The sequence below is a fragment of the Halodurantibacterium daqingense genome, assembly GCF_042666235.1.
Lineage (GTDB): Bacteria > Pseudomonadota > Alphaproteobacteria > Rhodobacterales > Rhodobacteraceae > Halodurantibacterium > Halodurantibacterium daqingensis.
On sequence record NZ_JBHTFQ010000005.1, the window covers coordinates 1 to 56,783 of the forward strand.

General features: G+C 66.4%; 48 protein-coding genes, 1 tRNA gene and 3 pseudogenes (1 of these 52 running past the window's edge). 28 read left to right on the forward strand and 24 right to left on the reverse strand.

Annotated features, from left to right (window positions below; all coding sequences use genetic code 11):
* Positions 1-20 precede the first annotated feature (20 nt).
* Positions 21-97 (forward strand) — tRNA-Met (locus tag ACFQXB_RS09840).
* A gap of 347 nt (positions 98-444) precedes the next feature.
* On the opposite strand, the gene cysG is transcribed toward ACFQXB_RS09840, so the two are convergent.
* From cysG to ACFQXB_RS09920, 16 genes are all read right to left on the reverse strand, one after another.
* The gene (gene cysG / locus ACFQXB_RS09845) at positions 445-1,824 is read right to left on the reverse strand and encodes a siroheme synthase CysG (protein ID WP_377402898.1); all 1,380 of its coding nucleotides are present in this window, start codon (positions 1,822-1,824) and stop codon (positions 445-447) included.
* Positions 1,825-1,839: 15 nt separating this feature from the next.
* Positions 1,840-2,796, reverse strand: a complete 957-nt coding sequence (locus ACFQXB_RS09850) for a glycosyl transferase family protein (RefSeq protein ID WP_377402900.1) — start codon at positions 2,794-2,796, stop codon at positions 1,840-1,842.
* Positions 2,793-5,390: a molybdopterin-dependent oxidoreductase gene (locus ACFQXB_RS09855; RefSeq protein ID WP_377402902.1), complete on the reverse strand. Its 2,598-nt coding sequence runs from the start codon at positions 5,388-5,390 to the stop codon at positions 2,793-2,795. Before ACFQXB_RS09855 ends, ACFQXB_RS09850 begins: the two co-directional genes overlap by 4 nt.
* Positions 5,387-5,731, reverse strand: a complete 345-nt coding sequence (gene nirD, locus ACFQXB_RS09860; RefSeq protein ID WP_377402904.1) for a nitrite reductase small subunit NirD — start codon at positions 5,729-5,731, stop codon at positions 5,387-5,389. The genes ACFQXB_RS09855 and nirD overlap by 4 nt, the downstream gene beginning before the upstream one ends.
* On the reverse strand, positions 5,728-8,169 hold the full coding sequence (nirB, locus tag ACFQXB_RS09865) for a nitrite reductase large subunit NirB (protein ID WP_377402906.1): 2,442 nt from the start codon (positions 8,167-8,169) through the stop codon (positions 5,728-5,730). The genes nirD and nirB overlap by 4 nt, the downstream gene beginning before the upstream one ends.
* Before the next feature lie 310 nt (positions 8,170-8,479).
* On the reverse strand, positions 8,480-9,274 hold the full coding sequence (locus tag ACFQXB_RS09870; RefSeq protein WP_377402908.1) for an ABC transporter ATP-binding protein: 795 nt from the start codon (positions 9,272-9,274) through the stop codon (positions 8,480-8,482).
* Positions 9,275-9,276: 2 nt separating this feature from the next.
* A complete protein-coding gene (gene ntrB, locus ACFQXB_RS09875) occupies positions 9,277-10,164 on the reverse strand; it encodes a nitrate ABC transporter permease (protein WP_377402910.1) in 888 nt (295 codons plus the stop codon).
* A 9-nt stretch (positions 10,165-10,173) separates the two neighbouring features.
* Entirely contained in the window at positions 10,174-11,466 is a 1,293-nt protein-coding gene (locus ACFQXB_RS09880) for a CmpA/NrtA family ABC transporter substrate-binding protein (RefSeq protein WP_377402912.1), read from the reverse strand.
* Between the two features lie 270 nt (positions 11,467-11,736).
* Positions 11,737-12,906, reverse strand: coding sequence for a CmpA/NrtA family ABC transporter substrate-binding protein (locus ACFQXB_RS09885; RefSeq protein ID WP_377402914.1), 1,170 nt, complete (start codon positions 12,904-12,906; stop codon positions 11,737-11,739).
* On the reverse strand, positions 12,903-13,478 hold the full coding sequence (locus ACFQXB_RS09890) for an ANTAR domain-containing response regulator (RefSeq protein ID WP_377402916.1): 576 nt from the start codon (positions 13,476-13,478) through the stop codon (positions 12,903-12,905). Before ACFQXB_RS09890 ends, ACFQXB_RS09885 begins: the two co-directional genes overlap by 4 nt.
* A 1,240-nt stretch (positions 13,479-14,718) precedes the next feature.
* The gene (locus ACFQXB_RS09895; protein WP_377402918.1) at positions 14,719-15,504 is read right to left on the reverse strand and encodes a sugar phosphate isomerase/epimerase family protein; all 786 of its coding nucleotides are present in this window, start codon (positions 15,502-15,504) and stop codon (positions 14,719-14,721) included.
* A gap of 13 nt (positions 15,505-15,517) precedes the next feature.
* Entirely contained in the window at positions 15,518-16,192 is a 675-nt protein-coding gene (locus ACFQXB_RS09900) for an HAD family hydrolase (RefSeq protein WP_377402920.1), read from the reverse strand.
* Positions 16,189-16,725, reverse strand: a complete 537-nt coding sequence (locus ACFQXB_RS09905) for a glycerophosphodiester phosphodiesterase family protein (RefSeq protein WP_377402922.1) — start codon at positions 16,723-16,725, stop codon at positions 16,189-16,191. The genes ACFQXB_RS09900 and ACFQXB_RS09905 overlap by 4 nt, the downstream gene beginning before the upstream one ends.
* Before the next feature lie 78 nt (positions 16,726-16,803).
* Positions 16,804-17,073 carry an ATP-binding cassette domain-containing protein gene (locus tag ACFQXB_RS09910; RefSeq protein WP_377402924.1) on the reverse strand — a complete coding sequence of 90 codons (270 nt, stop codon included), beginning with the start codon at positions 17,071-17,073 and terminating at the stop codon, positions 16,804-16,806.
* A 58-nt stretch (positions 17,074-17,131) separates the two neighbouring features.
* The gene (locus tag ACFQXB_RS09915; protein WP_377402926.1) at positions 17,132-18,760 is read right to left on the reverse strand and encodes an ABC transporter substrate-binding protein; all 1,629 of its coding nucleotides are present in this window, start codon (positions 18,758-18,760) and stop codon (positions 17,132-17,134) included.
* A gap of 57 nt (positions 18,761-18,817) precedes the next feature.
* Entirely contained in the window at positions 18,818-19,261 is a 444-nt protein-coding gene (locus ACFQXB_RS09920; RefSeq protein ID WP_377402928.1) for a MarR family winged helix-turn-helix transcriptional regulator, read from the reverse strand.
* Between the two features lie 70 nt (positions 19,262-19,331).
* Here ACFQXB_RS09920 and ACFQXB_RS09925 point away from each other — a divergent pair, with 70 nt between their 5' ends.
* Entirely contained in the window at positions 19,332-19,709 is a 378-nt protein-coding gene (locus ACFQXB_RS09925; protein ID WP_377402930.1) for a DUF1428 domain-containing protein, read from the forward strand.
* Between the two features lie 21 nt (positions 19,710-19,730).
* On the opposite strand, the gene ACFQXB_RS09930 is transcribed toward ACFQXB_RS09925, so the two are convergent.
* From ACFQXB_RS09930 to ACFQXB_RS09945, 4 genes are read right to left on the reverse strand one after another with little or no spacing between them, the layout of a single operon-like run.
* On the reverse strand, positions 19,731-20,459 hold the full coding sequence (locus tag ACFQXB_RS09930) for an ABC transporter ATP-binding protein (protein WP_377402932.1): 729 nt from the start codon (positions 20,457-20,459) through the stop codon (positions 19,731-19,733).
* Positions 20,456-21,289: an ABC transporter ATP-binding protein gene (locus ACFQXB_RS09935; RefSeq protein WP_377402934.1), complete on the reverse strand. Its 834-nt coding sequence runs from the start codon at positions 21,287-21,289 to the stop codon at positions 20,456-20,458. Before ACFQXB_RS09935 ends, ACFQXB_RS09930 begins: the two co-directional genes overlap by 4 nt.
* Positions 21,286-22,197 (reverse strand): nickel transporter permease, encoded by a 912-nt coding sequence (gene nikC, locus ACFQXB_RS09940; RefSeq protein ID WP_377402936.1) that lies wholly within the window; start codon positions 22,195-22,197, stop codon positions 21,286-21,288. The genes ACFQXB_RS09935 and nikC overlap by 4 nt, the downstream gene beginning before the upstream one ends.
* Positions 22,194-23,177 carry an ABC transporter permease gene (locus ACFQXB_RS09945; protein ID WP_377403629.1) on the reverse strand — a complete coding sequence of 328 codons (984 nt, stop codon included), beginning with the start codon at positions 23,175-23,177 and terminating at the stop codon, positions 22,194-22,196. Before ACFQXB_RS09945 ends, nikC begins: the two co-directional genes overlap by 4 nt.
* 196 nt (positions 23,178-23,373) lie before the next feature.
* Between ACFQXB_RS09945 and ACFQXB_RS09950 the strand changes: the two genes are divergently transcribed.
* The 23 genes from ACFQXB_RS09950 (at position 23,374) to ACFQXB_RS10060 (ending at position 50,659) form a co-directional block, all read left to right on the forward strand.
* Positions 23,374-23,973 (forward strand): helix-turn-helix domain-containing protein, encoded by a 600-nt coding sequence (locus ACFQXB_RS09950; protein WP_377402938.1) that lies wholly within the window; start codon positions 23,374-23,376, stop codon positions 23,971-23,973.
* 37 nt (positions 23,974-24,010) lie between these two features.
* Entirely contained in the window at positions 24,011-25,597 is a 1,587-nt protein-coding gene (locus ACFQXB_RS09955; protein ID WP_377402940.1) for an ABC transporter substrate-binding protein, read from the forward strand.
* Positions 25,598-25,688: 91 nt separating this feature from the next.
* A complete protein-coding gene (locus ACFQXB_RS09960) occupies positions 25,689-26,150 on the forward strand; it encodes a GAF domain-containing protein (protein WP_377402942.1) in 462 nt (153 codons plus the stop codon).
* The gene (locus tag ACFQXB_RS09965) at positions 26,147-27,241 is read left to right on the forward strand and encodes a M24 family metallopeptidase (protein WP_377402944.1); all 1,095 of its coding nucleotides are present in this window, start codon (positions 26,147-26,149) and stop codon (positions 27,239-27,241) included. The genes ACFQXB_RS09960 and ACFQXB_RS09965 overlap by 4 nt, the downstream gene beginning before the upstream one ends.
* Before the next feature lie 618 nt (positions 27,242-27,859).
* Positions 27,860-28,639, forward strand: coding sequence for a DeoR/GlpR family DNA-binding transcription regulator (locus tag ACFQXB_RS09970; protein ID WP_377402946.1), 780 nt, complete (start codon positions 27,860-27,862; stop codon positions 28,637-28,639).
* Complete coding sequence (locus ACFQXB_RS09975; protein ID WP_377402948.1) at positions 28,636-30,210, forward strand: sugar ABC transporter ATP-binding protein; 1,575 nt, start codon at positions 28,636-28,638, stop codon at positions 30,208-30,210. The genes ACFQXB_RS09970 and ACFQXB_RS09975 overlap by 4 nt, the downstream gene beginning before the upstream one ends.
* 34 nt (positions 30,211-30,244) lie before the next feature.
* A complete protein-coding gene (locus tag ACFQXB_RS09980; RefSeq protein ID WP_377402950.1) occupies positions 30,245-31,228 on the forward strand; it encodes an ABC transporter permease subunit in 984 nt (327 codons plus the stop codon).
* Between the two features lie 38 nt (positions 31,229-31,266).
* Complete coding sequence (locus ACFQXB_RS09985) at positions 31,267-32,205, forward strand: ABC transporter substrate-binding protein (protein WP_377402952.1); 939 nt, start codon at positions 31,267-31,269, stop codon at positions 32,203-32,205.
* A 78-nt stretch (positions 32,206-32,283) separates the two neighbouring features.
* Positions 32,284-32,988: an L-ribulose-5-phosphate 4-epimerase AraD gene (araD, locus tag ACFQXB_RS09990; protein WP_377402954.1), complete on the forward strand. Its 705-nt coding sequence runs from the start codon at positions 32,284-32,286 to the stop codon at positions 32,986-32,988.
* Complete coding sequence (locus tag ACFQXB_RS09995; RefSeq protein WP_377402956.1) at positions 32,985-34,589, forward strand: ribulokinase; 1,605 nt, start codon at positions 32,985-32,987, stop codon at positions 34,587-34,589. The genes araD and ACFQXB_RS09995 overlap by 4 nt, the downstream gene beginning before the upstream one ends.
* Entirely contained in the window at positions 34,586-35,410 is an 825-nt protein-coding gene (locus ACFQXB_RS10000) for a class I fructose-bisphosphate aldolase (protein WP_377402958.1), read from the forward strand. Before ACFQXB_RS09995 ends, ACFQXB_RS10000 begins: the two co-directional genes overlap by 4 nt.
* Positions 35,411-35,414: 4 nt before the next feature.
* Positions 35,415-36,572: a Gfo/Idh/MocA family protein gene (locus tag ACFQXB_RS10005; protein ID WP_377402960.1), complete on the forward strand. Its 1,158-nt coding sequence runs from the start codon at positions 35,415-35,417 to the stop codon at positions 36,570-36,572.
* Entirely contained in the window at positions 36,569-37,219 is a 651-nt protein-coding gene (locus ACFQXB_RS10010; protein WP_377402962.1) for a D-lyxose/D-mannose family sugar isomerase, read from the forward strand. The genes ACFQXB_RS10005 and ACFQXB_RS10010 overlap by 4 nt, the downstream gene beginning before the upstream one ends.
* 3 nt (positions 37,220-37,222) lie before the next feature.
* Positions 37,223-38,212 carry a carbohydrate kinase family protein gene (locus tag ACFQXB_RS10015; protein WP_377402964.1) on the forward strand — a complete coding sequence of 330 codons (990 nt, stop codon included), beginning with the start codon at positions 37,223-37,225 and terminating at the stop codon, positions 38,210-38,212.
* 663 nt (positions 38,213-38,875) lie between these two features.
* Positions 38,876-39,187 carry a hypothetical protein gene (locus ACFQXB_RS10020; RefSeq protein WP_377402966.1) on the forward strand — a complete coding sequence of 104 codons (312 nt, stop codon included), beginning with the start codon at positions 38,876-38,878 and terminating at the stop codon, positions 39,185-39,187.
* Positions 39,184-40,431 carry a methyl-accepting chemotaxis protein gene (locus ACFQXB_RS10025; protein ID WP_377402968.1) on the forward strand — a complete coding sequence of 416 codons (1,248 nt, stop codon included), beginning with the start codon at positions 39,184-39,186 and terminating at the stop codon, positions 40,429-40,431. The genes ACFQXB_RS10020 and ACFQXB_RS10025 overlap by 4 nt, the downstream gene beginning before the upstream one ends.
* Positions 40,432-41,513: 1,082 nt before the next feature.
* Positions 41,514-42,614 carry an ABC transporter ATP-binding protein gene (locus ACFQXB_RS10030; RefSeq protein WP_377402970.1) on the forward strand — a complete coding sequence of 367 codons (1,101 nt, stop codon included), beginning with the start codon at positions 41,514-41,516 and terminating at the stop codon, positions 42,612-42,614.
* A complete protein-coding gene (locus ACFQXB_RS10035; RefSeq protein WP_377402972.1) occupies positions 42,605-43,675 on the forward strand; it encodes an MBL fold metallo-hydrolase in 1,071 nt (356 codons plus the stop codon). Before ACFQXB_RS10030 ends, ACFQXB_RS10035 begins: the two co-directional genes overlap by 10 nt.
* Complete coding sequence (locus tag ACFQXB_RS10040; RefSeq protein ID WP_377402974.1) at positions 43,669-44,277, forward strand: histidine phosphatase family protein; 609 nt, start codon at positions 43,669-43,671, stop codon at positions 44,275-44,277. The genes ACFQXB_RS10035 and ACFQXB_RS10040 overlap by 7 nt, the downstream gene beginning before the upstream one ends.
* The gene (locus tag ACFQXB_RS10045) at positions 44,277-45,266 is read left to right on the forward strand and encodes an ABC transporter substrate-binding protein (protein WP_377402976.1); all 990 of its coding nucleotides are present in this window, start codon (positions 44,277-44,279) and stop codon (positions 45,264-45,266) included. Before ACFQXB_RS10040 ends, ACFQXB_RS10045 begins: the two co-directional genes overlap by 1 nt.
* A gap of 55 nt (positions 45,267-45,321) precedes the next feature.
* Positions 45,322-46,983 carry an ABC transporter permease gene (locus ACFQXB_RS10050; RefSeq protein WP_377402978.1) on the forward strand — a complete coding sequence of 554 codons (1,662 nt, stop codon included), beginning with the start codon at positions 45,322-45,324 and terminating at the stop codon, positions 46,981-46,983.
* 338 nt (positions 46,984-47,321) lie between these two features.
* Entirely contained in the window at positions 47,322-49,397 is a 2,076-nt protein-coding gene (locus ACFQXB_RS10055; protein WP_377402980.1) for a TonB-dependent siderophore receptor, read from the forward strand.
* Positions 49,397-50,659 carry an MFS transporter gene (locus tag ACFQXB_RS10060; protein WP_377402982.1) on the forward strand — a complete coding sequence of 421 codons (1,263 nt, stop codon included), beginning with the start codon at positions 49,397-49,399 and terminating at the stop codon, positions 50,657-50,659. Before ACFQXB_RS10055 ends, ACFQXB_RS10060 begins: the two co-directional genes overlap by 1 nt.
* Here the strand turns inward: ACFQXB_RS10060 and ACFQXB_RS10065 are convergent.
* Complete coding sequence (locus tag ACFQXB_RS10065) at positions 50,593-51,624, reverse strand: siderophore-interacting protein (protein ID WP_377402984.1); 1,032 nt, start codon at positions 51,622-51,624, stop codon at positions 50,593-50,595. The two genes, ACFQXB_RS10060 and ACFQXB_RS10065, sit on opposite strands and share 67 nt — an antisense overlap.
* A gap of 308 nt (positions 51,625-51,932) precedes the next feature.
* On the opposite strand from ACFQXB_RS10065, the gene ACFQXB_RS10070 reads away from it, so the two are divergent.
* A complete protein-coding gene (locus tag ACFQXB_RS10070) occupies positions 51,933-52,166 on the forward strand; it encodes a hypothetical protein (RefSeq protein WP_377402986.1) in 234 nt (77 codons plus the stop codon).
* A gap of 176 nt (positions 52,167-52,342) precedes the next feature.
* A pseudogene (locus tag ACFQXB_RS10075) lies at positions 52,343-52,945 on the forward strand (transposase); the annotation flags it as partial.
* Positions 52,946-53,237: 292 nt separating this feature from the next.
* Here ACFQXB_RS10075 and ACFQXB_RS10080 read toward each other — a convergent pair.
* Positions 53,238-54,211 (reverse strand): annotated as a pseudogene (locus ACFQXB_RS10080) (IS110 family transposase).
* Positions 54,212-54,658: 447 nt separating this feature from the next.
* Here ACFQXB_RS10080 and ACFQXB_RS10085 point away from each other — a divergent pair.
* Positions 54,659-55,119 (forward strand): annotated as a pseudogene (locus ACFQXB_RS10085) (transposase); the annotation flags it as partial.
* A 105-nt stretch (positions 55,120-55,224) separates the two neighbouring features.
* Here ACFQXB_RS10085 and ACFQXB_RS10090 read toward each other — a convergent pair.
* Positions 55,225-56,076: a DUF6544 family protein gene (locus tag ACFQXB_RS10090; protein WP_377402990.1), complete on the reverse strand. Its 852-nt coding sequence runs from the start codon at positions 56,074-56,076 to the stop codon at positions 55,225-55,227.
* 25 nt (positions 56,077-56,101) lie between these two features.
* A protein-coding gene (locus ACFQXB_RS10095) for an alpha/beta fold hydrolase (protein ID WP_377402992.1) crosses the window boundary here: on the reverse strand, positions 56,102-56,783 show its 3' portion. 281 nt of this gene lie beyond the right edge of the window; 682 of the gene's 963 nt are visible here — the last part of the coding sequence; its start codon lies off the right edge, out of view — the gene reads right to left on this strand; the stop codon is at positions 56,102-56,104.

A 56,783-nucleotide genomic window follows, 5' to 3' on the forward strand; every position in this document is an offset into this window, starting at 1 on the left:
TACGTGCAAAAAACAACCACCGCGGGGTGGAGCAGCCCGGTAGCTCGTCAGGCTCATAACCTGAAGGTCGTAGGTTCAAATCCTACCCCCGCAACCAAAATTATCAAATAAGATCAGATACCTAGAACCCGACCTCAACTGACGGGCCTTCGGCGTTCAGTACATGTCAACACTGTCGTAAGCGTCCGGCCTGACCGCTCTGCCGGTGGCGGGGCCGGGGAGATAGTGTCCGCGATGGTATAGTGGACATTATCGAGGTTTCGGGTGGCGACGGGCGGAAGCGGCGGATTTGGACTGACAACGAGAAGCGGATGATCCGCGCGCAGACGCGGGTTTCGGGCGTGTCGGTCAGCCAGGTGGCGCAGCGTGACCTGCGGTCAGGTGCCGTGAGGCAGTAGCCCCATCTCCTCCTCATGCGCGGGGTGCCCGGACGCTGCATGGCAGTCAGGCGGCGATTTCGGAGCGGGTTCGGGCGCCTGCGGGCTTGGACCAGCGGATGAGGATGATGGCGGGGTTCTCGATCGACTGTTCGGCAAGCGCCTCGGGCACCTGCCCCAGCGTGCAGCGGATGATCTGTTCGCGCGGGGTAGAGGCATTGCTGATGATCTCGGCCTCAAGCCCCATCGGGATGCTGGCAGCGCGCAGGGTCCGAATCATCGACGGCGCCTTCCGGACGCCCATATAGACCGCCAGTGTTGTGCCGGGTTGCAGCATCGTCGCCCAATCCGGGTCGGGATCGCCCGGTTTGCAGGCGGCGGTGGCCAGCATCAGCCGGTCGGTCGCGCCGCGTTCGGTCAGGCCGCGGCCCAGGCTGGCGGCAGCGGCGCTTGCAGCGGTGACGCCGGGGACGATCTCTACCGGAATGCCGGCTGCCCGTGCCGTCTCCAGCTCTTCGCCCACACGCCCGAAGATGCCCGGATCGCCGGATTTCAGGCGCACGACCTGACGTCCCTGTCTGGCCGCGGCGACGATCACCGCGTTGATGCGATCCTGCGGCCAGGACGATGCGCCGATCTCCTTGCCGACGAAGACCCGCTCGGCGTCACGCCGGGCAAGTTCCAGAACGCCCGGATCGACCAGTCGGTCATAGAAGATCACATCGGCCTCCTGCAGCAGGCGCAGCGCCCGCAGGGTCAGAAGATCTGCCGCGCCGGGACCGGCGCCCACCAGGGCAATCCTGCCCTGAACCGAACAGGCTTCGCCGGTGGCAAGCCTGTCCTTCACCAGCCGCGCCGCCTCGCGCCCGGCGCCGCGCGCAAGGGCCTGACGCGGTGGTCCGTTGAAGACCCACTCCCAGAAGAAGCGCCGCTCGCGCTGCGGAAGACGCTGGTTCACCTCGGCGCGCAACCGGCCCGCGAGGGCGGCGAGTTCGCCAAGCGCCGGTTCAAGAAGCACCTCCATCCGGCTGCGGATCTGGCGGGCGAGGACCGGGGCCGTGCCTTCGGTCGAGATCGCCACGACCACCGGGTCGCGATCAAGGATCGAAGGGGTGGTCGCATCGCAGAGCGCGGGCCGGTCAACGACATTGACGATCGCGCCGGCCTCCTTGGCGAAGGCATGGGCGACATGGTCAAGTGCCACGCAGCCGGTGGCCACAAAGACCAGCGCCGCGCCCCGAAAGACACCGACCGAGAGGGTAGGGACCTGCTCGGCCCGCCCCATGGCCACGAGCGCGCCCAACTCGGCGTCCAGTTCGGGGGCGACCAGAACCAGCCGCGCTTCGGTCTTCAGGATCAACCGGGCCTTCTGGGCGGCCTGCTCACCGCCGCCGACGATGACGACGTGTCGTCCGGCCATCTGCAGGAACATGGGAAAGGTCTTCATCGTTCTGGCTCCTTTTCAGGCGGGGACGGGATGCAGGCGGTTGGCCCAAAGGGTCTCGGCGTCCTGCGCATGGCCAAGCGCGCACAGCGCGGCCGCTGCGGTGCCGGTGACAATGGCGCGGGCGAAGGGATCGCGCAGGCGGCCTGACCAGAGGTCAGCCAGCGCCTCGGGCGGGTAGGGGAGGCTGTTCAGGCGCTGCGCTTCAGGGATGATCGCCGGCAGCGTGGTTTCAAGCGGCACGCCTTGCGCCAGGCGAAACAGGGTGACGGGCTTCGACGGGTTGCGCTCGAACTCGCCACCGCCGCCCTTGAGGATCCCCAGCTGTGGCTGGCCCAGAAGCACGCCCGCCGCCTGTTGCAGTGCCAGATAGGGCGGATGAAAGACACCCTGCACCGCGGCCGGCGCCCGTGCCGGGTTGAGCATCCGGCAGACGGTATTGATGCAGGATCGCAGCCCCAGCACATCGCGCAGGCGCAGAAGCCGCAGCGCGCCGGGAGCGTAGGCTTCAACCGGCAGATAGGCGATGCCCTTCCGATCAAGAAGACGTGCGGCATCGTCAGGGGTTTCGGCCCGCGCAATGCCGGCATGGTCAAGCGCGGCTCTGGCATCGGCACCGTCCGACTGGTGCGCGTTCCAGCCATGCAGCAGCACCCGCACCCCGCCCTGTGCCACCAGCCGCGCCGCAAGCAGGAACCAGGGCAGGCCACGGCTGCGGCCGGCCGCATAGCTTGGCCAGTCAAGATCCACCGCCGGCAGCACGGGCAGGGTGGCGCGCAAGCCGCGCGTGAAGCCTGCGATTTCGGCGGCGTCTTCGCCACGGTAGCGCATCAGCATCAGAAGCGCGCCGATGGCATGGGGATCGGCATCGCCCGCCAGGATCAGGCGCATCGCCTGTTCGGCCTCGGCCGCCGTCAGGTTGCGCGCCCGCCCGGGGCCGCGCCCGAGGATCCGGATGAAGGGCGCGAGGCTCATTCGGCGGCCTCCAGCCGGCGCGCCAGAAGGGCGGCGAGTTCGGGGCGGCAGGATCCGCAACTGCTGCCGGCCTGCAGCGCGGCGCCGATCTGATCGACGGTCGCAAGCCCTTGGGTGGCAATGGCCGCTGTGATCGTGTTCAACCCCACGTTCAGGCAGGCGCAGACGATCGGGCCGGCATCCGTCATGCCCTGCGCGGGTCGCCCTGCCAGCAGCCCCGCCCCCTCGACACCGATCCGGTCGGCGACATGCCCGCGCGCGAGTGTCACCGGATCAGCGGCCGTGAACAGCGCGGCGATTGTGCGCCGCCCCTCCATGAAGGCCAGCCGGAAGGTGCCGCGGATGCGGTCCTCGACGCTGAGGCAGGTTGCCTCGGGCAGGGAGAAAAGCGCACGTGCATAGCTTTCCCAGTCGTGCGGGGTCTGCATCCCGGCCAGTTCACAGCGCCAGCCGGCCTCGGTCCGTGCGCGGGCCCAGTAGGCGGCATCGGGCGTCATCGGGCGGCAGGACACGGCAAATCCATACCAGGCCGGCGCAAGCGGCGCGATGGCCACGACCGAGGCCTTGCTTTCCGGCTGGCCCGAGACCGGGTCCACGACGGGGGCGACCAGCGCATCGACACGGCCGGTGGGCGCGGTTTCGCCCGTCCAGTGAATGGGCGCAAAGACCTGGCCCCGCGCCACGCGGTCGGTGATCGCCACGCGCAGGATGGCCTCGCCCAGCGGGCTGGTGACGCGGGCAAGGGTGGCGGGCGCAAGGCCCAGATCGGCGGCATCCTCCGGGTGAAGCTCGAGGAAGGGTTCGGCGAGATGCTGGTTCAGGCGCGGCGCAAGCGCGGTCCGGGTCATCGTATGCCACTGGTCCCGAACACGGCCGGTATTGAGGCGGAACGGATAGCGCGGGGAGGTTGCTGCAACGGGAAGGCGCGGTGTGACGGGCAGCAGCCGGGCGCGTTGGTCGGCGGTGAAGAAGCCGCCTTGGCCAAAGAACCGTCCGCCCTGCTTGCGGGCGCTGACCGGCCAGCGTGTGGGCGGCAGCGTGTCGTAATCCGCGCCGGCAAGCCCCGAGATGTCGAAATCGCGGCCCAGATCCCCGGCAAGCCCCGAAAGCCGGGCGTATTCCTTGAAGACCTGTGCCGCGTCCTGCCATCCGAAGGCCGTGCCCCAGCCCATGCGCGCTGCGACCTCGGCCAGCATACGCCAATCGTCCCGCGCCTGGCCGGGCGCGGGCAGGAAGGCGCGCTGACGGCTGATGGTGCGGTCGGAATTGGTGACGGTGCCGGACTTTTCACCCCAGGCCGTTGCAGGCAGGACGACATCGGCCAGCCGGGTCGTGTCGGTCCGCGTCACGTCGCTGACCACGACAAAGTCGCAGCCCTTGATCGCGGCGGCAACCGCATCGGCGGCAGGCATCGACACAGCCGGGTTGGTGTGGATGATCCAGAGCGCCCGGATCTGCCCGCGGGCGACGGCGTCGAACATCTGGACGGCCTTCAGCCCTGGCGCGGCCGGCATCGCGGGGCTGTTCCAGAAGGCCTGCACGGCGCTGCGGTGGGCGGGGTTCGCGATGTCCAGATGGCAGGCGAGCGTCGTCGCGAGCCCACCCACTTCGCGCCCGCCCATGGCATTGGGTTGCCCCGTCACCGAAAACGGCCCCATGCCGGGGCGGCCGATGCGACCGGATGCCAGATGACAGTTCAGGATCGCCCCCACCTTGTCGGTGCCGCTGGAGGACTGGTTGATCCCCTGGGAATAGATGGTCACCACGCGCTCGGTTGCGATGAACCAGTCAAGGAAGGTCGAGATCATTGCGGGGGCAAGCCCCGTCAGGGAGGGATCGCTGGCCCGCGCCGCGGCCAGGGCTTCGCGATAGCCGCTGACATGGCGGGCCACATACTCCTGATCCGTTGCACCCCGATCCGCCAGTGCCACCAGAAGCGCGTTGAACAGCGCGGCGTCCGATCCCGGTTGAAGTGCCAGATGCAGATCGGCGATGTCACAACTTGCAGTGCGGCGGGGGTCGATGACGACAACACGCGTGCCGCGCCGTGCCCGCGCCGCAACCAGCCGCTGATAAAGCACCGGATGGCACCAGGCGAGGTTCGACCCGACCAGCACCACAAGGTCTGCCTCGTCCAGATCCTCGTAGGTGCCGGGCACGGTATCGGCGCCGAAGGCCCGGATGTGCCCCGCGACCGAGGATGCCATGCAGAGCCGCGAATTCGTGTCCACATTGGCGCTGCCCATGAAGCCCTTGATCAGCTTGTTGGCGACGTAATAATCCTCGGTCAGCATCTGGCCCGAGAGGTAGAAGGCGACACTGTCGGGCCCGTGCTGTGCCAGCGCATCGCGGAACCGATCAGCGACCAGACCAAGCGCGCTGTCCCAATCCGCCGCGTGCCCGCCGACCTGCGGCGCCAGAAGGCGTGCCTCAAGCCCCAGCGTCTGGCCGAGAGCCGCCCCCTTTGAACACAGTCGCCCCTTGTTTGCCGGATGGTCAGGATCACCAACAATCGTGGCCCCGCCCGATCCGTCAGGGGTGGCGATCACCCCGCAGCCGACGCCGCAATAGGGGCAGGTGGTGCGAAAGCTCATGCCGCGCGCCCCCGCAGCAGGCGGGCCGCGTCAAGCAGGATGCGGCCACCTTCGACCCTTGCGGGATAGGTCGTTACCGCCGCCCCCTCGGCGCCCCCGGTTGCAGCGGTTGCCCGCCCGTCCGTCAATCCGATAACCATGCCGTGCAGGGGGCAGGTTACCGCATGGCCATGGACAATTCCTTCCGACAGCGGCCCGCCCTTGTGCGGGCAACGGTCGTCAAGGGCAAAGACCTGATCGTCATGGCTGCGAAACACCGCCACGCAGCCGTGCACCGTCTTGACCAGCCGCGCCCCCCGGCGGGGAATGTCCTCCAGCGCCCCGATATCAAGCCAGCTCATTCCGCGGCCTCCTGCGTCAGATCGGCGAGCGGGGCAAAGGCCGCCTGCGCCTGTGGCGTGGCGCGATCCGCCCAGGGGTCGCGCTGATAGATGGATTGCGACAGATCGAACCGGGCGATCAGCGCCGCGCGCTGGTCTGCATCATCCACCACCTGCGCGCGGACCCAGTCGATGCCTACCTTGGCCAGCCACCGGTATGGCCGGTCCAGATATCTGGCGTTTTCGCGGTAAAGCTGGATGAACGCCACGGTCAGATCGATGGCCTCCTCCTCGGAGGGGACCTTGGCAAGGCGCTCGATCTCTTTCAGGTCCATGCCGGCTGCACCGCCGACGCCGATCTCATACCCCGAGTCGACACAGACGATGCCCACATCCTTGCAGGTTGCCTCGGCGCAGTTCCGCGGACAGCCCGAGACCGCCAGTTTCACCTTGTGCGGTGTCCATGATCCCCAGAGACGTTGTTCCAGCCTGATCCCCAGGCCGGTGCTGTCCTGGGTTCCGAAGCGGCAGAAATCGGTGCCGACACAGGTTTTGACGGTGCGCAGCCCCTTGGAATAGGCATGGCCCGACACCAGCCCCGCCGCGTTCAGATCGGCCCAGACATGGGGCAGGTCTTCCTTGCGCACGCCCAGCAGATCGATCCGTTGTCCGCCCGTCACCTTGACGGCCGGGATGGCGTATTTCTCCGCTGCGTCGGCAATGGCGCGCAGTTCGCGGGGGTTGGTCATGCCGCCCCACATGCGCGGGACCACCGAATAGGTGCCGTCCTTCTGGATATTGGCGTGATTGCGTTCATTGACGAGACGGCTTTGCGCATCGTCCTCATAATCCAGCGGCCAGTCGGCCAGCAGGTAGAAGTTCAGCGCCGGCCGGCAGACCGGGCATCCGCAAGAGGTTTTCCAGCCAAGCTCCTGCATCACTGCCGGCATGGATTTCAGCGCCTGCGCCTTTATCATGCGGCGCACATCCTCATGCGTAAGGTCTGTGCAGCCGCAGATCGGTTGCACCGCCGGCTTGCGAAAGGCATCGCCAAGGCTGTGGGCCAGCACCTGCTCGACCAGCCCGGTGCAGGTGCCGCAAGAGGCACTTGCGCTGGTGACTGCGCGGATATCGGCAAGCGTTGTCGCGCCGTCCTCGATCGCCGCGGTGATCCTGCCCTTGCAGACGCCGTTGCAGCCGCAAATCTCCGCCTCAGGCGGCAAGGCTGCAACGGCTGCCAGAGGGTCCGCGCCGGTCCCCCCCTGATAGGCGGGACCGAAGATGAGCGTATCGCGCATCGCCGAGATGTCGGTTCCGTCCTTTATCAGCCCGAAGAACCACGACCCGTCGCCGGTATCGCCATACATCACCGCGCCGATCAGCCGGTCGTTTTCGATGACCAGCCGTTTGTAGACCCCCCGCCCCGGATCGCGGAAAACGATATCCTCGCGCCCCGGTCCCTCGGCGAAATCGCCGGCGCTGAAAAGGTCCACGCCGGTGACCTTCAGCTTGGTTGCGGTCTGCACCGGCCGGAAGGCCGCATCCTGCCTCAGCAGCGTCGCCGCAGCGACCTTTGCCTGATCGTAAAGGGGTGCGACCAGTCCGAAAAGCTGTCCGTCATGTTCGACACATTCCCCCACCGCCAGAATGTCCGGATCCGAGGTTTCCATGCGATCGTTCACCACGATTCCGCGCGCGACCTCCAGCGCGGCTTCGGTGGCGATGCGGGTTTCCGGGCGGATGCCCACGGCCATGCAGACCAGATCGGCCTCGTATCCGGTGTTGTCCTCCAGCAACACGCCCTCGACCCGGTCCTGTCCCAGAATGGCTGCCGTCGAACCCTTGCAGTGAACCCTGATGCCACGCGTCTCCAGGTCCTTCTGCAGCAGGTATCCCGCCGCAGTGTCCAGCTGGCGCTCCATCAGGTGACCCATCAGGTGGATTACGGTCACCTCCATCCCACGCAGCTTCAGGCCAGCCGCCGCCTCGAGGCCCAGAAGGCCGCCGCCGATCACCACTGCCTTGCCGCCGGGCCGATCCGACGCCGCGATCATCGCATTCGTGTCGTCCAGGTCGCGATAGGTGACGACGCCGGGAAGGTCGCGGCCCTGCACCGGAATGATGAAGGGCGCCGATCCGGTAGCGATCAGCAGCTTGTCATAGGGGGCGCCGCCGGCATTGGAAAAGACAACCTTGTTGACGCGATCGATCCGCACCACCGCCTCGCCAAAGCGGCAGGTGATGTCGTGGCGGGCATACCAGGCATCGTCATGCGTGACGATGTCGTCATAGCGTTTCTCGCCCGACAGGACGGGTGACAGCATGATGCGGTTATAGTTCCCGCGCGGCTCGGCATTGAAAAGGGTGATGTCCCAGCCCTCTGGCTCGGCGGCCAGCAGATGTTCCAGCACGCGGCCCGAGGCCATGCCGGCCCCGATGATGACAAGTCTGCGCTTCATCAGAAAAACCTCCCAAGGCGAGCACATGTGCCGGACAGGGCCGACGACAGCCGGATGTCCGGGACGTCCGGGCGCGTGGCGCTGCTGCCCACGGCGCGAGATCCGGGGCGGGCACTGTGGGTTCCGACGCGCGCGCCGTTGTTCGGCAAGCACGGCCGCGGCCCGGCAGGCATCGCGGTCGTGCCGCCTCGGCTTGCCCCGACCTGATCGGATTTCGCGGTGGGCGCCGCCAGTCGCAAGGGTGCGGCGCAGCCGAAGCCAGGGCGCAGCGACAAGGCCGCGCTGAGTGCAGGGGTGTTTTTCATCGTGTCTACTCCGCCGCTTCCACGAAGCGGTGTCGTTCGTAAAGGAACCGCAGCACGGCGCGCCGCGCCTTCAGATAGGCAGGGTCAGCCGCCGCCGCGATGCGTTCCCGCGGCCGTGGCAGGTTCACCTCAAGCACTTCGCCGATCGTCGCGGCGGGGCCATTGGTCATCATCACGATGCGGTCGGCCAGCAGCACGGCCTCATCGACGTCATGGGTGATCATGATCATCGTGTTGCCCAGGCGGGCGTGAATATCCATCACCGCATCCTGCAGATGCGCGCGCGTCAGCGCGTCAAGCGCGCCGAAGGGTTCATCGAGCAGCAACACCTTCGGCTCCATTGCCAGCGCCCGCGCGATGCCGGCGCGCTGGCGCATCCCGCCCGAGATCTCGCCGGGGCGCTTGTCGGCTGCGTGGCGCATCTGCACCAGATCAAGGTTGTGCAGAATCCATTCGTGCCGTTCCGCGCGGCTTTTCCGGCCCCGGAAAATCTTGTCCACGGCAAGCTTCACGTTGTCATGGACGCTCAGCCACGGAAGCAGGCTGTGGTTCTGGAACACCACCGCCCGGTCCGGCCCCGGCGCCCTGACCTCGTAGCCATCCAGCTTGATTGCACCGCTGGTCACCTGGGTCAGGCCGGCGATCAGATTGAGCAGTGTGGATTTTCCGCAGCCGGAATGGCCGATGATGCTGACGAATTCACCCTGCGCGATATCAAGGCGGATGTCGCGCAGAACCTCGGTTCGCTTGGATCCGGTGACGAAGGTCTTGTCCACATGCGAGATGTTGAGATAGGCCATGATCATGCCTCCGATGTGCCGCGGGTGACGACGCGTCCGATGACGCTCACGAGTTTGTCCAGAAGCAGACCGACCACGCCGATATAGACCAGCGCCACGATGATGTCGGACAGGCGCGACGAGTTCCACGCATCCCAGATGAAGAATCCGATCCCGACCCCGCCGGTCAGCATCTCGGCGGCAACGATCGCAAGCCAGGACAGGCCCACGCCGATCCGAAGGCCCGAAAAGATGTAGGGCGCAGCGGCAGGCACCATGATCTTGAAGAAGAACTCGATCTGGCTCAGACGCAGCACCTGGGCCACATTGCGGTAATCCTGCGGAATGTTGCGCACCCCGGCCGCCGTGTTGATGATGATGGGCCAGATCGCCGTGATGAAGATCACGAAAATGGCCGATGGGCGGCTGTCCATGAAGGCGGCGAGGCTGATCGGCAGCCATGCGAGCGGCGGAACCGTCCGCAGCACCTGAAAGATCGGATCGAGTCCGCGCATCATCCAGACCGACTGGCCGATCACCGCGCCGATCAGAACGCCGATCACGGCGGCAAGGCCGAAGCCATAGGCAACCCGTTCCAGCGAAGTCAGAACCCGCCAGCCAAGGCCGATGTCCTGGCTGCCATGGACATAGAAGGGCTCGAGGATCAGATCCGAGGAATCCGCCCAGACCACCGAGGGGGCCGGCAGGTTGGACCCCGGCGCGGAAAAGGCGGCCTCCCAGACTGCAAGGATCACCAGAAGCACCACCAGCGGCGGCAGGACGTTCACCGCCAGCGCCTTGGCCCAGCCCGCAAGCGCAGGCGCGCGGCCGACGGGCGGGGGCAGGGCGGTGATGGTTGCGCCCGGGGCGGGCGCTGTGGCAGCGGGTTTGAGTTTCGCAACTGCTGACATGATCGCCTCCTACACCATCGCCTTGATGGCCAGATCGTCGAGATAGGCAGACGGGTTCGCGGGATCGAAGGTCTTGCCGTCGAAGAAGGTCTCGACCCCGCGCGAGTCGCCCAGTTGCGTGGTGTCGTTTCCAAGCGCGCGCGCCGCTTCAAGCCACAGATCCGAGCGGTTGGTATTGGCCACCACCGCGGCCATGTCGAGGCTGGCCGGCTGATACCCCCAGCGAATGTTCTCGGTCAGGAACCAGGTATCGAGGCTTTTCCACGGGAAGGATGTGCGGCCGTTCTCGCCCCAGAACTTCATCTGCAGCCCGGTCCCGGTGGCGATGCGGCCGTTGCCATAGTTCACATCGCCCTTCAGGCGGCCAAGGATATCGGCGGGCGGCACGTTGTACCATTGGCGGCGCCCGACGATCTGCGCGAGTTCCTCCTTGTTGGCCAAGTCGTCGCACCACATCTGCGCCTCCATGACCGCCATCAGCAGGGCCCGGGTCGCAACGGGATTGGCATCCACCCAGTCGGCGCGCATACCCAGCACCTTTTCGGGATGATTTGCCCACAGTTCGCCCGTGGTCAGCGCGGTAAAGCCAATGCCCTGGTTGACAAGCTGTTCGTTCCACGGCTCGCCCACGCAGAAGCAATCCATGTTGCCCACCCGCATGTTGGCGACCATCTGGGGCGGCGGCACGACGATGACGCTTACATCCGTATCGGGATTGATCCCGCCGGCCGCCAGCCAGTAGCGAAGCCACAGATCATGCGTGCCTCCGGGGAAGGTCATGGCGGCGGTGACCTCTTCCCCCCGTGCGCGTTTCGCCGCGAAAGCGTCTTTCAGCGCGCCGCTGTCAAGCGCAACGCCCGTATCCGCGTAGTCCTGCGCGACCGAGATGCCCTGACAATCCTCGTTCAGGCTCAGCAGGTTGTACATCGGGGTCGGCTGGTTGTTCTGCATCACGGTGCCCAGCGTGTACTGGAACACCTTGGGCCGCAGGATATGTCCGCCGTCGATCCCGCCGCGCGCCGCCCCCAGGGCCATGTTGTCCCGCGTGGCACCCCAGCTTGCCTGTTTCTCGATCTTCATCCGGTCGAGGCCGTGCTTGGCATAGAAGCCCTTGACCTCGGCGATGATCAGCGGGGCGCTGTCGGTCAGGGCGATGTACCCCAACGTCGCACCGCGTACTTCGGGCGCGGATGTCGTTGCCCATGCGCCACCGGGGATCAGCGATCTGGCGGCCGCCAATGTTGCGGCTGCGCCCGTTGTGGCGCGCAGGAAGGAGCGGCGGGAAAAGGCGGAATGTGGCACGGGAAGCTCCGGTTACCGGCAGGCCAATGCCTGCAGCAGGGGTCAGAAGGAACGCGCAGGCGCATGGAAGCGCCGGGGGCGTGGCGATGGTTCTGGAGGTTTCGCGTCAGTGCGAATGAAGCGGGAAGCAGGCTTGCGCAGCTTTCCGATCGTCCTGGATCCGACCCCTTTGCCGGATATCCCATGGATGCGACGTTCCGGCCGAATCGTCAAAGAGAGACTGATCTGTCGTGCTCGCTCAGCCCGAAACGCGCGTGAGCGCCGAAATTTTCAGCGGTTGCCGGCGCTCGGGTCGAAAATCTGACCGTCAAAGAAACGGTCCGGGGGCAGGATCATCGTGCCGCGTTCGGAGGCCACCGCCGTCGGATGGTCAAGCGCGCCCTCAAGCTTCTCGGATGCGCCAGGCAGGTCCGCACCCACGCTGCGCAGGTTCAGCCGGTAAAGATCGGTCCGGCAGATGGCTTTGGCAGCCGCCATGGCCAGCGCCGGATCCTGTCCATGCCGTCTGGCAAGCCGGGCCGCAAACCATGCCGCCTGAGAGCGCCAGGGAAAGCTGGCTGCGCCTTCGTGGAACCGGATCATGTCGGGCACCTTGCGCAATTCGCCCCGGGACGAGAGGATCATTTCTCCGCGCAATGTCCGGTCCAGAAGCTCGGCCGGGGCATTGACATAGTCGCGCCGGGCCAGAAGGTCCGACGCCATCTGCCGGTTGCCCGGCAAGCTCAGCCATCTGCCCGCGCGCCAGATCGCGCGCATCAGGGCGGCGGTCGGTTCGGGCCGCGCTTCGGCCCAGTCGTGGCAGACCGCGAGAACCTTTTCCGGGGCCGCAGCCCAGATGGCGCGGCTGGGCAGCAGAAGCGCACCCACCCCGCTTTCGACCGCGACCGATCCCCAGGGCTCGCCAACACAGAAGGCATCCACCTCACCCGCCGCAAGCGCATCGGCCATGCGCGGCGGCGGGATCGTGCAAAGCTCGTATTCCACCGGGACAGCGCGCAGCCAGTAGTCCACCAGCGCCGCGTGGGTCGAGAAGGGAAAGGGCACGCCTATGCGCAACGGTCGCGATGCGGCACGGGCCAGATCATCCGCCGCCGCGCGCGCATCGTCAAAGCCAAAGCCATGGCCGGCCGCCCGCAGCGCCTCGGCCAGGGCCGCCGAAACGCCGAACACATCGCCGTTCATCGACAGCACCTGCAGGATGTCGACGCGCGCCGCCGCACCGCCCAGACCCATCGCCATTGCGACCGGCAGCGGGGCAAGCATCTGCGCCGCCTCGACCTGTCCCCAGAGCAGCATGTCGCGCAGGCTGGACCACGACGGCGCGGCCTTCAGTTCCAGCGCCAACCCCTCGGCACTGGCAAATCCCAACTCCTTGGCGATGGCCAGCGGCGCCATGTCCAGAAGCGGAACGAACCCAAGGCGCAGCGGGATCGGGTTCATGACAACAGCCCCGCAGCCGTGACGATGGCAGCGGCCAGATCGGCCACCTTGCGGCCCTGATCCATCGCCGTCCTGCGCATGAGCGCATAGGCCTCGTCCTCGCTGATGCCGCGGGCCTTCATCAGAATGCCCTTGGCCCGGTCGATCAGCTTGCGTTCCTCAAGCGCGCGGCGGGTCGTTTCCAGTTCAAGGCGCATGCGGCGGAACATCTGAAACCGCGCTATCGCCGCGTCCATCACCGCCGCCACCCGGTCGGGTTGAAGCCCGTCGATGACATAGGCCGATACGCCCGCCTCGATCGCCTGCTGCGTCAGGTCACGGTCGGTCCGGTCCACGAAGAACGCCACCGGCCGGTCCATGGGACCCGAGGCAAGCGCCATTTCCTCCAGCGTGTCGCGTGACGGGTCTGCCATGTCGATCAGCACGATGTCGGGCGCGATGTCGCGCACACGGCGGGCAAGGCCCGCGCTCTCGCTGATGACCGTCACCTGATGGCCCAGGGGATGCAGGCTATCGATCACGAGCCGCGCTCGTGTCGGATCCGGTTCGACGATGACGATGTGAAGCTGCATGCCCGGCGCCCGCTGTGGAATGACCTCAAGTCCACGCGGCGGGCGGCAAGGCAAGATCATTTGCCCTCCGCCGGTCCCGCATCGCAAAACTGATGAATTATGCGGCAGCGAACGCCTGGTGCGCCTGATTGATGTGCATTGGTGTCGTGGTCGAAGGGGCCAGCGACGCGCGTCCATCCCGGAATCGCTCCCTGCCGGTGCGAGATGTCTCCCACGCCGCCGCGCGCATGCTCTCCCGCGCCCGAGCAGACCCGGCGCGCCGGTCACCCAAAAAGCCTGGCAATTAGCGTTTTCCCCGGGCGCGGAGGCCCCGTCGAATTGCGCATCGCTATCGGTCTGCGGGCCGGCAAAGCTGGATTGAAGAATCCACGACCACCTGGCCGTCAGGATCGGGATCAAGGCCGCGCAGCCGCCCCCACCTGGTCAGAGGGCAGGCCTAGCGCAGTTCCCTCGATGCCCTTTCCGCACGCGTCCGAGGCACAAGAAACCGGCTCGCAGCGGCTCGATGCCCCTCGGTCCAGCAGTTCGCGTCTGGCGGGCCGGTTTTGGAGAGCGGACTGACACCGCAGGACCGGCACGATCCAGGCCATGCGCAGCGTCTGCGACCGGATCACTCGCCTGGGAGCGGCGCGGCGATCGATGGCCATGGTCGTCGCTGCGATCGGGATGCGCGACGGCGGGGAGAAGATTCTGTTTGACCGCCATGCCCGAACGGGGCGCAAAGGCGACGACCCGAGGCAGTTTTTTCGAGGGTCATTGCAGACTGCAGCATCACGCCGCGCCGCGAAGAGGTCCTGGGCATACTGTTCCACATGGTCCTCCGACCAACCGGCCACGTCTCGTCGCCCGATGATGCAACGCGGCGACGGCAACCGCCCTGAACGAGGATCTGCGCCACGCTGAACTTGCGCTGCCGCATGTGCCGGAAGATGCGCTGCAAAGGGGAGGTGCCTCGGTTGCGAAAGCTCCGGATCATGCCTCTTCACACCGTGCAGTTGAAGCCCTGGACGCACCGGTTCGAAATACGGCACCTCACGTCCTGTGAATACTTATTATGTTACGCCAGTCACGGCAGCTCATCCCCACCGGGCTCCGGCCCCGGAACCTTTGCCGCGGCCATGAAGGGAACATGGCACAGCCGGCCGCAAGAAGTCCCGGCGCGCCGGTGCCGCAAGCTGCGGCATCCGGACGTGCCACGGCCCCCCCGATCATTCGCGGTATGCGCGGCGGGCGGTTTTGCTCAGCAGGCCAGTCCCCGTGCTTCCAGCCAGGCGACCGAGGGCAGGATCCCGTCCTTGTCACGCAGCTCGAGGATCAGCCGGGGGTTGCTGTCAAGTTCGGCAAGGGCGCGGAACACCGCATGCCAGGAGATCGTGCCCTCGCCGATGCTCCAGTGCCGGTCGGCATAGCCATCGGCATCCTGCAGATGGATGTGCTGCAGCGCGGCACCGGCACGGCGGACGAAGTAATCAACCGGCGGCGCGCCGGTCGAACCGAAGGCGTAATGGGCATGTCCGGTATCGACCGAAAGCGCCACCGACGACGAGGCGAAGCTTTCGGCAAGGGTTGCGCGGATGTCCGGATCCTTGTCCATGATATTTTCGATCACCAGGGTGACGCCCACCTCCTCGGCCCGTTTCACCACGGCCTCAAGCGTCTGATGGCTGTGCTCGATAACGTTCTGGTAAGCGACCCGCCCCGCGAAGTTGTCGAGGTTGTGGTAGTCCCAGGTGATATAGGGCGAATGGATCACCATCTGCGTGGCGCCCAGGTAATCGCAGACCTCGAGCCCCTGCATCATCCGTCGGGCCACAACCTTGCGGATTTCGGCATCTGCGCTTGCAATATGCAGGCCCCAGAACGGGCCATGGATGCCCAGTCGGCCCTGGTATCCGGCAAGAAGCGCACGGGCACGCTCGGCAATGGGCGCCCAGTCCTGATCAAGCGCTCCGGGGACGCAGAAATCCTGCAGGCTCTCCAGGTCGGCAACGGTCATCGCGGCGCCAAGAAGGGGCAGATCGGGCATGATGGTTCTCTTTTCAGGCAGCAAGGGAAAGGGACAGACACGAAAGCAGATTGTGGAACTCGGCCATGCCATGCACCACATGATCGGCACCGGCGGCATGCAGCGCCACTGCATGCCCCGCACGGTGGTCCGAAGGGCCGATGAAGCCCACGGCCAGACACCCTGCGGCGGTGGCGCAGCGGATGCCGTGGACATTGTCATCGATGAAGATCGCCTTATCTGGCGCGATGCCAAGCTGTGCGGCCGCATGAAGCGCGAGGTCGGGTGCGGGCTTGGGGGCAGCGACATGATCGGCGGAATAGACATGGTTCCCGAACCGCGCCGCCAGCGGCGTGCGGTGCAACGAACGCTCCAGCCGCGTGATGGACGAATTCGAACAGATTGCAACAGGCACGGGGTAGTCGTTCAGCACCGCTTCGATCCCCGAAACATGGGGGATGTGCCGGTCGAACATCGCGAACAGCAATCGGTCGCTTGTGGCATGAACCGCAGCCGCATCAAGCCCAAGCCGCGCCATGAAGGCCCGGCTGTCGGCTGCGGCCGAGCCGGAAAAGATCCGGGCCGCTTCCGCCCCGGTCATGGGGTGGCCCGCCTCCGAAATCGCCTGCGCGAGCGCCGCGCACCCCAGGGGTTCACTGTCGATCACCACGCCGTCGCAATCGAAAAGGATCGCCGCATAACGTCTCATGACGGGCCGTTCTCGGCCAGAAGGTGCCGCACGAGGACCGGATCATCTGACACGACAAACGCCGGATTTCGGGTGATCCAGCGCCGGATCAGATCAGGATCGTTCAACGTCCAGACCGAGCAGGCGTCCGCGGGGCGCAGCGCGGAAATGGTCTCGAACTCGGCCTCGTAAAGCGCGTGGTGGATGCCGACGATATCGACCAGATCGGCAACCGTGGTCAGTAAGGCAGCAATCCCACCCTGTTGCGCGGCCCAGTCGGCGTTGACGGAAATCAGCCGCCGAAGCGCGGGCGCGCGGTCACGGATTTCGCCGACCACGGAAATGTCGAAGCTGTGCAGCGCGGCGCGCTGCGTCAGGTCGTGCCGGTCAAGCGCCTCGGCCGCGCGGGCAACCAGACCGGGATAGGGCTTGCCATCCGTGTCCGATTTCAGCTCGACCCAGGGTTCGATCCGCGGATCCCGCGCCAGGATCTCCAGCACCTCGTCCAGCGTGGGAATATGTTCGTCCGTCAGTGCCCCGTCGGGGCCGCGCAACCGCGCCCTGCGCCGCGCCTCGGGCGTCTCAGGGCCCGGACCGGGCCGGTCTGGTCCGTGGTCCGGTCGAGCGTCGCATCAGATCATGGCGATGCGGGCGCCCCGCACCTTTTCCACGCTGCGGACCGGCGCGCCGATCAGTTCCAGCCCGTCAACCCGCACCGATCCGCTGACGCTTGCCTTGCCCGGCAGCAGTCCCAGCGCAGCAAGCCATGTCACCGACTTGCCACAACCGCTTTCGCCGACAAGGCCCACGGCTTCACCTCGGGCGATGTCCAGATCGATGCCGTGAAGCACCTGGGTGCCGTCGAAGGCGACCTTCAGATCGCGGATCGAGACGAACGCCATGCTGTCCTCCTGTCGTTCCGAGGGAAGGGGCGCCCGCGCGGCGCCCCCCGCTTCTGGCTCAGATGGTCCAGTTGCTGGCGCGGAAATCCATGGCGAAGGCCGGTGCGGCCTTCCACTTCAGCTCCGACTTCATGCCGGTAAAGACGGCATTCTGGTGCAGGACGGTATAGACAGGGTCCTCACGCTCGGCGATTTCCAGCATCCGTGCGAAGGATCGTTTGCGCAGCGCCCGGTCGGTCGAGGTTTCAAGCACCTGCGACAACTGGTTCAGTTCGGCATTGCTCCATTCACGGTATTGCTGTGCCTGACCGTTGGGACCAAACTGACTGACCATCGGCGTGATCGGGTCGTTGATCGTGTTCGAGGCCGACCAGTCGCGCAGCCCGCGGGTGCCCTCGCCCTCGAAGATCTGCGACCAGTTCTCCTTCATCTGGATCTCGATGTTCAACCCGGCCTGGCGCCACATCTCGGTCAGGATCTGGCCCGTCGCGGTCTGGTTGGTGTAGTAGTTGTTCAGCAGGAAATAGGGGATCGCGTCGCCCTTGTAGCCCGCCTGTCTCAGCAGGTCGCGGGCGAGGTCGGGATCGTAATCCGGAACCTTCCAGCCGTCGATGAACATGTCGGCGCTGACATAGCTTTCGAATTGCAATCCGGCGGGGATGCCGGTCTGCCCGCCCCAGAGCGCCTCGACGATCGCCTCGCGGTCGATCGCATGGGTCATGGCGCGGCGCACCAGCGGGTCGGCCATGATGGCATTCTGCGTGTTGAACACCGTGACCCGGTGGTTCCAGATCGTCGAGGACTGGACCTCGAGCCCGGGCGCGGCCATCACGGTCGCGATCTGATCGGGAGGAAGATCGCAGGCGAAGTCATATTCCCCCGACAAGAGTCCGTTGACCCGGCTGGCAACCTCGGGCACTTCGACAAAACGAATCCGCTCCAGCGCCGGGCGGCCGCCCCAGTAATCGTCGAAGGCCACCAGCGTCAGCGATACGTCAGGGCGATATTCCTCGACCCGAAAGGCGCCGGTGGTTACCGGCTTGCGCGCCCAGTCGGCGTAGGTTTCGGCCTCGTCCCAGGCACGGCGCGAGGTGATCTGCGATCCATGCGCCATCAACCGTCCTTCCAGCGTGACGTCCGGCGTCGCGTTGTGGAAGCGCACGGTGTAACGATCGACCGCCTCGACCCCGCGCAGCGCCGGCCAGAGCCTGCGGCCCGTCCCGGGAACGGATGCCGGAAGTTCCTTGGCGGACTGCGGTTTGAAATCCTCGGCATAGATCGTCTTGCCGCCGGCAGGTTCGGTGCCGGCAAAAACCCGCTCGTCCGAGAATGAGAACACGACATCATCCGCCGTCATCTCGTCGCCATTGTGGAACCGGACGCCCTCGCGCAGCCGCAGTTCGAGCGTGCGGTCGTCAAGCCGCTTCCATTCGGTGGCGAGTCCGGGAACCGGGCCTTGGTTGCCCATCCAGTCCCGCAGGATCAGTCCTTCCCACAGATTGGGAAAGAACACGCGCTCGCCCACGTTGGACTGTTCGTGCCAGATATCAAGCGTGTTGTTGTTGCTGATCTTCTGCACCGCGATCGTGATCGACCGGCGGGCCTCGGCCCGGCCGTGGCGGGGCAGAACCAGCGTGCCGGCGGTAGCACCAAACAGTCCGAGGGTGTGGCGACGATTCAAGAGCATGGTGATCTCATCCTTGAGGTGGCACATCTGCAGGCTGGGCGGGTCGCGCCGTTTCGTCTAACGCAGGTCGCGCAGGGCCTCGCGCAGCGCCTCCGGGCTTGTGGTGGTGATGCCCGCATCCACGGCATCATGTGCGGCGCGCCACGCGGGAACCGCAGCGACAAGCAGCTTGCGTCCCTCCTCGGACAGCGCAAGGCGCCGGGCGCGCGCATCGGTCTTGTCGGTCGCCGACAACACCAGTCCCCGCTTCTGAAGCGGTTTCAGCGCCGCCGTCAGCGTCGTGCGATCCATCCCCAGAAACGGCGCCAGATCACCAAGCCGCGGCGGCTCGGGTCTGTTCAGGGACATCAGGAGCGAAAACTGCCCGTTGGTCAGCCCGAAAGGGCGCAGCGCCTCGTCAAAGCGGCGGGCAAGCCTGCGCGCGGCGCGCTGCACATGCAGGCAAAGGCAGCGGTCGCGCACTTCCAGCGTGACAGAAAGGGGGAGGTCGGGGCTCGTCATGCATAAAGGTTGATATCAACGTAAACCCATGTCAAGCTGTCCGGGCGAATCTCAGTCAGGAGTAACGATCATGGCCTATGTCACTGGCTTTCTTCTTGCCGTGCCGACTGCGAACAAGGAGGCCTACCGCAAGCTGGCCGAAAGTTCCTGGGAGTTGTTCAAGGAACACGGTTGCCTTGCCTCGCACGAAACCTGGGGTGTCGATGTCCCGGACGGAAAGGTGACATCCTTTCCCATGGCCGTGCAAAAGAAGGAGGATGAGACCGTGGTCTTTTCCTGGATGATCTGGCCCGACCGGGAAACCTGTGACAAGGGCTGGGCCGCGATGATGAACGACCCCCGCATGCAGGAAATGCCCGAGATGCCCTTTGACGGCATGCGCATGATGTGGGGCGGGTTCGAGCCGCTGATAAGCCTTGGCTCCTCTGATCCCGCCGCGCTTGGCTGAACGCCCGGCCTCGGCCTCGCGTCAGTCCAGCCCGCTGCGCGCCACCAGTTCACGGCCATAGGCGCTATGCAATCGGCCCGCACGCAGCGCCGCCACATCCGTGACTTCCTCAAGCCGTCCCTGACGCAAAACGCCAAGCCGGTCGCACAGGAAGGAAACGATCGGCAGGTCATGCGTCACCAGAAGATAGGTGAGCCCGCGTTCCCCGCGCAGATCGGCGAGCAGGTTGAGGATCTCGGCCTGGACCGAGACATCAAGCGCCGAGGTCGGTTCATCCAGCAGCAGCACCTCGGGTTCGAGCATCAATGCGCGGGCGATTGCCACGCGCTGACGCTGGCCGCCCGAGAGCTGATGCGGCAGCCGGAAGCGGAAACGCCGCGACAGCCCGACTGCATCGAGCATCGCGACCACCCGCGCATCGCGCCCCCCGATCCCGTGCACCGCCAGCGGTTCGGTCAAGGTGTCATCCACCGTGCGGCGCGGATGAAGCGAGCCATAGGGATCCTGGAACACCATCTGCACGCGGCGCACGAAGGCCCGGTCGCGGCGCTTGCCCAGCGGCTGGCCGGCGATCCGGATGGCACCTGTCCAATCCGGCGCCTGACCGGCGATTGCCTTCAGAATCGTGGATTTGCCCGATCCGCTTTCGCCGACAAGGGCAAAGCTTTCCCCCGCGCCCACCAAGAAGGTCACGCCATGGACAACAGCTCTCCCGCCAAAGCTGACGGTCAGATCCGCGATGTCGATCATGTGCCCGCTCCGATGGCGGCCCGGTCCAGCACCGGCAGCCGCATGCGTGTTTCGTCCAGCCGCGGAACCGAGGCAAGCAGCCCGCGCGTATACGGATGGGTTGCGGCATGAAGCTGGCCGGCGGCGCATTCCTCGACCACACGGCCCGCATACATCACCAGGATCCGGTCGCACCAACGCGCCACCATGTCGAGATCATGGCTGATCAGGATCAGCCCCATGCCGCGCCGGCGCACCAGATCGTCAAGGATTTCCAGCACCGTCGCACGGACCGAGACATCAAGCGCCGAAGTGGGCTCGTCCGCGATCATCAGATCAGGCTCCAGCACCACCATCATCGCGATCATCACCCGCTGGCCCATGCCGCCCGAAACTTCGTGCGGGTAAAGGCGATAGACGCGTTCAGGGTCGTTGATCCGCACTGCCTCGAGCACGTCAAGCACCGCCTGACGGCGGGCACGGGCGCCAAGGCGGCGGTGAAACCGGAGCGCCTCGCCGATCTGTTCGCCGATACGCATCACCGGGTTCAGGCTGAACTTGGGGTCCTGCATCACCATCGACATCCGGGCCCCGCGCAGGCGGCGAAAGCGCGATTCCGGCAGGTCGCGCAGATCGATCCCGTCAAACTCCAGCCGATCAGCCGTCACGCGTCCGGGCCGCGCGATCAGCCCCATCAGGGCGCGGCCGGTCATCGACTTGCCCGACCCGCTTTCGCCCACAATGCCCAACCTTTCGCGGCCAAGGTCAAGGCTGAGCCCCTTGACCACCTCGACTTCGCCCTGCTCGGTGGGAAAGCGGACCCGCAGGTTCTCGACACGCAGCAGGCTCATGATTTCACCTTGCCCTTGGGGTCAAGCACATCGCGCAGCCCGTCACCGAACAGGCAGAAGCCCAGGCTGACGATGACGATGGCGAAACCCGGCATGGTGGCCACCCACCACTGATCGAGAATGAACGCCCGCCCGCGTGAGATCATCGCCCCCCATTCCGGTAAAGGAGGCTGAGCCCCGAGGCCCAGAAATCCAAGCCCCGCAGCCGTCAGGATGATCCCTGCCATGTCGAGCGTCACCCGCACGATGCAGGACGACAGGCAAAGGGGCAGCACATGCCGGCTGATGATGCGCACCTGCCCTGCACCCTGCATCTGGGCCGCCGCGATAAAATCGGCGTTGCGGAAGGTCAGCGTTTCGGCGCGGGCGATGCGGGCATAGACCGGCCAGGCCGTGATGGCGATGGCGATGACCGCATTCTCGATCCCCGGGCCCAGTGCGGCGACGAAGGCCAGCGCCAGGATCAGCCGTGGCATCGACAGGAAGATGTCGGTTACCCCCATCAGCACCCGGTCCACCCAGCCGCCGAAATAGCCGGAAACGGCGCCCACGATCAGCCCCAGAGGGGCGGCGATGATGGCCACCAGCAGCACGATGAACAGCGTGATACGTGCGCCATGGATCACGCGGCTCAGAATGTCGCGTCCCAACTCGTCCGTCCCCATCCAGTGCGTGGAAGAAGGCGGTTGCAACCGGTTCTGCAAGCTGCCTTCGAAAGGTGAGAACGGTGCGATCCAGGGGGCAAGTGCCGCCACCACCAGCAGCATCACGATGATGACCAGCCCGACCATGGCCAGCGGATTGCGCAACAGCGCCCGCAGCACCCGGTAAAGCTGGCCCAACCGCGCCTGGGCGCGGGTTTCGGGATCCTCGCTCAGCAGCCAGTTGCGGGAAAGGATTGGGGTCATGTGCGCGCCCTCGGGTCCAGCAGGCGATAGAGCAGGTCAGAGCCCTTGTTGATGGCGATGAACACGGCACCGATCACCAGTGTCGCCCCCAGCACCGCGTTCATGTCGGCATTCAGAAGCGCCGTTGTCAGATAGTTGCCGATCCCGGGCCAGGAAAACACCGTCTCGATCATCACCGATCCCTCCAGCAGGCTCGCATAGCTGAGACCGATCACCGTGATCAGCTGCACCCGGATGGGTCGGAAGGCGTGGCGCCAGATGATCACCCGTTCCGGTGCGCCCTTGACGCGGGCGGTCGTGATATACTCCTGCCCCAGCTGTTCCAGCATGAAGCTGCGCGTCATCCGCGCGATATAGGCAAGGCTGAAGAAGCCGAGGATCGTGGCGGGCAGCACCACATGCGACCAGGCGGATCGGAAGGCGCGCAGGTCGCCCGCGATCAGACTGTCGATCAGCAGAAGCCCGGTGCGGCTGGGCACCATGCCATCCATGAAGATGTCGATCCGACCCGGCCCGCCCACCAGCCGGAAATGTGCATAAAAGACCACGAGGCCGACAAGACCCAGCCAGAAGGCGGGGATTGCATAGCCAGCGAGCGCCAGAACCCGGATCACCTGGTCGATCCAGCTGCCCTGGCGCGCGGCGGCGATCACCCCCATCGGCACGCCGACCAGAACGCCGATCAGGATGCCCAGCGTCGCCATCTCCAGCGTCGCGGGAAAGACCCGGGCCAGATCCTCGGCCACCGGACGTCCGGTGCTGACGGAACGACCCAGATCCCCCTGCGCCACATCCGCGACATAGCGCGCGAACTGGACCAGCATCGGATCATCAAGCCCCATGGCCAGCCGCGCGGCCTCGTAGGTCTCGCGCGATGCGCGGTCACCCACGACGGCCAGAACCGGATCGATCGGCACCACGCGCCCGATGACAAAGGTGATGGCCAGCAAGCCCAGGAAGGTGACAAGAACCGTCACCATGAACCAAAGAAGCGGCACGATGCGGCGCCCGAATGGGGCGAACCGGCGGGCGGCCTGATCCATGCAGCTGTCCTTCTTCAAGGGCCCCTGACGGGATGTCGCGGGCGCTTCGCAGGCTTTAGCAAAAAAACTTTGACCGATCAAAAAATTTTTACTAGCTTCCGCCAAGGCCACCCGCACCGCGCGAAAGGATGCCATGTCGCGACCCCTGCACCAGTCTTCGGACACGCCGCCGACGCCGCAGTTCGGTGGCCGAATCCGGGAATTGCGGCGCAAGGCCGGGCTGACCTTGCAGGCCCTGGCCGATGAAGCGGGAATCTCGGTGGGCTTCCTCAGCCAGGTCGAGCGGGACAAGGCGACGCCCTCTCTCGGCACCCTTGCCAGTCTTGCGGCCGCGCTGGGGGTTGGTGTCAATTGGTTCATCGCCGCTCCCCGCCCTGCCGATGCCGTCACCCGCGCCGGCGCGCGGGCCCAGTTTTCGCTGGCCGACAGTTCGCTGGTTTACGAGCGGCTTGATACGCATCTGCCTGGTGGTACGCTGTCCTCGCTGATCGTCCATCTGCCCAGGGGCTATGCGTCAGAGGTGACGCGCCATACCGGCGAAGAGATGATCTTCGTGCTTGACGGGGAAATCCGTCAGACCCTGGGCGATGCGGTGATCCTGCTCGGCCCCGGCGACTCGCTTCACTTCATGGGCGATACGCCCCATTCCTTTGCCAATGTCGGCGCTGGTCCGGCCCGGCTTCTGTGGACCGGAACTTCGCCGCGCATCATCGGCAGCCCCGATCAAACCTAGCGGGACAACCCGCAGCACCCAAGGACAGGAGAGGACCATGTCATTCATCCGAACCACGCTGGCCGTCAGCCTTCTGGCGCTCGCGACAGCGCCGGCGCTGGCCGCGACGCCCGATACCGCGCTGGTGGTGGCGCAGAACATCGACGACATCGTGACCATCGATCCGGCAACGGCATACGAGTTCAGCTCGGGCGAATATGTCACCAACACCTATGACCAGCTGGTGCAGTATGATGCGGTCGATACCGAGACGCTGGCCGCCGGCCTCGCGACGGACTGGGAGATCGACGCCGAGAACCGCGCCATCACCTTCACGCTGCGCGACGGGGTAACCTTCCATTCCGGCAATCCGCTGCGGGCCGAGGATGTCGCGGGAAGCTGGCGCCGCGTGATTGCGCTTGACCGCGCGCCGGCCTTCATCCTGGGCAACCTGGGCTGGACCGTCGACAATTTCGACGAAATGGTGACCACCGAGGGTAACACCGTCACCGTCCGCTGGACGGGCGATTTCGCGCCGTCCTTCGTGCTGAACGTGCTCGCGTCCCGCCCGGCCTCGGTCGTGGACATGGAAACCGTCATGGCCAAAGAGGTCGATGGCGACATGGGCCATGCCTGGCTGAATGAAAACAGCGCCGGCACCGGGCCCTTCAAGCTGCGCACCTTCCGCCCGGGCGAAGTGCTGATGATGGATCGCAACCCTGATTATTTTGCCGGTGCCCCGGCGATGGAACAGATCCTGATCCGCCATGTGGCCGAAGCCTCGACCCAGCGTCTGCTGCTGGAGTCGGGCGATGTGGACATGGCGAAAAGCCTGACGCCGGATCAGGTTGCAGGCCTTGCCACGAACGAGGCGATCCGGGTCGAGACCTTCCCGCAGGCGGCGGTGCACTGGATTTCCTTCAACCAGAAGACGGAAAGCCTCACCAATCCTGCCTTGTGGGAAGCCGCGCGCTATCTCGTTGATTATCAGGGCATGGCCGACAGCTTCCTTCAGGGGCAGATGCAGGTGCATCAGGCCTTCTGGCCGGCCGGTTTCCCCGGGGCGCTGACCGATACGCCCTTCACCTATGACCCCGAGCGCGCGCGCCAGATCCTCGAGGAGGGCGGGGTCGAGCTTCCGATCACCGTCACGCTGGATGTGATCAACGCCAATCCGTTCAATGACATGGCACAGTCGCTCCAGCAGACCTTTGCGCCCGCCGGCATCAACTTCGAGATCCTGCCGGGCACCGGCGCCCAGGTCATCACCAAGTACCGCGCCCGCACCCATCAGGCGATGCTGCTGTACTGGGGTCCCGACTTCATGGATCCGCATTCGAATGCCAAGGCTTTCGCCTATAACGCCGACAATTCCGACGATGCCTATGTCTCGACCACGACCTGGCGCAACGCCTGGATGCCGCCCGAAGAGATCAACAACCTGACCATGGCCGCGCTGGCCGAACAGGACGCCGATCGCCGGAACGAGATGTATCTGGACCTCCAGCGCGAAATCCAGCGCGAGTCGCCCTTCGTCATCATGTTCCAGGCGGTCAAGCAGGTTGCCATGGCCGACCGGGTGACAGGCTTTGTCAACGGCTCCAACTCGGATTTCGTCTACTACCGCCTGGTGGAGAAGAACTGATCGCCCGGGTGGCGGCCCGTCCGCCACCCGCCATCGCGCACCGGCGGTTGCCGGTGCCGAACCGCCTGCTGGCCCCTGCCGAGAAGACATCATGACGACCCAAGAACCGGATGCGGTCTTTGCCGCCCTTCATCGCGCTGCGGAACAATCCTGTGGTGCCCGGCTGTTTACCGTAACGGTGCTTGACCCCGTCGCAGGGCTTGCACGGCGCGCCTACACGTCGCATCCGGCAGAATATCCGACATCGGGCACCAAGCCGATGCGCAACGACGCCTGGACCGACCGGGTGATCGGCGAGGGCAAAAGCTTCGTCGCCAACAGCACCCCCGAATTCGCGATCTTCTTCGGGGATCACGCCCTGATCAACAGCCTGGGCTGTGAAGCGGCGATGAATATTCCCGTTGCCGATGACACCGGCCGCGTGGTGGGCACGGTAAACGTGCTTGATGCCGCGGGCCATTTCACCCCCGACCGCGTGACACGGCTCGAGGCGCTGGTGGCCGAATTCCGCGCCACGCTTCTTGCGGCTATCGCCAAGGTGCCACTCGCATGACACAGCCCTCCGCCTCGGACCGCCTGTCACGTCTTCAGGCGCAGATGTCCCGCACGGGAACCGATTTGCTGGCACTGGCGCCCGGGGCGCATATGCGCTGGCTTCTGGGCTTTGCGCCCCATCCCGATGAACGGCTGTGCCTGCTTCTGATCGGGCGCGATGCGGCGGGCTTCGTGATGCCCGCACTCAACGCCAATGAGGCACGCCAGCACAGCGATCTGCCCTTTGCCGAATGGGAGGATGCCGAAGGTCCCGGGCAGGCGCTGGCCGCGATGATCGCGCGGATCTGCCCTGCCCCGGGCCAGCTTGCGCTTGACGAAACGATGCGGGCCGATCATGCGCTGCTGATCCTCGATGCGCTTCCGAATGCCGCCCGCCGGCTTGCGGCAGCCGATGTCGGCGCGCTGCGCCGGATCAAGGATGCGAGCGAAATCGCCGCTCTTGCTGAAAACGCCCGGATCGCCGACGCGGCGCAAGACGCCGTGCGCGCCGCCCTGCGCCCCGGCGTGACCGAACGCGAGATGGTGCAGGTGGCGCGTGATGCCTTTGCGAAAGCCGGCGCGCAATGTGAATTCGCCATTGTGGCCTTCGGCCCGAACAGCGCCTTTCCCCATCATCACCCGGGTCCGCGGGCGCTGACAGAGGGCGATGTGGTGCTGGTCGATATCGGCGGGCGGCGCGGGGGCCACGTGTCCGACATCACGCGGATGGCGGCCCTTGGCCATGCGCCCGAAGGCTATGCCGAGGTGCATGCCGTGGTCGAGGCGGCGGTGCTCGCTGCACTGGCCGCTGTGCGTCCGGGCGTTCCCGTTCATGCGGTAGATGATGCCGCACGCGGCGTGATCACCGACGCAGGCTATGGCGCCTTCTTTACGCACCGCGTCGGGCACGGTCTTGGCACCGAGGTGCATGAGCCACCTTACGTGACCGCGACGAACCGTGAACCGCTGCGCGAAGGCATGGTCTTCACGATCGAGCCGGGGATCTATCTGCCCGGACGGTTCGGTATCCGGCTGGAGGAAGTCGCCGTGGTGACGGCTGCCGGTGCGCAGATCCTGTCAGCCCGGTCCCGGGACCTGCATATCGTCTGAAACCGAGGCCAACGACAGGCCGTGGATGGGCCGCCCTTGCGCCACCCCGCTTCGGCAAGCCGGGACCCGGTGACCCCGCGCGGTCTGCCATCCATGACTGCGGCATGCCGTCATCCATCGCGACCGGCGCCTGCGCGGCACCGCCCGCCCATGTTGCGAAGATCTGGACGGCCCCCACCTCGACCGGCGGACCTCATGGCAGCGTGTCAGATCGGGCATGATGCGGATCGATCCTGTCCCCGCGCCTGCCGCCTTCGCCTGATCCGTGCTTGCCTGCGCCACCGGAAGCGAGTGCAGCGGCCGGCACGGTGCCCGGAGCGACAGGCATGGTTGCCGCCGCCCTGCCGCGGAGGGCGCCGCGGGCCTCGGCAAGCAGTCTGGCCATCCTGCCGCGACCTGCGCCCAAGCGGCCCTGCGGCTTCATCGCACCGGAGTCATTCCCGGACCGGATCCCGGCAAGCACATGCTGCCTGTGCCACACCTTGATCATCGCTGGGCGACGCATGGCGTCAAGATGGCAAAATGCACGCAGATCCGCGAAGTAAAACGATCACCAAACGCACATTTCCTTGCAAGCCTGATCCGAATCAATCATTCTCCTGATGGGGGAGGAACGTGATGCGCGATCGGCAACGCCACGAGGCGATCCTGCGGATACTGGAAGACAGGCCCTTCATCTCGGTGAACGACCTGACCGCCGAGATCGGTGTCTCGGCGGCCTCGATCCGGCGGGATATCGACAAGCTTTACGGCGCGGGTCTGGCACAGAAGGTTCACGGCGGAATTGCCGCCCTCACCAGCCGGACCGACCGCAAGCCAAAGGCACTGCCCTTTGTCGTCAATCGCGACATCGCCGTGGCCGCAAAGCAGCGCATCGCGCAGAAGGCGGGCGAACTGGTCCGTGATGGCAGCCTGATCATCATTCACGGCGGCTCGACCTGCTTTCACTTTGGCGCCCATATCGCCAACCGCAACGTGCGGGTCTTCACCAACTCCATGCCGCTTGCCGCCTATCTGGCCGAACATGGCACCTGTCAGCTGACAGTCGGGGGTGGCGATCTGCACCGCGAACCGGGGGTGCTCTATAACCCGGTGCGGGTCGAGCCGGGCTTTTACGGATCGCAGTTCTTTGTCGGCGCGCTCGGGGTCAGTTCGCGGGGGTTGCTGGAATCGCACCCGCTTCTGGTACGTTTCATCAACGAAATGGTCGGCCTTGCCAACGAGGTCGTGGTTCTGGTGGACAGCCGCAAGTTTTCCGAACGTCCCCCAACGGTGGCGCTGCCGTTGCAACGGATCAGCAAGCTGGTCACCGATGATGGCCTGTCGGACAGCGACGCCCGGATGCTCGAGGATCAGGGCGTGGAGTACATCATCGCCGACCGAGAGGTCGCCCCATGACGCCCGCCACAACCACGCCCGTGACAGTAGTGCAGGACGTTCGGATCCCGGTGCTTGAGATGCGCGGCATCTCCAAGACGTTCGGCTCCATCCGGGCATTGCGGGACGTGTCGCTGACCCTGCATGCCGGCGAGGTTCATGCGCTGATGGGTGAAAACGGCGCCGGGAAGTCGACGCTGATGAAGATCCTCTCGGGCGCTTATATCGCCGATCCGGGAGGCGAGGTTCTGGTGGCGGGCGCGGCCTTGGCAACCGGTGATCCCAAGGCCGCCAAGGCCGCGGGCATCGCGGTGATCTATCAGGAGCTTGCGCTTGCCCCGAACCTCACCGTGGCAGAGAACCTGTTTCTGGGCGCTGAATACGCCACGGCCGGCATCGTCAACCGCAGGCGCATGGCCGAGGAGACGCGCCCGATCCTCAGGCGCCTGGGGGTTACCTTCGGCCCCGGCACGCCGGTGGCCGCATTGTCGATGGGCGAACGGCAGCTGGTCGAGATCGCCCGCGCGCTGGGGGCGAAGGCCCGCATCATCGTGATGGACGAACCCACCACGTCGCTTTCCAGCCGCGAGACGGAAAAGCTGTTCGAGGTGATCGCAGATCTTCGGTCTCAGGGCATCGCCATCGTCTATATCAGCCACCGGATGGAAGAAATCTATCGCCTGTCGGATCGCTGCTCGGTGCTGCGTGACGGTTCCTATGTCGGCACACTCGACCGGTCCGAGCTTTCGGCACCGCGGCTTGTGTCGATGATGGTCGGGCGCGATCTCAGCACCTTCTACAAGAAGGAGCACAAGGCCACCGCGGCAGGCGAGGTCGTGCTGCAGGTCGAAGGAATGGGCGATGGGCGTCTTGTCCGCGACTGCTCGTTCGAGGTTCGCGCGGGCGAAGTTCTGGGGATCGCCGGGCTGGTGGGTTCGGGACGGACGGAACTTGCACGCCTGATCTATGGCGCGGATCCGGCTGTGACCGGCCGGGTGATCCTCGACGGGCAGGAGGTCACGCCCCGCGCCCCGCGCGAGGCATTGGCGAAGGGGATCGTCTATCTGACCGAGGACCGGAAGGGCCTCGGGCTGTTCCTTGACATGACAATTTCCGAAAACGTCAATATCTGCGTGATGGAGCGCGACGCGCGTCCCGGCAGCCTTGTCAACTTTCGCCGCGCGGGCGAACGGGCGCGCGCGGCAATGGCAGCGCTTGCGATCAAGGCGCCTTCGCCCGCCCTGACGACCGGCGCGCTGTCGGGCGGGAATCAGCAGAAGGTGCTGCTGGCACGGTTGCTGGAGCTTGATCCGCGCGTGATCCTCCTGGACGAACCGACACGCGGCGTCGATGTGGGCGCGAAATCCGAGATTTACCGGCTTATCGACTCGCTTGCAGCGCGCGGCATGGCCATCGTCATGATCTCGAGCGAATTGCCCGAGATCATCGGCGTCGCCGACCGGGTGATCGTGATGCGCGACGGCCGCATTGCCGGCGAGGTGACGGCGGCACCCGGGGATCCGATAACGCAGGAAGCGATCATGGTCCTGTCCACCGGGGCGGCCCCCGATGTGCCCGAACCACCAGCATAAGCCCGTGCAGAATGACCGCTGAGGAGACACCCTGATGACCGACACGAGCCAACAGTCCATGCTGGACCGGCGCGCCAGGATGCGCACCTTGGTCCGCGCCCTTGGCATGTTGCCGGTGCTCATCCTGCTTGCCATCGGATTCGAGATGATCAGCGGGCGCTTCATGTCCGCGAACAACCTGTCGATCGTGATGCAGCAGGCCTCGATCAACATCGTTCTGGCTGCGGGGATGACCTATGTGATCCTGACCGGCGGGATCGACCTTTCGGTCGGATCAATCCTTTCGGCCGCGGCGATGGCGGCGCTGATCGTTTCGCTCTCGCCCGAATGGGGCATGATGGGTATTCCCGCCGGGATGGCGATGGGGCTTCTTTTCGGCCTGATCAACGGCTGCCTGATCGCCTTCATCCGGTTGCCCCCCTTCATCGTGACGCTTGGTTCCTTGACGGCCGTGCGCGGGATCGCCCGGCTGATGGGGGCGGACACGACCGTGTTCAACGCAAATCTTCCCTTCGCGGCGATGGGCAATGCGACCTTCCTCGGCATTCCCTGGCTTGCCATCATCGCGATCGGGGTCATCGTGATCTCTTGGTTCATCCTGCGCCGGACCGTGCTGGGCACCTGGATCTATGCCGTGGGCGGCAACCAGGAAGCCGCGCGCCTGACAGGGATCAAGGTCTGGCTGGTGCTGCTTTTCGTCTATGGCATCTCGGGCTTTCTGGCAGGGCTTGGGGGGGTCATGTCGGCTTCGCGGCTTTATGCGGCCAACGGGTTGCAACTGGGCCAGGCCTATGAACTTGACGCGATCGCCGCAGTGATCCTTGGCGGGACCAGTTTCGTCGGGGGCGTCGGCTCGATCTGGGGCACGCTGATCGGCGCGCTGATCATTGCGGTGCTGTCGAACGGGCTGATCCTCAGCGGGGTCTCCGACATCTGGCAGTTCATCATCAAGGGGCTTGTCATCATCGTGGCAGTCTCGCTTGACCGGCTGCGCCTTCAGGGCGGCGCCCGGACCTGAACCGACCCTTTCCACCATCGCATCATCGGGAGGATACCATGCGATCGACTTCAAGACTTATGACGACAGCCGCCGCCGTGATGGTTCTGGCGGGCAGCGCCAACGCCCAGGAACTGCAACGGATCGGCATCTCGGTCGGCCTTCTGGGCAACCCGTTCTTCGTCGCGACCATCGCGGGGATCGAGGACCGCGCCCGCGAGATCAACCCGAACGTGGAAGTCACTTCGGTCTCTGCCGATTATGACCTGAACCGCCAGTCGTCGCAGATCGACAGCTTCATCGCGGCCGGCATGGACATCATCATGCTGAACGCCGTCGATGCCGAGGCAATCGCCCCCGCCGTGGCCCGTGCCAAGGCAGCGGGCGTCGTCGTCGCGGCCTTTGACGTGTCGGCCCCCGGCGCCGATGTCACCGTGATGACCGATAACGTCGACGCCGGTCGCAAGGCCTGCCAGTACATTGTCGATCATCTGGGCGGCACGGGCGATGTGGTCATCATCAACGGCCCGCAATCGTCCTCGATCCGCGACCGGGTGCAAGGCTGCCAGGAAGTCTTCGGCGCGCATGAGGGCATCAATGTCCTCTCGGCCGACCAGAACGGCCAGGGGTCGCGCGATGGCGGGCTGAACGTGATGCAGGGCCTTCTGACCCGTTACGACAACATCGACGCGGTGTTTGCGATCAACGACCCGACCGCGATCGGCGCGCAGCTTGCGGCGCGTCAGCTCGGCCGGTCGGAATTCATCATCACCGGCGTCGACGGCGCCCCGGATATCGAAGAGGCGCTGCGCGATCCGAACGCGCTCATCAAGGCGTCGGCCTCGCAGGATCCCTATGTGATGGCGGGTCAGGCGCTGGAAATGGCCTATGAGTTCTTCCAGGGCAACACCCCCGAGGAAGACACCGTGCTGCTGGAACCGCAGCTGATCACGGCCGAGAACCTCGATACCTATCAGGGCTGGACGGCCGTCCGCTGATCCCCCGGCCCGGCCCCCGCATCGGGGGGCCGGGCGCAACCCGTTTGACCGCAACCCTGCAAAGCCGAGACGCGCCGCATGTCCGCCCCATCGCTCAGCCACCTGAAAGAGGCCGTGCTGCAGGCCAATCTCGCCACCGTTCAGCACGGGCTGGTGATCGCCACCTTCGGCAATGCAAGCGGCATCGACCGCGATCAGGGCCGCGTCGTGATCAAACCGAGCGGCGTGCCCTATGACGGCATGACCGCCGATGCGATGGTGGTGACGGATCTCGAGGGTCAGGTCCTCGACAACCGGCTGCGGCCCTCGTCCGACCTTGGCACGCATCTGGCGCTTTACCGCGCCTTTCCGGGCATCGGCGCGGTGATCCACACCCATTCCACCTTTGCCACGATCATGGCGCAGGCGATGGCGCCGATCCCCTGCCTCGGCACGACCCATGCCGATTATTTCCGCGGCGAGATCCCCGTGACCCGCCCCCTGACGCCCGAAGAGATCGCGGGCGATTATGTCGCGGCCACCGGTGCGGTGATTATCGAGACCTTTGCCGATCGTGACCCGCTTGAGGTGCCGGCCGTTCTGGTCGCGGGCCACGGACCCTTTGTCTGGGGCCGCACCCCCGATCAGGCGGCGCTGAACGCGCTGATCCTCGAAGAGGTCGCGCGGATGGCCTGGCACGCGCTGATGCTGCGCCCCGATCTGCCGCCGATCCCCGCGCCGCTTCTGGACCGGCATTTCCTGCGCAAGCACGGCGCCGGCGCGACCTATGGGCAGCCGGCATGACCGGGACGGCACCACAACTGGTCGCGGGGGCGGATTTCGGCACGCTCAGCGTGCGGGTGACGATCATGGACAGCGCGGCGGGCGAGGTTCTGGCGACCGCCACCGCGCCCTATCCGCTCAAACGCAGCGCGGCGGACCCGTTGCTGGGCCAGCAGGCCCATGCGGACCATATGGAGGCCCTCACCCTTGCCATGCAAGAGGGGATCGCCACCGCCGGGATCGACGGGCAGGCCATCGCGGCCTTTGCCGCCGACACGACCGGGTCGAGCGTGGTGATGCTCGATGCCGGGATGCAGCCGCTCGACGACTATTACCTCTGGTGCGATCACCGCGCCCATGCCGAGGCGGCCGAGATCACCGCCGCCGCCCGCGACCGGGGGCTGGAGGCGCTGAACTGGTGCGGCGGCACCTATAGCCATGAATGGGGCTATGCGAAGCTGCTGCATTTCCTGCGTCACAACCCGGGCGCCCGCGACCGGCTCGGCACGGCGATGGAACATTGCGACATGGTGGTCGCGACGCTTTGCGGGATCACCGATCCTGGCGCCCTGCCCCGCAGCATCTGCGCCATGGGCCACAAATGGATGTGGTCGCCCCGCTGGGGCGGATTGCCGCCGCAGGATTTCCTGAGCTCGGTCGACCCGCTGCTGGACGGGATCAATGCGCGGCTCTCGGGCCGGTTCGGCACCTCGGACCAGGTGGCCGGACATCTTGCGCCTCAATGGGCGGCGCAGCTTGGATTGCGCCCGGGCATCCCGATCCCCTTCGGCGGCTTCGATGCGCATTGGGATGCAGTGGGCGCAGGCATCCGTCCGGGGGAAGTGGTCAACGTGGTCGGCACCTCGACCTGCATCATCGCCGCAATCAACGCGGACAGCCCGCCCGTCGCGGGCATCTGCGGCGCCGTGCCCGGCAGTGTCCTGCCCGGGGCGATGGGGGTGGAGGCGGGGCAGTCAGCCACAGGCGACATCTTCGAGGCGATTGCCCGACGCGCCGGCACCGATGTTGCGAGCCTTTCGGCGCTGATCGAAGGCCACGGCCCGGCCTCGACCGGGCTTCTGCGCCTTGTCTGGGACAACGGTGATCGGACGATCCTTGTCCGCCCCGATCTCGGCGGGGTCACGCTTGGCTGGGATCTGGCCCATACCGCCGCCGACGAACTGCATGCCGCAATCGAGGGAATGGCGATGCATGTGCGCCTTATCCTTGACCGTATGGGCCAGGGCGCGCGCTTTATTCGGGTGATCAACGCGGGCGGGATTCCGCAGAAGAATCCGGTGCTCAACCGCATCTACGCCGATGTGCTGGGAACCGAGGTGCATGTGCCCGCCTCATCGCCGGTAGGGATTGGCGCCTGCATCTTCGCGGCTCTTGCCGCCGGACATTTCCAGGACGTCGCCAGTGCGCAAGCGCAGCTTTGTCCGCCTGCGCGCGTCTTCAGGCCTAATCCCGCGACGCGCGCCACCTATGACGCGCTGCAGGATCTCTTCACCGATCTTTACCACGGCTTCGGGGAAGGCCGTGCCCTGGATCTGGGCGCTGTCCTGCCCCGGTTGCGGCAATTCCGTCTGTCTCGTGCCCAGGAAGGAGACCTGTCATGAAAAGCGCCCGGATCAACCGGCTGTTCGGGCCTTCCGGCAATTGCTTCGACGTGGCCATAGATCATGGCATGTTCAACGAGGCGTCCTTCCTGGGCGGAATCGAGGACATGCAGGCGGCGATCCGCCTCGTTGCGGCCGCGCGACCGGATGCGATCCAGCTTCCTCCCGGCACAGCGCCCATCCTTCAGGCACTTCCCGGCAAGGACCGTCCGGCGCTGGTGCTGCGCACCGACATCGCGAATGTCTATGGCACGCCGCTGCCGCGCAGCCTCTTTTCCGAACTCATCGACCGGCCGGTGGAACAGGCTGTGGTGCTTGATGCGGCCTGCGTGGTGGTCAACCTTCTGCTGCTGCCAGATCAGCCCGACCTGCACCGCGCGTGCATTCGCAACATCAACAGGCTGAAGCGCGAATGCGAGGTCATGGGCATGCCGCTGATGGTCGAACCGCTGGTGATGCAGGACAATGCGCGGGGCGGCTATATGGTCAATGGCGACCTTGGGCTTATTCTGCCGCTCGTGCGTCAGGCTGCCGAGCTGGGCGCCGATATCATCAAGGCCGATCCCTGCGACGATGTGCAGGAGTATCATCGCGTGATCGAAGTCGCACAGGGCCTCCCGGTTCTTGTGCGCGGCGGCGGCAAGGTTTCGGACCGCGAGATCCTTGAGCGGACATCCGAACTGATGAAGCAGGGCGCGCGCGGAATCGTCTATGGGCGCAACGTGATCCACAATACCAATCCCGCCGGCATTACCCGGGCCCTGATGGCGGTTGTGCACGATGGTGCCACGCCCGACTCCGCCATGGCGCATCTGGGCTGATCCGATGGCCCAGGCGATCATCGGCATCGGCATCATCGGCTGCGGCCTCATGGGGCGCGAACTCGCCAGCGCGGCCGCGCGCTGGCTGCATCTGACCGAGGCTAGGGCACGGCCGGAAATTGTTGCTGTTTGCGATACCGATCCGGCGCTGACAGCATGGTTTTCAACGCATATCCCCAGCGTCACCCAGACAACGACAGACTACCGCGACCTGCTTGCCAACCCGGCAGTCGATGCCGTCTATTGTGCGGTGCCGCATGTGCTGCATGGCGAGCTTTATCCAGCCATTCTGGCTGCAGGCAAGCATCTTCTGGGCGAGAAACCGTTCGGCATGGACGCGGCGCAGAACGACACAATCACCCGCGCAATTGCCGCGCGACCGGACCTTCTGGTGCGCTGCTCATCGGAAATGCCGTTCTTTCCCGGGGCGCAGCGGGTGATCGAATTTGTGCGTCAGGGAGAACTGGGCGAGATCCTCGAGGTAGAGGCGGCCTTTCTTCATTCTTCGGATATCAACCCGATGAAGCCGATCAACTGGAAGCGTCAGGCAGCGGTGAACGGCGTCTATGGCTGCATGGGCGATCTGGGGCTGCATGTGCTGCATGTGCCCCTGCGCCTTGGCTGGCGTCCCGCAAGCGTTTCCGCGAGCCTGGTCAAGAGGGTGGGCCAGCGCCCCGACAGCGCGGGGCAGATGGTGGCGTGTGACACATGGGACAACGCCACCATCACCGGCACCGTGCATGACGGGGGCGGCAGCTTTCCTCTGGTGCTGAAGACCTGGCGCATCTCGCCCGGCGACAGCAACACCTGGTCGCTGCGCGTCCTTGGCATGAAGGGATCGGCCTTCTTCACCACCCGCGCCCCACGGCAGTGGCAGTTCATGCGCTACCGGGCCGGCGGCCCCCAGAGCTGGCAGACCGAGGATCTGGGGTATCACTCCCTGTTCCCGACCATTACCGGCACCATCTTCGAATTCGGGTTCACCGATGCCATACAGCAGATGTGGGCCGCTTTCGTTGACGAACTCGCTGGCGGGGATGCCCGGGGCTTCCCCTGTGCGACGCCGGCCGAGGCCGCGGATCATCACGCGATCCTGACCGCAGCCCTGAAGGCCGGAACCACCAACCAGATCATCCCTGTTTCCTATCGAGGCCAACCATGAAACGATCCGAGATCAACGCAGCCCTGCGACGTGCCGAAGCGATGCTGTCGCACTACCGCTGGCACCTTCCCGACTGGGCTGCCTGGGATCCTGCCGATCACGGCCGCGAGCCCGCGCTTGCGGCCCATCTGCGCGACCGCCAGCTGGGCTGGGATGTGACCGACTTCGGCCTTGGGGATTTCGCGCGGAACGGGCTCACGCTGTTCTGTGTCCGCAACGGCCGGCAGGGCGATCCGGCCACCCTGCCCTATGCCGAAAAACTCCTGTTCATCGCGGAAGATCAGGTCACGCCCTTTCACGCCCACAAGGTCAAGCTGGAGGATATCATCGTTCGCGGCGGCGGTAATCTGATGGTTGCCTTCACCCGCGAGGGAAGCTTCGATGACGCTCCGGTGCTTGTCGATGGCCGCACCGTGTCCGATCCCTATGCCGGGCCGATCCGCCTTGGTCCCGGCCAAAGCATCACCATCCCGCGTGGCATGCAGCACAGTTTCTGGGGCGAGGCGGGCGCCGGGGATGTTTTCGTGGCCGAGGTCAGCCAGTGCAACGACGACCTAACCGACAACTATTTCCGTGATCGGATCGGGCGCTTTTCCGAAATCGAGGAAGACGAAGCCCCGCACCGGCTCCTCTGGAACGAAACCTGACCCATGCCAGGCATTGCCTGTGCCGGGGTCTGGCTGGTGGACATCGTCCTGACGCTGGATCGATGGCCCGCGAAAAGCGACCTGGTCCACATCAGCTCGGAATTGGCAGGACCGGGCGGGGGGGCTGCCAATGTTGTGCTGGATCTTGCAGCATTCGACATCGGCCTGCCGCTGCATGCCGTGGGTCTGACCGGAGCTGACGCACATGCTGCGCTTCTGCACGATACCTGCCGCGCGGCCGGCATCGACAGCCGGCACCTGCAGATGACCCCCGATGCCGCAACGGCCCACACCTATGTGATGAACCTGTCGGGCGACAGCCGCACCTTCCTCTATCACCCGGGTGCGAACGATCTGCTGGCACCCGAACATGTGCCGGTGGACGCACTCGCGCAGCGTGGCTGCCGCATCCTCTATCTGGGCTATCTCAATCTGCTGGCCCGCATGGATGCAATCCTGCCCGACGGGCGCAGCGGGGCGGCGCATCTTCTTGCGGCAGCCCGCGCCGCGGGGATGATGACCTGCGTGGATCTCGTGTCCTCGGACGGTCCCGCCTTCCGCGCCACGGTCGAGGCGACGGCGACGGAAATCGATTATCTCTTCCTCAACGAGATCGAGGCCGCGCGGGCCACCGGTGTCCCGCGGATCGAGCCGCAGGATCGGGGTGCGCTGATCGCAGCGGGCCGGCGGCTGCTGGCCTGCGGGGTCCGGCGGGCCGTGATCCTGCACAGCGCGACCTGCGCCATATGGCTGCCACGGGATGGCGTGCCGATCCACCTGCCGGCCGAATCGCTTGCCGCCCACGACATCGCAAGCCCCGTGGGTGCCGGCGACGCGTTTTGCGCCGGCGTGATCCTGGGTCTGCACGAGGGGTGGACGCCGGCCCGTGCGCTTGCCCTGGGTCACCGTGCGGCCGCCGCGGCGCTGCGCTCTCCCACGGCAACAGGGGGCATTCCGCCCCTCGGCACGCTTTTGCTTCAGCATCCGGGATGATGCGCGCCTGACCGGCAAGTGCAGCCGCAGCGCCCCGGCCGATCCAGGCCCGGCTTGCCCGCCGGTCGTGTTGGCCGCCATGCCCACAGGTGGGTTCTGTCCCGCCGGCCCCAGTCACCGACGACACGCCCAAGCACCAGAGCCACCCGCCTGCCCTCCATCCGCCCGGGGCGCGGCCCGCAGGATCAAGCCGTAGCGGCCGCAGGACACCGCCCGGCGACAACAAGGGCGATCTGCTGCTGCCGCCTGTCCGGCAATTGCGCGTACCGATGGGCGCGTCGCGTGGGCCTTCGGTTCCCGCCCTGTCGCGCCTTTGGGCGGCCGACAGGCTGCGATCCACGCTCAGGGCGGGATGGCGTTGGCGCCCCGTGGCGCGATCCCCGTTGCGCTTGGTGCCTGGCGCGGCAGTGGCCCCGGTTCTTCTGATCGCATTCCTCGGGGCGACGGCCTTCCTGATGCTTGGCCTCCCGGGCTCACCGCTTGCGCAGCCCTGGTCGCGCACGATCGTGATCCACCGGCGGCCCGCCGCCATCGCGTCCCAGGATCCTGCGGGTTTCCAGCGGGCGATTGCCGGTTTCGGGAGGCCCTCTCTTCCGTATGGGTTGCCGGCGGAAACGTGAGCCGGTCTTGATCGTCGCGCCGTTTTGGCCTGAGCGTTCCGCCATGAAAAAGCTCAAGCTCGGCCTCCTGACGGCCCTTGTCTCAGCGATGATGGCGGCCTTCGGCCTTGCCGGTCTTGGCCTTGCCCCGGGTGATCCGGCGGCGGGGCCAGTTCTGGTGATCGCACCGCCCTGGGGCGTGGGGCCCGAGGCGGTGGTTCTGCTGGCGGGCGGACGAGTGCTCGGCATGGGCTCTGCCCCCTTTGCCGCGCTGGCCGATGCGCCGTCGGCCGGGGCGCTGCGCGCCGCCGGGGCCTGGGCGGTTCTGGATCCGAAAACCCTGTCATTCCTTTGTGGAGCCCCGACCGACACATGACGTCAACCATCTCTTTCCCGCAGCAGCGCGACCAGACCGCAACAGCGCGGCTGACCGCCTATGCGCTTGCCCCCCTGGCTGCGCTTGGGAGCCTTGTTACGGAGGCGACGCTGCTGCCGTTCGCGATCGTGGGCCTGGCCTTCGCCGGCCTTGCCCATGTCAGCCGACACATGGCAGCGACGCCCCGTTCGGTTGTCATCGGCCTGATCCTGGTCGGGGAATGCATGGCGCTGACGGCGGCCTTCGCAGGTCATCCCTGGCAGATCGACACGCACATGCTGTTCTTTGCCGTTCTGGCCATCGTGGCCAGCATGTCGAATGTCCCGGCCCTGCTGGCCGCCTGCCTGGCCACTGCGGTGCACCACCTCCTGCTGTCGGTTGCCCTGCCTGCGCTGGTCTATCCGTCTCTGGACATAAGCGATGCGTTGCAGCGCACCTCCATCCACGCGGCGATCGTGGTCTTCGAGGTGGCAGTGCTTCTGGGCACCATCCTGCAGCGCCAGAAGGCCGCAGCCGAAATCGAGGCCGCCCGCGAGGATCTGGCCCGCGCCGCAGAGACGGCCGAGGCAGCCCGCGCACGCGCCGAGAATGCCCGCGAACAGGCGGTGACCGCCGCCGATCTGACCCGCAACGAGGGCGCGCGGGCCGCCGCGGCTGTTGTGCAGATCGCCGAAAACGCCAGTGCCGCCGCCGCCAGTGCCGCCCGCGCCAAGACAGGTGTGTCTCAGGCACGCAGCGATGCCGAGCAGTCCGGCGCAATCGTGCAGCGCGCCGTGGATGCCATGGCCGAGATCGAGACCTCGTCGGCGCAGATCGGGTCCATCATCGCGATCATCGACGAAATCGCCCGGCAGACCGATCTCCTGGCGCTTAATGCCGCGGTGGAATCCGCCCGGGCGGGCGAAGCCGGCCGCGGGTTTGCCGTTGTCGCCGCAGAAGTCCGCAAACTGGCGCAACGGTCAGCGGATGCGACGCAGCAGATCCGCAATCTGGTGGCGCGCTCGGATGCGCAGGTCTCGGCCGGTGTCGGCCTTGTGCGCGAAACCGGCGCGGCGCTAGAGCGCATCGTGGCCGCCGTGGCCGAGCTTGACGACCTGATGCAGGGTATTGCCAGCGGCGCGGCACAGCAATCCTCGGGCCTGGCGCAGGTGAATGCAGCGATCCGCAGCATCGGCACTGCGGCAGTGGGCGATCCCGCGGGAACCTGGCAAACCGTTCGGGCAAGGTCCCGCCGCACCGCCTGACAGGCGGCGACACCGCGCCTGCCCGCAGGCCGCCCTCGACCGGGGCACCATGGTGGCCCAGCGGTCGTTGTTGGAAGACCCCATGCCACCATCGGACGCACGGCCGCCCTGCATCTGACCTTTGGATCTTCCCCAGGTGCAGGGACTGACGCCGAGCGGCGGCATCCGTCGTCTCTGCGGCTCCTGGGCCGGGCCCGAAAACAGGCGCGGGTGCCGATGGTCACGCCCTATGGCGCAGGGGCGCCATGATCTCGGGCAGGGCGCACCACCCTGATCATCGCGCACCGGCTGGCGACGATCCGTCACGCGGACCGGATCGTGGTGATGGAGGCTGGACGGATCACCGAGGTCGGCGGCCACACCGGACCTGTCGGCACCGGCGTCCGCTATGCGCGGCTGAGCGCAGCGATCTGGCCGCCGCCCGCGCGCGACCAGTGGGCGGCGGGCTGCATGTTCTTCCGGTCGAGGACAAGTGCGCGATGCCGGTCCCGGACATCATCGGCCATCGCCCTTTCGTCGGCAGCCGCACCAAGGCCTCTGCCGGCACCACCACGTCGCCGAGCGCGCGCCGGGATCGGCCACCGCCGCGACCTGCGCACCCTCAGATGTGGTGATTTCCAGCCGGATCCAGAGCGGCGCAAACCCGCCGCGTCAAGCACATGGCCACGGCTTCCTGCAGCACGACAGCGTCCGGAATACTGGTGCCCGCAGCAGCGCCAGCAGCTCGACCTGATGCGGCAGATCAGGCGATATCGTCGGCGCGTCCAGACGCAGAAGCGGCGCCCCCTGACCAAGGGCCTTTGCCATCCGCGCGCGCTGGCACTTCCCGCCCGAAAGCTCTGCCCAGGGACGCAGGGGAAGGCGGGCTGCCTCCAGCGCCCGCGCCGCCGCCGTGGCGCGGCCCGCAAGCGCGTGCGTCCGCGTGAACACGAGATAGGCCGCGCTGACCCTTCGGGGGCAAGAGACGTCTGCAACACCAGCGCCAGCCGCCGCCCGCCCGCAACAGCGGCGCGCCCGGCGGGCGCAGCCGTCACACGGATGTCACGCAGGGGGACTAGGAAGCGCCATCGCAAGGATATGTCATGGCCCTACTGGAACTCTCTGCTCTGCAGCGCCGCTTTGGCGCAACGACCGCTGTTGACGATGTCAGCCTGCTGGTCCCCGATGGCGCCTTTCTCGCGCTGCTGGGGCCCTCGGGCTGTGGCAAGACCACGCTACTGAGGCTGATCGCGGGACTGGAACGCCCCGATGGTGGCCGGATCGTGATCGACGGTCAGATCATGGCGGCCCCGGATCGCTTCGTCCGGCCCGAGGCGCGCGGGCTGGGCATGGTCTTCCAGTCCTATGCGCTTTGGCCGCACATGACGGTCGCGGGGAATATCGGCTTCGGCCTGCGTCTCAAGGGGCTGTCGCGTGCGCAGGAACGGACGCGCATCGACGAAGCGCTGGCGCTGGTCGGCCTGGACGGAATGGGCGACAGGCGGCCGCATCAGCTGTCGGGCGGTCAGCGGCAGCGTGTGGCCCTTGCGCGGTCACTTGCGCTGCGACCGAAGCTGGTCCTGCTGGACGAGCCGCTTGCAAACCTTGACGCCCATCTGCGCGGCCAGATGTTGGCCGAGTTCCGCCGCCTGCACCATACGCTTGGCACGGGCTTCGTCCTTGTAACGCATGATCAGGACGAGGCGATGGCCGTCGCCACCCATGTCGGCGTGATGAACGCCGGGCGGCTCGAACAGCTTGCCACGCCAGAAGAGCTTTTCGCGCGACCCGCAACACCGATGGTCGCGCGCTTCGTGGGCGGCGGGCGCACGATACCCGTGGAAGTGCTGTCACATGGCGCGGGCATCTGCGCGCTGTTCCTGCAGGGGCGCACCCTTCATGTCGCGGGAAATGCGCCCCCCGGTCCGGGCTGGCTGTGCCTGCGCCCCGCCAACCTTGTGCCCGATCCCGAGGGGCCGCTGGCGGCCCGGGTGACCGGCACCCTGTTCCGCGCAGGGGCCTATGCCGTCAGCGCAGAGCTTGAGGGCGCCGAGGACGGCGGCGCGGTCGAGGTGATCCTGCCGCGTGCGCCACGCGCCGGAGAAAGGCTCCGGCTTCGGCTGTCGGGCGGCTGGGTGATGCAACGCGAAGCGGCCGCCACGCTGCGCCTGCCCGTGACGCAGCCGGTGCCGGCATGCGGCTGAGGGCGCTATCGGGATTTGGCGAGAAGGGGCCGGCCTGCTTCCTGCTGGAAATCCATGGCCGCCGCATCCTGCTTGACCTCGGGCGCGGGCCGGACGGCGATGCCCTCCCCGATCTCGCGGGGGTCGCGCCGGTTGACGCGATCGTCTTTTCGCACGGTCATGCGGATCATACCGGCGGGCTGCATCTGGCGACGGACCTGGGCAACCCGCCGCTTTACGCCCCAGGCCCTTCGATCCTTCTTGCACCTGATCCGGCACTGAAGGAAGCGAGACCGCTCGAAGCGCTGAGGGAGATCCTGGGGCTGCCGTTCTGTTCCGGCCCCGCGGGGCATGCACCCGGGGCATCGTGGATCCGGATTGGCGGGCGCGACGGCCTGCTCTATACCGGCGATCTCTCGGAGGAAAGCCTGCTCTGGCGCTGCACGATGCCACCAAGGGCGCGGGTTCTGCTGGCCGATGCCTCGTATGGGGCGGCAGATGAGCCGCTGTCGCCCCAGATCGGCCAGATGCTGGCCCTGACGGATGGGCCGCTCTTGCTGCCTGCGCCGGCGGGGGGGCGCGGCCTTGAAATGGCAACCGCCTTTCAGACGGCCGGCCATGCGGTAAGGCTTTGTCCCGCCCATCGCGCCGTAGCGGGGGCGATGCTGGAGGCCGTTCCCTGGCTGGCGCCCGGCGGGGCCGCAGCCTTGCGCCGGTTGCTGGCCGAGTCCGGGCCATTGGACGAGGACAGTGCAGCGGGCGGCGTGATGGTTGCCGCCGGTCCGAATGCCGAGCGTGGCGTGGCGGGCGCGCTGGCGCCCCGCTTCATCGCCGAGGGATCTGCGCGCGTCGTCTTTACCGGCCATCTGTCCGGCGGTACGCCGGCGCCGGAATGGGTAGCCTGCGGCAAGGCGCAGTTTCGTCGCTGGAACGTTCATCCGACGCTGTCCGGCCTGAAAGCCGTAGTTGCCGCCGCGGATCCGGAACGGGTCATGCCCGCCTTCTGCACGGCCGCGATGCGCGACGATCTTGCCCTGCTCATCGACCGCCCCGTCGTCACCGAACCGGAGATCACATGGTAATTGCCCTTCTTCAGCAGCCCTTCTGGTTTCTGCGCCACGGAGAAACCGCGGCGAATGCTGCCGACATCATCGCGGGCAGCACCGACAGCCCGTTGACGCGGCGCGGCCACGCGCAGGCTCACCAGGCAGCGCGGCTGCTGAAGGATCAGCCGCTGGCCGCGATCTGGACATCGCCCCTGTCGCGCGCCCGGCTGACCGCACAGGCCGTGGCACAGGCCACCGGGGCACCGCTTGTCACCCTGCCCGGGCTTGCCGAAAGGGACTGGGGAACGTGGGAGGGCCAACCGCGCCACGTGCTGCGCCGCGACGCCACCCCGCCCGAAGGGGAAGGGCCGGAGACTTTCCGTCACCGCATCCGCGAAGCGCTTGGCGCCATCGTCGGCCCCTTTCCCGTGCTGATCGTTGCGCATTCCGGCACGGCACGCGAGCTTCACGCGCTTCTGTGCCCCGATCCGATCGGGCAACCCTTCCAGCGCCCGGGCAATGCGGTGCCACTCGTGTGGCGCCCCGGCCCCGATGGTCACTGGAGTTTCGCCGAACTGTCACCCGACTGTCAAAGACCGTCGCTAGGACAGCCACATCTTCATCCACGGAGCTTCTGATGTCCCCCTTCCGCGCAAGCGCAATCTTCCTGGCTTCCGTCACGCTGACGGGCGTCCTCATGGGCGCGGCCTCGGCCGAGACGATCACCGTCTACACCTCGCAGCCCCAGGACCAGATGGCTGCCGTTGTCGAGGCGTTCAACAAGGATCATCCCGACATCACGGTCGAGATCTTCCGGTCCGGCACGACCGAACTGATGGCAAAGCTTGCGGCGGAATTCGCAGCCGGCGGCACACCGGCAGACCTGGTCCTGATCGCCGATGCCGTGGCCATGACCCAGTTGAAGAACGACGACCGTCTTCTCCCCTATCCCGAAGCGCGGGTCGAAGGCATTCCCACATCCGTCATCGACCCCGACATGACCTTCTTCGGAACCAAGCTCATCACCACCGGTATCGTCTACAACACCGAGCTGGTCTCCGAGGCTCCGACCTCCTGGGCGGATCTTGTCCAGCCGGACATCGCCGCGAGCCTCATCATGCCAAGCCCGCTCTATTCCGGCGCGGCGGTGATCCATGTCGGCACCATGGTCCAGCAGCCGGAATTCGGCTGGGACTACTACGAGACCCTGGCCGAGAACGGCGCAGTCGCGGGGCAGGGCAACGGCACCGTCATCGAGGCGGTGGCACGGGGTGAAAAAGCCTATGGCATCATCATCGAATACATGGCGATGAACGCCCGGGCGAAGGGATCGCCTGTCGATTTCGTCTTCCCGCAAGAGGGTGTGTCAGTCATCACCCAGCCGGTTGCCATCCTCCGCGACAGCGATGCGGTCGATGCCGCACGGGTGTTCATCGACTGGCAGCTCGGACGGGCGGCACAGGAACAGTCGGTCGCGCAGGGCTATTTCCCGATCCTCGCCGGGGTCGCCCAGCCCGAAGGCTATCCGGATCCGGCGACGCTCGAAATCCTTGAGGCCGATCCGGCCGTCATGCTTGCCGACGACCTGGCCAACAAGGAAGCCTTTGCCGAGCTGTTTGGTGGCTGAGCTTTCCCTTACGCGCCTGCGGCCTGCTGCGGGGTTGCGGTTCTGGGGTGGTGAGATGCTTCTCACCACCCTTCTCGCTGTCTGGATCATCGCGATCTCGGTCTGGCCGCTGGCGCGGCTGTTTCTCGAGGCACTGGCCCCCGGCCAGACCGGGGCGCCCCTCGGCCTGATGGCCGAAGTTCTTTCGGCGCGTTCAACCGGACGTGCGTTCTGGAACACGTTGGGGGCCTCTGCCGCATCGGTGGCGATATCGGCAGGCCTGGGTGTGACGCTTGCGTTGCTGACCGGGCTGTTCCAGCTGCGCGGTCGCATCGCCATGACATTCCTGATCCTGTCGCCCCTGCTGATCCCGTCGCAGACCATGGCGCTTGCCTGGATCGAACTGACGGGGGCCACCTCACCCATCCTCGGGCCGCTTGGCCTTGCGCCGCCGCCGGGGCGGACCAATCCGATCTATTCGGGGGCGGGAATCGCCCTGCTGATGGGGATCGAGCACATGCCGCTGGTGTTCATCGCCACACGGGCGGCCCTTCGCGCCGTTCCGGGCGATCTGATCGAGGCGGCGCGGATCGTCGGCGCCAGCCGGCGAGTGATCCTTGTCCGGGTCCTCCTGCCGCTTGCCGCGCCCGCAGCCTTGGCCGGATCAGTGCTGGCTTTCGCGGCTGCAGTGGGAAACTTCGGCATTCCGGCCCTTTTGGGCATTCCCGGGCGCTTTCCGATGCTGACCACGCAGATCTACCAGCGGCTGAACGGCTTTGGGCCCTCCGTTGCCGGCCAGGTGGCCGTGCTGGCACTTCTGCTGGTCGCGCTGGCGCTGGGGGCCCTTGCGTTGCGCAAGCTGATCCTGCTTCGGTTGTCCGCGCCGCTTCCGGCCGGGGCACCGACGGTGCCGCTTGACGCTGGCGCGCTGCGCCCGGTGCTTGAAGCCGGTGTCTGGGCCGTTCTTCTGCTGATCGCGGTCCTGCCGATGCTTGCCCTGCTGGCCACCGCCTTTTCCCCCGCGCTTGGAGTCCGGCTGTCCGGCAACAGCGCGACCCTCGCCAACTTCGCCGACGTCATGCGCAATCCCGCAGCGATGCGGGCCATCGGCAACTCGCTCCGGCTTTCGCTGCTTGCCGCCCTGATCTGCAGCATCGTGGCGCTTCCCTTCGCCTTTCTTGCGGTGGTGCAGAAATCCCGCGCGGTTCGCGTGCTGGACTGGCTTGTCGATGCGCCCTGGGTCGTTCCGGGCACGGTCGTTGCCCTGGCGATGATCCTGGCGTTTCTGCGCCCATTGCCCCTGATCGGTTCGCTTTACGGCAGTTTCGCGATCCTGCTTCTGGCCTATCTCGCGCGGTTCCTGCCGCTGATCCTGCGCCCGGTTCTAGCAGCGGCCGAATCCGCCGAACCCGCACTGGACGAGGCCGCGCGCATCCTGGGCGCGCCCATCTGGCGGCGGATCATCTTGATTCTCGCACCCGGTGTGTTGCCGGCGATGTCTGCCGGCGCGTTGGTGCTCGTGATGACCGCCGTGAACGAACTGACGCTGTCGTCGCTGCTCTGGTCCAGTGGCAACGAGACGATCGGCGTCATGATCTTCGCTCTGCAATACGAAGGAAACTCGCCCGCGGCGGCGGCAATGGCGGTGCTCTCCGTGGGACTGGTGCTTTCCATCACGCTTGCGCTGGATCGTCTGGCCGGGTGGCTGCCCCCGGGCACCCTCCCCTGGCGAGAGTGACGCAACCGGCGCCCAGTGCTCGGGGCAGACGTGCGGCGGGTTCGCAGCATCCGGAAGCCCGATACCACAGGCTGCTCCTCGGGCGGGGCCGCGACCGGCATCGGCCGATGGCACGCGGGGCAGACCGCGGTCCGCCGTGTCATCCGTGCCGCTGCGGACACGGGCCCACGGCCCGCGCTCTGCCCGATCCACCGTCTGCGCTTTGCATGTTGGCCTGTCAGATGATCGCCACCAGGCGCCAGTTCCATGTCGGCGGACAGGCTGCACCGGCCGCAAACGAATACTTGACTATTTCACTATGATTCCTATTGTCGCGGCAAATCCAGAGGAACAGCGACATGTGGATCAGATCCCTTCTTGCCGGCACCACCATTCTGGCGTCGGTGTCTCCGCTTTCGGCGACGGCGCAGAGCATCATCGAGCTTGAACCGATCATTGTTCAGGCGGAGAGCAACACGACCCTGATCCAGGATGGCTATGTCGCCGAAAGCGGCCGTCAGGCCACCAAGGTTGATACACCGATCCTTCAGATACCGCAGGCGATCACCACGGTGACGCAGGCGCAGCTCGAGGATCAGAAACCCCGCACCCTGAACGAGGCGCTTGGCTATACAGCAAGCGCCAACCCCAACAACTACGGGTTTGACACCCGCTATGACGCCTTCTTTCTGCGCGGGTTTCCGGCCTACTACACCGGGATTTTCCGCGACGGATTGCGGCAATACAACGGTCCGTCGGCCTGGTTCCGCAACGATCCGTACACGACCGAAGGTGTGGCGATCCTGAAGGGGCCGGCCTCGTCGCTTTATGGCGTCAGCGGGCCGGGCGGGCTGGTGAACATCGTGTCAAAACGCCCCACGGAACATCGCTACCGCGAGATCGAACTGCTGGGGGGCACCGATGACCGCAAGCAGCTGGCCTTCGACTTTTCCGGCCCGGCTGACGATGCCGGCGTGCTGTCCTACCGGCTGACAGCGCTGGCCCGCGACAGTGGCACCACCCTGCCCGGCTACCGGGACGACAAGCTGCTGTTCGCCCCGGCGCTGAGCTGGAACATCAGCGACCGGACGCGACTGACGGTGCTGGGCGAATATTCTGACGCGACAGTGGGCGGCACTGCAGCCTTCTACAATCCCTCCTATGGCGTGGCTTCGCGGCTTTATGAAGGCGATCCGGCCTATAATGACTTTTCGCAGCAGCAGGCGCGGCTGGGCTACGAGCTGGAGCACGAGGTCAACGACGCGCTGGTACTGCGCCAGCACCTGCGCTTTGCCGATGTCGATGCCGATCTCGAATACAGCGGCCATTATCCCGACGGGGCCGGTGGGCTGGCGCGCTATTGGGGCCACTATGCCGAGACGATGAAGGTTTTCACCGTCGATAACATGGCGCAGTTCACCTTCAGCACCGGCGCGGCCAGCCATGAACTGGTGGCAGGGCTGGATTTCACCCGGGCGGAATATGACGCGCATTCGGTGGTGGGCTATGTCTCGGCGCCGGCGACGGCTGCCATGGACCTGCCCTACTATGGCGGTCAGCGCAGCAATCAGACCGGCCTTTACCTCCACGATCAGATTGCCCTGGGGGCCTGGACCGTCTTTGCCAGCGGCCGCTATGACTGGGTGGAGACGACCGCCATCGCCGCGGACGGCACGCGCACCAGAACCGATGATGATGCGTTTTCGGGCCGCATTGGTCTGTCCTACCAGATGGCCAACGGGCTTGTGCCCTATGCAAACCTGTCCACCTCTTTCTCGCCCAATATCGGCGTTGTCTATGACGACGTCACCTCGAACGACAGCCGCCCGGCGGAACCCACGCGGGCGCTGCAGAAAGAGGTTGGGCTGAAATACCAGTTGCCGGGCACCAACAGCCTGGTGTCCGCCGCCTTGTTCGAGATCGAGCAGAAAGACGGCATCGTCTTCGACACCTCGACCGGCATGAACCGGCAGCGCCAGCTTGACCTGACTTCGCGCGGGATCGAACTGGAAGCCGTGGCCAACTTCGATCACGGACTGAGCGTCATCGCCTCCTATACCCATCTCAAGGTCAGAATCGACCAGGGTGCGACGGGCACCGCAGGCAACGAACTGTCGGCAACGCCGAACGATGTCGCCGCCCTCTGGGTGCAATATGATGCCGATCAGGGGGCGCTTTCGGGCCTTGGGCTGGGGGCGGGGCTGCGCTATGTCGGCCGCAGCTGGGGCGATGACACCAACACCTTCCGCAACAGCGACCGGATGTTCGTGGATCTCGCCGCCTCCTATGATTTCGCCGCACAGGGGCTGCGGGGGCTGAAGCTTCAGGCCAACGTGAAGAACCTGTTCGACCAGAGCGAACAGATGTGCACCGCAGGCTATTGCTACTTTGACGAAGGTCGGACGGCCACCCTGTCCATCGGCCGCCGCTTCTGATGGCACGGAGCCCGGCCCTGCCGCTGATCGGCGCGATCGGCGGACTGTATGTGGCGCAAAGCGTCATTGCGGGTCTTACATGGTCCGGCCTTCCGGCCGTGCTGCGGGCGCAGGGATTGCCGCTGGACAGGATCGGGCTTCTGTCGCTGCTGATCCTGCCCTGGGCGCTCAAGTTCCTGTGGTCCCCGGCGTTGGAGCGTGTGCGCCTTCCTGCTGCGGGGGGCAACCGTTCGGCGCCTGTGGTGCTGCTGGGCGGAGCCATCGCGGTCCTGGGCCTGCTGGTGGCAGGGGCCCTGGGACCGGCGCCGCTTCTTCCGGTGCTGGCCGCGCTGATGGTGGTCGCCTTTGCCACCGCCACGGTCGATATCGCCTGCGACGGCTATGCGGTGGAAAACCTCCGCAGCAACGATCTGGGCTGGGGCAATGCCGCACAGGTGGGCGGCGCCTATGTGGGCGCGGCATTGGGCGGTGGTGTGCTTCTGGTGCTGGTGCAGATCCTGGGCTGGCAAGCAGCAATCTGGATCATGGCCGCGCTGGTGGCGCTGCTGGGGCTTCCCTTTCTGGCGCATGCGGGACGCAGGACCGGCGCGCGCGAACCTGCACGGATGCATCGTCCCTCGCTGCGGGCGGCACTGGCCCGGCCCGAGATCCGCCAGGGCCTCGCCATGGCGGCGATCTATGTGGTTGGCCAGAAGACGGCGATGGCGATGGCCGGCCCGTTCCTTGTCGATCAGGGGTTGAGCCTCGCGCGTATTGGGCTTCTGAGCGGGGCGGCAAGCCTGACGCTCGGCCTTCTGGGGGCGCTTGTCGGGGGAGCGGCCACCCGCGCCTTCGGGATCCGTCCCGTTTTGGCCGGCGCCGCGGCCTTGCAGGCGCTGGCGCTGGCGCTGATGGCGTTGCAGGCGGCCACTGCTGCCCTGCCCCTGGCGCTGGTGATCGGCGTGGCGCTGCTCGGCGGATCGGCCGTCATGTCGATCGGATTCGTGGCCCTGTACGCACAGTTCATGCGCTGGTCCGATCCGCGCCAGGCGGGGGTGGACTTCACCTTGTTTCAGTGCATGGACGCGGCTGTCAGCATGGTGGCGGGCGTCGCCGCGGGCGTTATGGCCGAACACCTGGGATATGGGTTCTTTTTCGCGCTTGCCGCGGCACTGGCGCTGGCGGCCATTCCCGCCATGCGCCGCGTCGCGCCCCGTCAGGCGGCCGAAGAAGTATGGTGCGGCTCTTCCGCCAGTTCCCCGGCGATCCCGCGCCGCCAGTAGGCCACGACCATGTGCCGATCGCGCGGCATCTTCCAGACGGACCGGACATGGCGACGGATGTCCCGGAATGCGTCGAATTCGCAGGCGGCCCAAAGGTAAAGATCCTCGGACGGCTGGCAGCGCGTGAGCGCCTCGGCCAGAAGCCGGGTCGTGCCGGGCGCGGCGCCGCGCCGGTGCAGCCATGTCACGGGACGCGCCAGCACCTGTTGGTCCTCGGGGCCGTTGACCTCGATGATCGTCTCGCAGATCGTGGTGTCAGGCAGGCTCTCCAGGATCCGCGCAATGGCCGGCAGTGCCGTTTCGTCGCCCAGCAGCAGAAGGCGTGGTGTTCGGGGGATCGGTCCGCCCCCGGGGCCGAGCAGCCCGACGATGTCACCAGGTTTGCAGGAGGCGGCCCAGGACGCGGCCGAGGCGCCCTCGGTCGGATGCAGCACGAAGTCGATATCGACTTCGCCCCGCGCCACATCGACGCGCCGGATGGTATAGATCCGGACCAGCAGCGCATCGGCGCCGCCGGGGAAGGTCAGCGATCCGCTGGGCGTCAGCATCGGCCAGACCGGCGGAAGATTGGCAGGGCGGCCCGGGGGCGGAAGCAGCAAACGGATGTGCAGCTCGTCCACCGGCAGCGCAGCAAGGTCCGGCACCGCGAAGGTCACCCGCTGCAGCGCGGGCGTCACCCGCCGCACTGCGGTCACGCGCGCCTCGCGGAAGAACGGCGGCAAGCCCTGCCCCTGCCCGTCGCCTTCCCAGACAAGCTCGACCGGCGCATCGAGATATTCGCGGATATGATCCACAAAGATCAGCTTCATGTAGCTGAGCCCGATCGGGTTGACCCCCTGCGCATCCACCAGCAACGCCCCTGCGTCCTGCCGCACCTCGAACTGACCCAACGGCAGCGCCATGCGCCAGGGGCCATCGGTGCCGCCGGTGACATACTCCGGATGGTCGGCAGCAAAGCGGGCCATTGCAGATCGGCAGTCTGGATGTTCGAGCCTGGTCGTCGCGTGCAGCATCGGAGACCTCCGACAGGAAGTTGCTGGGAAAGGTGCTGGCGCGGCGAAAGCCTGGCTGACGAAAGTCTAGCAAACCCGCCCAGGCACCGCCAGCCCCCGCAGCGGCATCGGACAAGTGACGGTTCGGTCGATCCAAAGGTTCCGGGATCTTCAGGATTTTCGCCTCTGTTAGGCATGGCGCCCGTCGAGAACGATGAACGCAAGCCCGCCTGCATTGGCCAGCAGCTTTTCCCAGAGCGCCGGGAGAGCAGTCGGGCGATGTGGAGCGCCGCATCACCGTCTCCGAGCGTCATGCGCATTATGCCGGCAAAGCCATTCAGGGGCGCGACGGGTTTCAGCTTGAAGCGCGCCCGGCCATCGGGATCCACAGGCCACTCGAACAGGTCGGGCTGGCGACGCTGCCGGAGGGGCCGCTGATACTCGGCTGGCTCACCGATTGCGCTGTCCTGCGCGACCAGGCGCCTGCCCGCCGAGCCCGGCGCGCCAGCCGCTGACGCTTCAACTGAACCATGTGCGCAGGCCACGCCTTTCGCGTTATGTCCGAGGAGTTGGTGTGATTTCGGCGCTGCAGCGGTGTGATTTCTGTTGGCTATCGAGGTATATGGTCGAGGTGGAGTGTGGCGGCGGTGGCCACGGAGCCTGCGGAGACCGCGATGACCCCAGGACCAGCATGAACCTCTCCGATCTTCTGGCCACGCGCGATCAGGCAACTTGCTGGGCGGCATTGCCGAAGCCGTGCTGCGTCTCATCATGGAGGGGGATGTGGAAGGCATCATCGGTGCTGGCCGCCATGAACGCAGCGGCGAACGCACGACCTGGCGCAACGGGTATCCCAGGGCGCGCTCTCGATACCCGTCCGGGCAGGCTGAAGCTGCGGGTGCCGAAGCTGCGGCAGGGCAGCTGCTTCCCGGGCTTCCTCGAGACCCGGAAGACCTCGGAGCAGGCGCTGGTGGCTGCAACGCCGGGGGCGGCCCGTTCGAAGCTGATCGACCGGCTGCCCGGGAGAACGAAGCCGCGGCGGGGCTATCACAAAGCGCGGACGCGGCGCTGGTGGCGTTGATCTCGACGCTGGTAGCGGTGCGCCTGACCTATGGCTACCGACGGATCACGCCGATCCTGAACCGCCAGTTGCGATCAGAAGGCTGGAACCGGTCAATCGCAAGCGGGTCACCCGGATCATGCAGGCCCCAGCCTGCTGCTGGCGCGGAAATACTCCGAGCGCCCCGAGCATGTTCACGACGGCAAGGTGATCGTCATGCGCTCGAACCTGCGTTCGCCATTGGGCTTGAACCTTATGGATGGCTCCTGCGTGGCACGGGGCTTGTGGTCTTTGGCATCTGGTCGGCTGCGGCCACGCATTCGGCGTCTGATCTGCGGCGGTGATCGCGCGCTGATGAACGTCTGCCCGAGGTGTGGGTCCCTCCCGATGGCATGCGCGCGTGGCGCTCGGGGTCACGGGGTGTCCCTGCCTCATGTCCGTCAGCTTGCCATCATCTCACTCTGCCCGCGCCATCTCGTTCAGGCCAGCAACAGCGGCGCGCATTTCTGTCCGGTCATGCCGGTCGTCAAACCTCGCCGGTTCCCGGCATGGCCCAGATCGCCCGTGCCATGCGATTGGCCAGGGCTATGGCAGCACCCTTGAGCGGCCTTGTCGTGATCAAGGGCCCCAGCCAATCCGTGCCGGGGTCAGAGAGCTTACGCATGCATTCCCCCATGGCGCCCAGGTAGAGCAAGCGTCGCATAAACCGGCGCCCATCCTGGAGATGGAGCTCGGCTTCTCCTTGCCGCCACTCGAATGCGGCTTTGGCGTCAGGCCAGCAAGGCGGGTAGATCCGGGCCGATCGCAAGCCCGGCACATCAGGCAGCGTTGCCACCAGCAGGCCGGCGGTGATCGGTCCAACGCCCGGCACTGTCTGGAGAGGGCACGCGGTCCCGTTCTTCTCTGCATCGACCTTGAGCCGAGCGGTCATGGTATCGAGGCGCTGCCTGGTGTCGCGGAACTGGCCGGCAAGCAGATCAAGCGGCATCCGCGTCTCGGGCGGCAGATCGGCTGTCTCCGCCTCGGCAGCAAGGCGGCCCATGTTGGCACCCTTTCGGCACCACGATGCCGAACTCATCCCGATGCGCGCGGAGTGCATTGGCCAGCTGCGTCCGTTGACGGACAAGAAAGCCGCCTGCCCGGTGCTGCATCAGCACCGCCTGCTGCCTCTCGCTCTTGACCGGCACAAAGCGCATGTTCGGACGGGTTACCGCCTCGCGGACGGCCCCCGCATCAGCCGCATCCGTCCTGCCCCGCTTGACGAAGGGTTCGAGGTAGGAGGGCGGGATCAGCCGCACCTCATGGCCAAGCCTTGCCAGTTCTCCTGCCCGGTAAAGGGCCTCCGCGCAGGCTTCCATTCCTGAGGCAGGGAGGCAAGCGAGAGAGGAACGGCAGCACCTGCGCGCGCCTGACCTGCCGGCGCAGGACGACAGCGCCCTCTGCATCAGCGGCATGAACCTGGACCACGTTCCTGGCCAGATCCAGGCCAACTGTGATAATCTCCTTCCCGGGTGGCTCCCTTCATTGGCGCTTGGACAGCACCCAATGTGGCACGTTGCGATGCGGGGAACGGGAGCCGCCCGGTCATCAATGGCGCCCTCATCGGCGCACTGCTCGGACGGGTGCGAGTTCACCTGCCGGAACGGGGTGATCGGCAACGGTCGGTCGGCAAGAGGCGCAGGTGATCCCGCCAGCGCTGGGTCCGCCGCGCGATCGCGGACAGGAGGGCGAACCGCCAGTCTGTCCATCGGAGCCGGTGCGGCGCCACCGACCGGGAGGGCGGCCATCGCCGCGAAAGCGCGGGCTCCCGACAGTCGCGGCCATCGCCGCGCGGGCTTCCGGGCGGCGGGTTTCAGCGGTCGATCAGGCGCTTGTCCATTTCCGCCACGGTCTGAAGCAGCCGCGCGCTGCTTCCGAAGGCCTGCTATGCCCGGATCAGCGAGGTGGGTTCGCTGGATGCGCAACGCTCTGGCCCATGTCTCCCGCGGCCAGCACGGCGGGGTCGCCGCCGCAATCCGCAAGGCCTTCGACCAGCCGGACCGCGCCCATGCCGGCGAAACCTGGAGCAAGCTGTCCGAACAGCTGCGCCCGCGTCGGCCCAGGCTTGCAGACTTCATGGACACCAGCGGCACAACCTGCCGGCCTTCCTGTCCTTCCCGCGCCAGCACCGCACCAGGCTGCATTCCACCAATCCGATCGAGCGCCTGAACAAGGAGGTGAAGCGCCGCGCCGATGTCGTCGGGATCTTCCCGAACGAGGCCTCCATCATGCGCCTGATCGGCGCCGTGCTGTCCGAGGAGAACGACGAAGGGCAGACCTCGAGCCGCTACGCGATCATCGAGGCCCTCGCACAGATCGCCAGAGAGAAGATCGACCCCATTCCCAGCATAACCACCAAAGCCGCCTGATCATGCCCTCAGCGGGAAATAATACCAGCTCGACGGACGTGACCCGCATTGCCCGTCGCTCTGGTGAGTGGGCTTCAATATTCGGTCGCGATCGGATCCCGAGCTTCAGAAGTCCGCACGCGTAAGGGTGGCGAGAAAGAAGGGTGCATAGTCGGGGGCGCCGAACATGTTGCCCATCTCGACGCGGGTGGGGATCAGGAAACCGCCGTGCCGCCCCATCTCCAGCAACCGGCCGCCGAAGGGTTGCAGGCGGTAGATCCTTTCCGGGTTGGCGTCGGTCCAGCGCAGGGCGACAACCTCCAGCGGCCTACCCTCGGCGTCGAGCGTGATCCGCATGGGTTCCAGCCCAGGGGTTTCGGCGAAGCGAATCTCGGCGTTGTCGGGCCCGGTCTGGACCCATTCGGCTCCGAATTGCGGCAGCAGGGACGCGGGGGCCCAGATCGCCTCCATCATCACGCGGGTGGCGGCGGCGCGGGCGTGATCGCCGGTCCCGCCGATGCGCGCCAGCGGGAACAGGCCGTGCAGCCAGAACTTGGTCCAGCTTTCCTCGATCCCGGCTGCGCTGGTGTAGCCGTCCGAGCCGCCAACGCGCATCAGCCCCGATCCCAACTCGGCCTGCCAGACAAACCCCCGCGCGGGCGGCGCGAGGATCTCGCGTGCAGTCATTGGCATGGAGTTGCCATTCATTATGAAGCTGCCCTCCATCTCCAGCCTGACCATACGGTGCAGGGGCGTGCTGGGTTCGATGGCGCGGGCAAAGTAACGCCGGGCAACCTCGGGCAGGCCTGCTGTCATGGCCGGATCGTAGCGCGGCGGCTCGGCCTCACGTGCGGCCTCCAGCGCCGCCCAGACCCGCGCCGCCTGCAGCCGGTCGCGGGCATGGACCCACAGCCCGAGGGCGGCGGCGGCGGCCAGAAATGCTGCGAGGGCGAACAAGGTGATCTCGAGAACGGTCATGGGCTGAGGTCCTGAAAGGTGATGGTCACTCCGCCGCCGCAGGGACGTGGGCGACAAGGAATGCGGCAATCTGCTGACGGACCTCCTCGTGGTGGCCCAGCAGCAGGTGCCCGCCGGTGGGGAATAACAGCGTCAAGGCCCCTGGAATGCCCTGAGCCGTGAACTGCGCGGTGGCAACGGGGGCAAGCCGGTCGTCGAGGGCGTGGACGATGAGCACGGGGACACGGATCGCGCCCGGGTCTATGGGGTGGGCGGGGTCGATGGCCGCGCCCTCGTTCGCCAGCCCCGCGCGACGCCCGGTGACCGGCAGGAAGGCCGCGATCATCGCGTCAAGGAAGGCGGCCTCGGTGGCGGTCATATGCGCGGTCAGTTCGGGCCTGGCGTCGAAGATCGGGGCAAGCGCGCGGGGCGAGAGGCGGAGGACCGTCCAGAGCGGCAGATCGGTCGCAAAGAGCGCGTCATAGTGCCAGATCGGCACCGGAAGCTCCTGCTTCGCGGCCGTGAGCGGGGCGTAGGGAGCAAGCGACAGCAGGATCAGCGCCTGCACCCGTTCCGGATGGCGTAGCGCGAACTGCAGCGCCGGGGGCACGCCGCCCGACATGGCTATGACCGTCACCCGACCGATGCCAAGGCCGTCGAGCAGTTCGGCAAAGGCATCGGCCTGCGCGGCGGTCGAAGGGTCGGCGGGCAGGCCTGATCCGGGATAG

Bases quoted from the DNA above. Each gene is read 5' to 3' on its own strand.
- cysG (WP_377402898.1), bottom strand. From the start codon at position 1,824: ATGAAGACCTTTCCCATGTTCCTGCAGATGGCCGGACGACACGTCGTC.
- ACFQXB_RS09850 (WP_377402900.1), bottom strand. From the start codon at position 2,796: ATGAGCCTCGCGCCCTTCATCCGGATCCTCGGGCGCGGCCCCGGGCGG.
- ACFQXB_RS09855 (WP_377402902.1), bottom strand. From the start codon at position 5,390: ATGAGCTTTCGCACCACCTGCCCCTATTGCGGCGTCGGCTGCGGGGTG.
- nirD (WP_377402904.1), bottom strand. From the start codon at position 5,731: ATGAGCTGGCTTGATATCGGGGCGCTGGAGGACATTCCCCGCCGGGGG.
- nirB (WP_377402906.1), bottom strand. From the start codon at position 8,169: ATGAAGCGCAGACTTGTCATCATCGGGGCCGGCATGGCCTCGGGCCGC.
- ACFQXB_RS09870 (WP_377402908.1), bottom strand. From the start codon at position 9,274: ATGGCCTATCTCAACATCTCGCATGTGGACAAGACCTTCGTCACCGGA.
- ntrB (WP_377402910.1), bottom strand. From the start codon at position 10,164: ATGTCAGCAGTTGCGAAACTCAAACCCGCTGCCACAGCGCCCGCCCCG.
- ACFQXB_RS09885 (WP_377402914.1), bottom strand. From the start codon at position 12,906: ATGAACCCGATCCCGCTGCGCCTTGGGTTCGTTCCGCTTCTGGACATG.
- ACFQXB_RS09890 (WP_377402916.1), bottom strand. From the start codon at position 13,478: ATGCAGCTTCACATCGTCATCGTCGAACCGGATCCGACACGAGCGCGG.
- ACFQXB_RS09895 (WP_377402918.1), bottom strand. From the start codon at position 15,504: ATGCCCGATCTGCCCCTTCTTGGCGCCGCGATGACCGTTGCCGACCTG.
- ACFQXB_RS09900 (WP_377402920.1), bottom strand. From the start codon at position 16,192: ATGAGACGTTATGCGGCGATCCTTTTCGATTGCGACGGCGTGGTGATC.
- ACFQXB_RS09910 (WP_377402924.1), bottom strand. From the start codon at position 17,073: ATGGCGTTCGTCTCGATCCGCGATCTGAAGGTCGCCTTCGACGGCACC.
- ACFQXB_RS09915 (WP_377402926.1), bottom strand. From the start codon at position 18,760: ATGCTCTTGAATCGTCGCCACACCCTCGGACTGTTTGGTGCTACCGCC.
- ACFQXB_RS09920 (WP_377402928.1), bottom strand. From the start codon at position 19,261: ATGACGAGCCCCGACCTCCCCCTTTCTGTCACGCTGGAAGTGCGCGAC.
- ACFQXB_RS09925 (WP_377402930.1), top strand. From the start codon at position 19,332: ATGGCCTATGTCACTGGCTTTCTTCTTGCCGTGCCGACTGCGAACAAG.
- ACFQXB_RS09930 (WP_377402932.1), bottom strand. From the start codon at position 20,459: ATGATCGACATCGCGGATCTGACCGTCAGCTTTGGCGGGAGAGCTGTT.
- ACFQXB_RS09935 (WP_377402934.1), bottom strand. From the start codon at position 21,289: ATGAGCCTGCTGCGTGTCGAGAACCTGCGGGTCCGCTTTCCCACCGAG.
- nikC (WP_377402936.1), bottom strand. From the start codon at position 22,197: ATGACCCCAATCCTTTCCCGCAACTGGCTGCTGAGCGAGGATCCCGAA.
- ACFQXB_RS09945 (WP_377403629.1), bottom strand. From the start codon at position 23,177: ATGGTGACGGTTCTTGTCACCTTCCTGGGCTTGCTGGCCATCACCTTT.
- ACFQXB_RS09950 (WP_377402938.1), top strand. From the start codon at position 23,374: ATGTCGCGACCCCTGCACCAGTCTTCGGACACGCCGCCGACGCCGCAG.
- ACFQXB_RS09955 (WP_377402940.1), top strand. From the start codon at position 24,011: ATGTCATTCATCCGAACCACGCTGGCCGTCAGCCTTCTGGCGCTCGCG.
- ACFQXB_RS09960 (WP_377402942.1), top strand. From the start codon at position 25,689: ATGACGACCCAAGAACCGGATGCGGTCTTTGCCGCCCTTCATCGCGCT.
- ACFQXB_RS09965 (WP_377402944.1), top strand. From the start codon at position 26,147: ATGACACAGCCCTCCGCCTCGGACCGCCTGTCACGTCTTCAGGCGCAG.
- ACFQXB_RS09970 (WP_377402946.1), top strand. From the start codon at position 27,860: ATGCGCGATCGGCAACGCCACGAGGCGATCCTGCGGATACTGGAAGAC.
- ACFQXB_RS09975 (WP_377402948.1), top strand. From the start codon at position 28,636: ATGACGCCCGCCACAACCACGCCCGTGACAGTAGTGCAGGACGTTCGG.
- ACFQXB_RS09980 (WP_377402950.1), top strand. From the start codon at position 30,245: ATGACCGACACGAGCCAACAGTCCATGCTGGACCGGCGCGCCAGGATG.
- ACFQXB_RS09985 (WP_377402952.1), top strand. From the start codon at position 31,267: ATGCGATCGACTTCAAGACTTATGACGACAGCCGCCGCCGTGATGGTT.
- araD (WP_377402954.1), top strand. From the start codon at position 32,284: ATGTCCGCCCCATCGCTCAGCCACCTGAAAGAGGCCGTGCTGCAGGCC.
- ACFQXB_RS09995 (WP_377402956.1), top strand. From the start codon at position 32,985: ATGACCGGGACGGCACCACAACTGGTCGCGGGGGCGGATTTCGGCACG.
- ACFQXB_RS10000 (WP_377402958.1), top strand. From the start codon at position 34,586: ATGAAAAGCGCCCGGATCAACCGGCTGTTCGGGCCTTCCGGCAATTGC.
- ACFQXB_RS10005 (WP_377402960.1), top strand. From the start codon at position 35,415: ATGGCCCAGGCGATCATCGGCATCGGCATCATCGGCTGCGGCCTCATG.
- ACFQXB_RS10010 (WP_377402962.1), top strand. From the start codon at position 36,569: ATGAAACGATCCGAGATCAACGCAGCCCTGCGACGTGCCGAAGCGATG.
- ACFQXB_RS10015 (WP_377402964.1), top strand. From the start codon at position 37,223: ATGCCAGGCATTGCCTGTGCCGGGGTCTGGCTGGTGGACATCGTCCTG.
- ACFQXB_RS10020 (WP_377402966.1), top strand. From the start codon at position 38,876: ATGAAAAAGCTCAAGCTCGGCCTCCTGACGGCCCTTGTCTCAGCGATG.
- ACFQXB_RS10025 (WP_377402968.1), top strand. From the start codon at position 39,184: ATGACGTCAACCATCTCTTTCCCGCAGCAGCGCGACCAGACCGCAACA.
- ACFQXB_RS10030 (WP_377402970.1), top strand. From the start codon at position 41,514: ATGGCCCTACTGGAACTCTCTGCTCTGCAGCGCCGCTTTGGCGCAACG.
- ACFQXB_RS10035 (WP_377402972.1), top strand. From the start codon at position 42,605: ATGCGGCTGAGGGCGCTATCGGGATTTGGCGAGAAGGGGCCGGCCTGC.
- ACFQXB_RS10040 (WP_377402974.1), top strand. From the start codon at position 43,669: ATGGTAATTGCCCTTCTTCAGCAGCCCTTCTGGTTTCTGCGCCACGGA.
- ACFQXB_RS10045 (WP_377402976.1), top strand. From the start codon at position 44,277: ATGTCCCCCTTCCGCGCAAGCGCAATCTTCCTGGCTTCCGTCACGCTG.
- ACFQXB_RS10050 (WP_377402978.1), top strand. From the start codon at position 45,322: ATGCTTCTCACCACCCTTCTCGCTGTCTGGATCATCGCGATCTCGGTC.
- ACFQXB_RS10055 (WP_377402980.1), top strand. From the start codon at position 47,322: ATGTGGATCAGATCCCTTCTTGCCGGCACCACCATTCTGGCGTCGGTG.
- ACFQXB_RS10060 (WP_377402982.1), top strand. From the start codon at position 49,397: ATGGCACGGAGCCCGGCCCTGCCGCTGATCGGCGCGATCGGCGGACTG.
- ACFQXB_RS10065 (WP_377402984.1), bottom strand. From the start codon at position 51,624: ATGGCCCGCTTTGCTGCCGACCATCCGGAGTATGTCACCGGCGGCACC.
- ACFQXB_RS10090 (WP_377402990.1), bottom strand. From the start codon at position 56,076: ATGACCGTTCTCGAGATCACCTTGTTCGCCCTCGCAGCATTTCTGGCC.